We start from the raw sequence: 42,415 nt of genomic DNA, 5'->3' as shown, positions 1-42,415 counted from the left end.
CTCGGCTGGTTTAGTCTCGCGCTCGGTGCGGCCGAATTGCTCGCGCCGAATACTGTTGCACGGGCCGCCGGAGCGACGGCCGGGACGACGCTCGTACGTCTCTATGGCCTGCGCGAGATTGCATGCGGCATCGGCATCCTGATGTCGCGCAACCCCTCCCCTTATTTGTGGGCACGCGTCGGCGGGGACGCTTTGGATCTCGCGACATTCGCAGCCGCGTCTGACAAAAGCCGGCGGACCGCGCGCACTCGTGCCGTAGGCGCCTTTCTTCAGGTCGTCGGCATCGCCGCGCTCGACATATACGCGGCAGTTTCATCCCCGAAGGTCGACGGCCGTCGCGACGGGAACCGAACTGTTGGCCGCCTCGAAGCGCTGTCTGGCGACAGAAGCGGCTTTCTTCGTGCGGTCGAAGCCATGCGCGGAGCGGCCCTTCGCGATTTCAAATTGCCGCGTGACATGCGCGCACCGGATGCGTTGCTGCCCTACACTCATGCTGCGCGAACCGCAGCGGGCAAGGCCACGGATCGTCATTGTTAAGCGGGGCGGCGGCCTGCCTCGCGTCCGCGTCGAAACGATCAAGCGTTTCCCGCACGCCTCTTTGCATCGGGCCCGCGCGGTGTCTTTGTGAGCAGGATGAGATTCGCCCCTGGGGCGGCTGTTGCCAGTCTGATTGGGTTGAGCCGCAGCGAAATAGAGCCACATGGGCAAGACCGCAAGCGAGCCGGCCGCAGCTTGCCATGCCTGCATGCGTCAAACGGAGCGCGAAGAGCTTCTTGCCAATCGAGAAGAGAACCGCGGCAACAGCGCCGACAAACGCTTTGCCCTAGCCGACCTTGCCACCCGGAAACTATTTCAACAGCGCGCCAAAAGCGCACGACAGGATCACCAACCCGGACACGACTGAACAGCATCGCCGAAAATGACGCGCGGCGAATTTACCGAAGACCTACTTCCCCGGCTGCCTGGACGGCGGAGTCGAGCACAAGCGATACGATCAACAAAAAGGCCACCCCGAGAACAAGACGAAAGAGACTACCCGCACCATGACCAGCGACGTGACGCTCGACTTGGACCTTGGCGGGCCGTGACTGACGAGCGTCGGCTCGGCAAACGCCGCGTACAACGCAGCGGTCTTCATTGAAACGCCAAATGTATGAACGGGTCGCACCAGAATCCTGCGAGGCCTTTGGTATCGTAGGTGGATCCTTTGTCCATGCGAATCCCGTTTTGCGCGGCCGTCCGCTTCCAGCTTCGGTGTGCGAGAGGCGAAGTGATTAAAAAAGCGGCTCCGCTCATGCCCTTCGTTTTTCCCCACCGCGCGCGTATCCCTTTTTTCATTGCGTGGTCGCTCGACGCCATTAGGAATGCGGCACGTTCGTTGCGGCAGAGCCTGTGCCGCGTCGGCGCCTATCGACAACCTGGAGGAATCATGCCCACGAAAACATTGAATGACCTTTTCATCCACGCGCTTTCGGACGTATATAGCGCGGAAAAGCAGCTGACTAAGGCGCTGCCCAAACTGGCGAGAGCGGCGACGAGTTCGGAGTTAGCCGCGGCATTCACTACTCACCTCGAAGAAACCCAAGGCCAGATCGAAAGAATCGACCGAGTTGTCGAAGCTTCGCAAATCAAACTGAAACGCGTGAAGTGCGTGGCAATGGAGGGCCTCGTCGAGGAGGGGCAGGAGCAAATTGAGGAGATCGAAAAAGGTCCCATTTTGGACGCGGCGCTGATCGCCGCCGCTCAAAAGGTCGAACATTATGAAATTGCGACCTACGGGACGTTAGCCACGTTAGCGAAGAAGCTCGGATACACGGAAGGCATGAAGTTGCTGCTCGAGACGCTGCAGGAGGAAAAAGCGACCGACGAGAAGCTCACTATGCTCGCCAAGCAAGAGCTTTCTCAGGAAGAGGTAGGGAAGTAAGGACATCGGCGCTGCGCGGCCCCCAAGCCGGAGAAGCGACGCATCGCGCACGTAAAGACTTGACGACGGGAGTATGACCATGACTGATCCGAAGGGGCACCTCCTTGACTGGCTGCGGGATGCCCATGCGATGGAGCAGCAAGCAGAACAGATGTTGCGCGCCCAGTCCGGGCGGCTCGAACACTATCCGGAACTCAAGGCAAGAATTGATCAGCATCTGGAAGAGACGCTTGGTCAGCAAAAACTTGTGGCCCAGTGCATCGAGCGGTTGGGCGGCAGCACATCGACTATCAAGGATTTGGCTGCAAAAGCTATGGCTTTTGGACAGGCTGCCGGTGGAATGACAATGTCGGACGAAGTTGTCAAGGGCGCAATTTCCAGCTATGTGTTCGAAAATCTCGAGATTGCTTCCTACACGTCGCTGATCGCGGCGGCAGAGGCAAACGGGGACTTGGAGACAAAGGCGGCCTGCGAGCAAATCTTGCCTCAAGAAATTGCGATGGCGCAGTGGCTCCTGGAGCATCTTCCCCAGGTTACGCAAAGGTATCTTGCGCTCGCCGCGACGCCCGGCGCGGTAGCAAAAAAATAGCGGGCTGGGATCTCGCGTCCACGATGTCGTCGCAACGAGTCGCAGTCCCACAGGGCAAGTGTCTTGCGCCGTCCCGCATTTGGGGCGGCGCTCTTCTGGATTCGATAGCCATTTAACCACGGAGAAGGGTTGAGCAGGAACTCCATACCAGTGGGGTCTCGAAGCGAATTCGACCGTCTCGAAGCGACCGTATGATGCGCACGGGCTCCGAATTGTTGTATGGGAGAGGAGACGGAGCTAGTTGGCCGGCACGCATTCGATCCTTACCGACTGGACCCCTTGGACGCTTAGCATAATCTCGGCGAATGTGCGGACGGCCGAGGCTTCCGCCCTTCCAACAAAGGTTCGCCTGTCGGTCGTTTCTTTGAGACATGTCAGAGACCGCAAACCACAGTAAGCCGCAATCTGTTTGACGGTGTCTTGAGGCAACGCCTCGGATGAACGGCATACGATCGTAAACTCGAAGGTAAGCATCGCAGCTCCGCTGAAATTGCCGCGATCATGGCGGGAGTAAGTTCAGTGCAATCCGCGGGCCGTGGCAGCATTTATCAACTGCGCGGCTGCAAGGACAAAACGAGCACACTCTCGCTTGCTGCTTTGCCATTCGCCCTCATCTGAGAGCGATTGAGGTTCATGGGCGTCTCCCGGTCAATGCACGTCGCTCGTAGGATCGACGATGCCCGCCAAGCCCGTTCCAGTCACGACCCACCCTTGCCTTTCAGCGCTTCTATCGGTATGCCCGGAGACCGCCCCGCGAGACGCTCGAATTCGCTCGGATCGTGACTGGAAAAGACTGTGACATCGCGCGCGGAAGCGTCGTTGCACAGTGCGCGCAACCGCACCTGATTGCGTCGGCGCGCATCACCGTCCTTGTCCATCAGCCATTGATAAAACGCGAGCCCCGGTGTGCAACGCGGACGCTCGCCGTCCATCTCCGTGTGATAGAAGTAAGCGTCCGCTGCGAGCAGCAGCCAACGATTCTCTAAGCGCACCGCGATTCCCGCATGCCCGAACGTGTGTCCTCGTAGTGGAATGAATGCGATGTCGTCGCCGAACTGCGCGAGCGGAAGCACCCGTTCGAAGCCACGCCATGTGTCGCCGCCACGCTCGCCGTGCGTTTGCCAGTTCGCTCGCGTGGACCATTGCTGCGGCCGGAACCGCTGTCGGTCGAGCCACGTCTGCTGTCGCGCAGCGTACTCACGCTCGACTTGCAACATATGTACCGTTGCATTCGGAAAGTCGTCGAGCCCCCCGGCGTGATCGAAGTCGAGGTGACTCAGCAATACATGACGCACGTCGGACGCGTGAAATCCCATCCTCTCTATCTGGCGCCGCGCCGTCATCTCCGCGCGAAAATCCGGCTTGAGCATCACGAGAAAGAACGTGCTCAGACGGCCGCGCGGATCGGCGACATCGCGCAGGCCAAAGCCTGTGTCAATTAGAACGAGGCCATGCTCGGATTCGACTAGCAAACAATGACAGGTCAATTCTCCGCGTTGGAGAAGACCGGCGGTGCGGCCGTCAAAAAGCTTGCCACCAAGCGGGCAACTCGAGATGCAGTTGAGATGATGCACGCGCATAGCGTCGCCCCCGTCATGAGAATGGCAGCGATGCGCAATCGACGCGCCTGACGTTCGCAGTAAAGAGCCAGCGCGCGACGGCGGCACATTGCCGAGCAAATCCCGCTTTACAAGCGCCGCCGCGACAAATGCAGCGCGTGACGGTCATCGGCGTAATCGCCGCGATGCTGTTGATCCTTAACGCTGTTTTCCGGAACCATCGTCACGATTATCCGAAGCGACTAGCCGCCGTTCAAGTATGTCGACGCAATTTCTGCGGTTGCAGGACTTGCGGCGCCCCCGCGACGCTTGGTTGCAAACCCGGTAACCGGGCCACCGTCCGCTTGAAACTCTTACATTAAGAGCATGGGCGAACGTCGGGCAAGTCTCGTATGCGGTCTATTGCTTCGTAACAACGATACTAAGCCGGGCGGCGTCCTGTGAGGTTTCGCCGTCGTTCGGGCCAGGACGGCAGGGTTTCGCGTCCCCTGCGGTTATCAGGTCAATCGCAGCTGCGATCCTATCCGCTACAGCGTAATGGACCATATGGCCCGCGTCGGGGACAATTACCAAGGCGCTGCGGGGTAGCTCCGCGTGCAACCGAGCCGAATGCGATTCGGGATCAACGATCTTGTCGCCCGCGCCCGCAACGATAGTGACCGGCATCTCGAGCTCAGAGTAATGCGCTCGAAACTGTGCCGCGGCGGGGATCATCAAGGCGGCGTCCTCCGCCTCCGCCCGGATTTGTAGCGGACGCACGATCATTTCCCGGGGCACGACATCGAAGAAGTCGTAGGGCACAGGCGCCGGAGCGAACATCGCTTGCACGGTCCGCTTCAACAAGAGACGGCCGGCCAGCGGAGACACGGTGTAACGCAGAGCGTCACCCAACAGCGGGATCGCCGCCGGCGCGGTCAGTGCCACATCCAGACGAGCGGTCGGATAGTAGTATCCGGAAATCAGCAGGAGGCCCCGCACCCGGTCCGGGTAGTTGAGCGCCATGCCCATTGCGACGAGAGTTCCCCAAGAGTGTCCAAGTACCACCGGCTGTTCTACGTCGATGCACGCGAGCGCCCGCTGGATCAACACGGCCTGGGCCTTTGCCGTCCAGAGCCGGTCTGGCGGACGCTCGCTGTATCCGAAGCCCGGGCGGTCGAAAGCGATCACCCGATACCGCTCGGCTAACCGGTCGAGCAATCCGCTGCCGATGAAGTCCTGTAACAGGACGGTGTTTCCGTGCAGCAGCACGACGGCCGGCCCTTCTCCTCTGTCGACGTAATGCAACCGCACACCGTCGACCTCGATGAAGCGGCCCACTCGCGGGTTATTGCGCTCTGCCTCTCGTGCACGATATTGAACCCATAAACCAGTGGCGATGGCGGCAGTTGCCGCAAGGACGCCTGCACCTTCACGAGATGCAACAACTTTTCTGAATGATCGGGCCATAATTTCTCGCAAAGATACTACAGGTTAAAACCTACTCAGAGCGCCGAGGAGTGGCCGTCCTGAGCGACGAGAACGTCCGGTACCTTGCGGTGACTGCGCGTCCGATGGAATGACCTCTTCGCAGAGGCCAGTGGCTCGGTTCGCGCAAGGTTCATGCCTCGCGGCAGGCCCAGTCAAAAGCGGGTGGTGCGCCTGGATGAGTTCCTGAATTCCCGGTCGAAATCTCTTTAGCTTGGGTACATGGCTTGCTGTCCGGGTGTCTCCTCAGCTGCGTCGTTCCATTGGAAAGAGCTTGGATGGTTTATCTGTTGTAGGTGGCGCTATGGTTGCGTTGACCTTTGGGCCAGGAACGCGAAGCACAAGCGCCTTGGACATGATCTGGGGCTTGGGAGGTTTTCTGGGACTGCGCGCCTGCTGTTTTGTCCGGCTCACGCTGCGCGCGGCGGCGCTTCCAACGACGCCAAAATGCGCTATCTGCGCCCGGTTGTTTTCAATCGCGCCCGCCGTCCGCGCACTGTTTGCATCAACGTGCGCAATGGATTACTTTCTAGGTCATACGGTGCTCACGCGCTCTCGCGTGATTCGCCGCCCCCACCGGGCTGACGTATGGTCCAAGCGGAGACACCATGGATTTCGCCCGCACCGCAACATGGGCAACGGCAATCAGGAATCTGAATCCGGACGACGACCTCAGCGTACCGCTAGGCGATTTCCTGCGCCGCGGGCAACACTTTGCCGAGTTTTGTGCGTTCTCGCTGCGAGATTCGAGCTTGTACGATTTTCTCAGTGAGGGGTGTAAATGCGCCGCGGCAGCCTGCAACGCACCGATGGCGAAGGTCCTCCAGTTGGAGAAAGACGGGAATCGGCTGACCGTAATCGCCCAATGGGGCTTAGGTGAAGATGTCGTGGGCAGCGATGCAGGTTTTGCCGAGGAGGGGAACCCGCCTGGCAAGGCACTCGTCGACGGGGAGCCTGTGGTCGTTCCAGATCTTTCCGAGTGGCCAGACGCACGAGTGCCCGAGTTGCTTCGGCAATTCGACGTCACTTCGTCGATTAACATTCCGTTGATCGGGAGCAGCGGTCCGTTCGGTATCCTTGAGGTGGACTATCCTCAGCCATATCCGGTGGGGCCGGTCGAAATTTCCTTCCTCGCAGCAGTCGCGTCCGTCGCAGCTGAAGGCATCGAGCTGATGTCCCAGCGAGAGGCGCTGACGGTTCAACGCGACCTGAAGGAGGTATTGCTTCGCGAGCAGCAGCATCGAATTCGCAACAACTTCCAGTCCATCGCTAACCTGCTGAGTATCAACGCCGTCAAGACCACGGACGACGCAGCTCGACGCGGCTTCCAGTCCGTCGAGCGACGCGTGTTCGCGCTCGCCTCGATGTACGATCACCTGCTGGGGTTGCACGAACAGCGCGACGAGGTGGACCTAAGTCGTTATTTGGGCTCTCTCTGCGACGACCTGCAACAGTTCTACGCTTTGAAGGAACGAAGGATATCGCTGAACTGCAACCGACGCCTAGGCATGACGGTCGATCTTAATACCTGCACGACGGTAGGAACGGTGGTCAACGAGCTCGTTGCAAATGCGATCGAGCATGCGTTCCCGAATGACGTGGGTCAGATCGAAGTGGCGCTCGCCTCGAACAGCGACGGGTCGATTGAGATACGGGTGAGCGATGACGGCCGCGGAACCTACATCGAGCAGTGCAATGGAACCGGTCTTCAGACAGCACGTCGACTCGTGACTCATGTAGGCGGCAATCTCACGCTGACGAGTGAACCTGGCCAAGGCGCACTCTGGACTATTAGCCTGCCGTCAAAGAAAAGATAGCCGCTTCCCAGCACCGTTTTCTCTGATCACCGCTTCCGCCGTCAAAGAACGTGGCAAAAATATACAAAGAGGACCGTTGACTGCTGGGCCTTGAAGGCAACGCCGTGTCTCGTTTTGCCCGACAGGAAGCGTAGCCTGAAGAACGGATGAACAACAAACTGTGGTCCCTGATCGAGCTATTACTGCGGGCCCTGGCTCGCGATACCATCGATGCGCCGGCGATGCCGCTTGCGGAGAAGCTCGTGCAGCCACGCGACGGGGGATGCCAGCTTTCGAAGGGTCGGCGACGCGCATGAATCACGAAATCGCACATCAATTCCTTCTTTACTGCGTGCTTCCTGTGTGGCTGGCCGCCGGGACCGCCGATGCGCTGTGCCACCGATGGGCCGACTTGCCCAATAACGCGGGCGTTCCCGAGTCGCTCATGCATATTGCGCAAATGACCGAAGGCGCCGCACTCGTCCTGTGTGCGCTGTTCCTGCAGATTAATCCGTTCGCCATCTGTGCGATGGTCGCGCTGATCGTGCTGCATGAGATCACGGTCTACATCGACCTGAGGTATGCGTCCACAACCCGTGTTATCACGCCAATAGAACAGATGGTGCATAGCGTGCTCGAGATGGCGCCTGTCGTGGGCTTTGCCATCATCTGCCTCGCTCATCCGGGCACGCTTGCTTCACTCGTTGACGGCAAAGGCAGCTTTTTGCCCCTATACCGCGAGCCACCGCTGCCGTCGCTGACCGTTGCGACGGTGCTCCTTCTATGCGCGCTCTTCGGCGCCGCGCCTTATGCGATCGAACTGGCGGCGTCCATCCGCGTTTCGCGAGACCGCGCAAGAGCGCGAGCGGCGCAATAGCGCTTCGTCGAGCAGATACAGATAAGCGCAATCAACTCGCGCATCCGAATGGTTGCGAGTTCCTTCACCGCTAGAAGAAGGCGCGCCGTCTTTCAGCAATTCACTCTCGAGGCGAGCATCGCGCTGGACAAGCACTTCATAAAATCGGCGCCGGTGACGCGATCGCGCGAGCGCGGCCTATTAAAATGTCTTCTCCAGTCCGAGTCTGCATTGCGCCTGCCGCCTACCGGCGGTTCACCATCCGAGCCGTCCTTCGCCCAGGCCCGCCGTTTGTCGGGCTGTCGATCGAGCAGGCCGTCTGGGACTACTCGTTGTTCTCGATGAACCGCGACCGGCTGTTGGGGCATGAAGCCGTGGAAGCGTTGGCTACTGAGCTACTGAGGTCATGGGTCGGACTGAGAAACGAGGTTTGCTCTCGCAAAAACCGTGGCACCATGAAGACTGAGGTGGCCCGCGATCCGTCCCGTGTTTCGCGCTCCGCCAAGCGCCGCCCTTCCCAGCTCCGAGCGTCTAATTGCCGCGATCTCTGCAAGCCGGAGCGACCAACTGTAGGAGCGCAAGCAACGCATCTATCGAATTCCCTTTCCGGCAGTAAGCGTCGATTCCAGCAGGTATCCCTTGAAGCAGGACTTCACCCTCCGCAAGCGACGTGTGCGCAATAATCGGAACACAAGCACAGTGAGCTAGCTTGCGCATCTCGCGAGCCACTTGAAATCCGTTGATTATTGGCATCTCGATGTCGAGCAGCACGACGCTTGGTGGACATTGCTGGGCAAACGGGATGGCGTGGACGCAGTCGGCTGTTCGAGCGTCAAACCCTTCGAGTTCAAGCGCCGCTTATAACGCGTTAGCTAGTTCCGCATTGTCGTCCACGATCAGCGCGGTGACAGGCGCATCAACGGACGCGAACGTGCGCGCGGTCCAGATGCGCGACGGTAGAGAAAGGCCAGTGCCTGACATGATCTCAATACGAAGTGGTTTCAGCAGAATGAAGCAATAGGCGTACCGGAACCGCATGATGCTGATCGGCCTGATTGGCACGAATCTGCAGTTTTCAAAAGCGCCGCAAATTCACATGCGGGAAGGCGAACAATGCGGATTGCGCTACATCTATCGTCTGGTCGATCTGGTCGCGCCTCGGGTCGTTCAGGGCGACGGAGGCTACGACCACGACAAATATCGACGTCCACTGCATGCTGCCGGCATTGCCACCGAAATCGCCCGGCGCGGTCAGCCCCACGGTAGCGGGCTAGGCAAAACACGCTGGGTTGTGGAGCGGACCATCTCGTGGCTTCACAACTTTCGCCGACTGCGCATCCGCTTCGAGCGCCTCGCTTTCATCCACGAGGCTTTCCTCAAAATCGCTTGCTGCATCATATGCTGGCGACAACTGCGAAAGGCATTTTGTTAACGCCTCTTAGGCCGCATCCTTCCGCAAGCGGCTGCGGGATGACGAAGATTAAGCACGTTAATGCCAAGGGTGCGCGGCGGCTCGAAGGGATATGCGGAGTGCTGGAAGTTAGTCCCAGCCGATATCATCGACAACGCACCGCGCAGGACAAACCGTACCGAAGTCGCGTGAGCGACGACGCGCTGCTCGCGCAAATCAAGGCGATTCACACGCAGGTCAAGGGCGAATATGGCTGGCCTCGAATGTGGAAGGAACTACTCACGCATGGTGTTGCGCGTGGGCAAGTCTATGTCAAATCAGTCCGTCGGACTGTGCATGACCGTCCAAGTTATCGTGGCTGGAGGAAGCTCGAGGTGGTTAGACCACCTGGCAAGGCCGTTATCCGAATACCGTTAGCCGGTCCAATATCATATAAATAGGACCAACTTACCGAAGGCCTGCGCAAGAGAGTGCTTTGCAGATATGTTCCTCGGGTCGCATCGAAATAAGCGAGACCGCGGCAGCGGTTCCACACTTGCGCCTGAGCGTTGATCTCGCGCTTCCAGATCTGTTTGCCGCTGTCCGCATCGACCGCGATCACGTTGTTATGCGGCGTGCACAGGTAGATGCGATCGCCAATCTGCAGCGGCGTTTCCTGGTCTTCCGCGCCATTGCCAGTCGGGCTGAGGGGCGTATCACCTGTATGGAAAGTCCACGCGACGCGAAGGTCCTTCACGTTCTCACGTGTGATCTGATCGAGCGCGACGAAGCGGCTGCCGCCCGGCGTGTTGCCGTAATTACTCCAGTTTTTCTGGGCCTGGTCTGGCGTAACCGGGACCAGCGACGCGGAGGCTCCGTCGAACGCGACGGTCGGATGCGGCTGGAACATCTGCAAGCAGGCCACAATCATGGCGATGGCGATCAGCGCCGCAAGACCGTAAGCGTGTTTGCTCGCGGCTTGTCCCGTGGCGCGCTTGCGCAGCGATGGCCACGTGAGCAACGTCAGCACCATGAAGCCGGCGGGCAGCATCAGGCGCGAAACCAGTGGCCAGTAGTCGAGGCCCACTTCGACCAACGCCCAGACCAATGTGCCGATGAACGCGACGCCGTACACGAGAACGGCTACCGATTTCATCCGTATCAACTGCACGGCCGAGACGACGATGAGCACGCCCGCGATCAGGAAATACAGGCTGCCGTGCAACGACGCAAGCCTCGCGCCACCGACGACAAATACCCCGGTGGCTAATAACAAAAGGCCCAAAACAACACAACCCACTCTGAGCGTCAATGACGGGCGGCCATCACTTTCTGACATTTCGTTTTCTCCAGAGACCCTAGAATGCATGGCGGTCTACCTGCCGCAAATCTTGCGCATCAGGTCCGCGCTAAATGGCCGCTGCAATCGACGTACCGCAAGACGGTAGGCGCACGGATACGTGGGATCGCGCACAGAAGGGGCGTGACTACATCGGGCGACTGGCCAGGTTATACACAGGCTTTTCAACGGAATCTGTGGATAAGTTCGACCTGGAATTTTGCCCTGGACACTCAACGCGGCGTTAGATAAGGCCGCCGCCGCGGCCTTGCGCTGTACGGAACGCCTCGACGCCACACGTCGTAGAAGCAATCTGAAATTTCGATCCCATCGGCAGAACCGAGGCTGCGGACGCCCTGCTGCACAGAGGGCTTATGCGATTTGCGCTTTCTTCACGCCATGAACGGGCGATTTTCCCTCGAGGCATGGCGACCCGACGAAGCCGAACTTAGAGTCGCTGGACGACTCGCGCCCGAACGTCCCCCATGCGCAGGTGCAAAATGAGATGGCCGACAAGAAGGCGGCGCTGCGTAAGCGGCTTGCAACCGGCGGGGCTAAATCTTGATCGTGGAGTGGCGCGTACGCGCGCACGAAGACCGTAGCAGAATCTTTGACTACATTGCCGAGGATAACCCCCGCGGCAGCGCTCGAGCTGGACGACGAGATCGAAGCGAAGACCGACGCCCTACCCGAGCATCCGGAACTCTATAGCATCGGCCGCATACGCGGCACTCGCGAAATGGTGCGGGCTCCCAATTACATACTGGTGTGTCAAATTCTCAAGCGAAAGGCCGTGATCGAAATCGTACGCCCGCGTAGTAGGCGGTGAGCGCGGGAGCCGCTCGCCAATAGCCAGCGTGGCGACGCCGATATCCAGCGCATACGCTGCGGCGGTCGCAAAAGATCGTCACAGACGCTCGACCGCTCAACACGGTTCCTCGCGGCGTGCCCCAGCCAACATTTCTCCGACTCACACGATGAGGAGTTCGCCGCTCACGCAAATCGCGTACTTTAAGCGGCAGCGCTGATTGACCGCCCTGCGATAACGCAACCGTCATCTGACTAGATATGCGCTGTCCTGCGCGCGCAGGCAGCGTCGTTCAGCGCGGGCGCCCGCACGCCGCGCGGGAAAGCATGCGCGGAAGGTTGGAACCCTGCGCCACGGCAAATCTCCCGATGTCCGCAAATGAAGGGGTGGATAGCTCTATCATCTATCTACCCCTTCATCTTTATGTCCGAACGGGTACATGTCGGCCGCTCCCCGTCCAGGAGCGGCGTTGGGCGCTCGCGTTGGGCAAAAACTTCGCGCCCCATGCGCGACCAGTCGTATTAGCACGCATGCGCCAAATGCTGCTTGGCCCGGAACCGCAGAAAGCGTCGTGGCCGCGTTGACCGGCAGCAAAGGATAAAGCCCCGCGCGCTGCGCCCGCGACTTGGCCGTTGTTGACAGAGCGCGGAACTCCGGAATTCGTATCAGGTATTCGTTTAATGGGGAAGGCTCGCGGCGCCAAGCCCCTTCAGGCGGACAGCGCGATCCGCAGGTCCCAATTCTCACTTTTACAATGCACCGCCGCTTCTATTGGCGCCGAGAAACCGGCCCGGCGGGGGAGATCGACGTCTCGAACGCTGGCAATTGCGATGTGCCCCGACCGGTCCGGATAACAAGGACGGAATTCTTTACGCAAAGAGCGCGCGAGATGCTGCGCTTCAAATAGCGAGGAACTGGCACGTCCGATCAGGTACAGGCGATGCTGCTTGTCCAGCACATTCCACTGCCGGAACTCACCGATATGCGACTCAAACTGAAACCCCTGCATCAGCAAGTGATCGTTATCACCGGCGCGACGAGCGGGATCGGTCTCGTGACCGCTCGTTTCGCCGCTCGGAAGGGCGCGAGGCTGATGTTGATCGCCCGGGACGAACGCGCGCTCAAGAAGGTCGCGAATGAACTGTCAGCGCGCGGCGCGTTCGTCGCGTACGCCGCCGCCGACGTCGGTGATGAGGTAGCGCTTGAACGCGCCGCCGACGCCGCGGTCGCGCACTTCGGCGGGTTCGATACGTGGGTCAACAACGCGGGCGGCTCGGTCTACGGGTTCAGCGAGGAGGTGCCGCTCGAAGACCAGCGCAAGCTCTTCGAGACGAACTTCTGGGGCGTCGTGCACGGCTCGCTGATCGCCGTACGACACTTGAAGAAACGTGGCGGCGGCGCACTGATCAACCTCGGAAGCGAACTGTCCGATATCGCGGTGCCGCTGCAAGGCTCGTATGTCGCGTCGAAACATGCGGTGAAAGGCTATACGGACACTCTTCGCCTCGAACTGATCAATGAACGCGCGCCGATCTCGGTAACGCTCATTAAACCCGCAGGCATCGATACGCTCTTCGTCCAGCATGCGCGCAACCATCTCGACGTCGAGCCGAAGCTGCCGCCGCCGGTCTACGCGCCGGACATCGTCGCAAAGGCGATCCTGCATGCGGCGACGCGTCCCGAACGCGAAATCTACGTCGGTGGGGCCTCGCGCGGCACGGTGGCGTTTGGACGCGCGGCGCCGGGCCTTTTTGACCGCTTCATGGGCAAGCTCGGCGTGGCGGCGCAGATGACGAAGGAGCCGAAACGCAACGGCGACGCGCTTTACAAAGGCGCAGGAACCTTGCTCGAACGATCGGGCAAAAATGGTCCGGTACTGGAATCAAGTCTGTACACGAGAGCAAGGCTGAACCAGAGTGCGACGGCCGGAATGATGCTCGCGGGCGCGGCTGCGCTGCTAATCGCATCGATGGCTAAGCGGTATGTCAATCAGAGGCGCGTGTAGGTCGCGTCGACCAGATCTTGTTTGTGTATCAATCTCCGTTCTTCTCTGTTGAAAACGAACCCGATCTTGCCGAACCGCGAACAATAACTCAGGGCGGCTCGGTCCACGGTGCCGGATCACTCGAACCGTGGTCAAACAGGTCCGAGGTCGTGCGGCGTTCATCCAGGAGATCTGGCAAAGCACCGCTTCGAACCTTCTCCAAGGTATCGGGCGAGAGCCAGACTTGTTCGATCGCGTCGAGACCGCCCTCGATCATCTGCTGCAGGAAGAAGGACTGCTTCCGCCCTGTCGCGTCGGCCAACACGCGTAACCTCTGTTCGATGACTGGGTCGATGCGCACCGCGACCACCTTCAGTTTGTTCTCTGCCGTTCTTCTCAATTGTTCACTCCTCTACTGGACGCTCGCAAGCCAGGTCGATCTCGCGACGACGCCAAGGTTACGTTCGGCTCTTCGTTCCCGCCGTTTTCCCAGCGGTTGCCTTGCGCGTTGCGCGCCTTGCTGGAGGACGGGATTCTGCCGGGGGGGCGCGTCGCGCTGAGGGACGCGTCGTTGCGCGCAGCGACTTCAACTGCTCCTGGAGCGACTTGTATGCCTCTTCGAGCGCGGCCAGCTTACCCTGCAACACCCCAGTCTGCTGGCGAGCATCGCCCTGCTGCTCTTGCAGCGCTTCGACTGTCCGACGATGTTCGGCATCCCGCTTTTCTGCGCGCTTGGCTGCTTCCGCCAATTCTTTCTGTACTTTTACCACTGCACCGCGTTCGCGATCAATTTCCAAGAGCGCACGCTTTTCCGAAGCGCGTAAGCGCTCCTCCGCACGACCAGCCGTCTCGCGGAGTTTTTCCAGATCACGCGAGAAAGTGTCGCGTACCTTGTCGAGATCACGCTCACGCGCGACGATCTCGTCGCCAAGACGCTTGACCTGCGCCTCGAGTGCTTTGCGTGCGGCCGCCTCTTGCGCCTGCTGCCGCTCCAGCTCCCGAATTTCGACCTGCGCCGCAAGCAATGCCGCGGTGCGTTGCTCAAGCGCCGTCTCAGTCCGACCGAGCTCCTCGCGCGCGGCGGCGACCTTTTGCTCCGCCTCGGCGCGACGCGCTTCGACGTCATCGCGAAGCGACGTCAGTTCGGCGTGTGCGGAGGCCGCCGCGCGCGTCCAAAGCGTTCCGATCAACTCGCCTGCGGCCTCACTCAACTCTTTTGGCAAGTCCGGGTGCTCGATTCGCACCCGACTCTTCTCTCGTAACTCCGCCCAGAACTCGCTTAGCACCGACGCCGGGGTGCTCATGGTGCCGCGCCGAACCAGGTTGTAGAGGCGATTGGCGGTGGGAGGGACGCCGAAGCGGAAAAACAGCAGCGCGCAGACCTCGCGATAGAGCTCGCGGGTCTTCGGGAATTCGACCTTGAGGCGCTCGATATCGGCGGCGAGGCGGGTTTCGTCGGAAAGAACGTCGGACATTGGACGGGAGGGCAAAGAACGGAGTTAATAATATAACGTATTTCGCTATATATCGAACTTCAATACCATTGAAATTTGACATTAGTACTATAATGTTGAGTCGCTTGCGTCGTACCGACCTTGAAACCGCGTGAGACTCAATGCCCGCTCTTCCGCCACCGACATCCATTGCACTCCAACCCGCGCCACTCGAATCGCTTGTGATTCCGTCGACGCTCGACGGTAGTCTCGGGGCGAATCGCGCGACGGACGGTCGGGCGCAGATCGCGGCCAGCAATGATCTCGATGCGATTCGCGCCTGGCTCTCGCGCTTTCACGACACGAAGACCACCTTTGAGAGTTATCGCAAGGAGGCCGAGCGCTTGCTGCTCTGGTCGCTTGTGACGCTCGGCAAGCCGCTCTCGTCGCTCACCCACGAAGATTGTCTGCGCTACCAGCAGTTCCTGGCCGATCCGCAACCCGCCGCGACCTGGATCGCCGGCAGTGGTCGCAAGCACCCTCGCCACGATGCACGGTGGCGGCCTTTCTATGGAATCCTGTCGCCCACGAGTCAGCGTCAGGCGATCGTCATTCTCAATGCGTTGTTCGCGTGGCTGGTGCAGGCGGGCTATCTTGCCGGCAATCCCCTGTCGCTTTCCCGACAGCGCACGAAACACGCCGCTCCGCGCATCACCCGCTATCTCGAGCCGGCGCTCTGGCAGGAGGTCAAGGACACGATCGCTACGCTGCCGCGCGACACCGATCGCGCGCGTGCGCATGCTTACCGGGTGCGGTGGCTATTCACGCTGCTGTATCTGGGTGGGTTGCGTATTGCTGAAGTGGGCGCGAACACCATGGGCCAGTTTTTTGTGCGCCGCGACGCCGATGGCGCCCTTCGCTGGTGGCTGACCGTTCACGGTAAAGGCGGCAAGGAGCGACTCGTCCCCGCGACGCGCGAGATGATGATGGAGCTTTCGCGCTACCGCCAGCAACTGGGCCTGAGCGCGTTGCCCTCGCCCAACGAAGAGAAGCCGCTGGTTATGCCGATTGGCGCAACCGCAGCCAATGACCGGGCGCAGACATGCGCGCCGCTGACGCGCGCCGGACTGCACGCGATCGTCAAGGACGTCTTTGCGAAGGCGGCTGCGCGACTGCGCGCGAGAGATGGCGCTTCGGCGCGTGCAGACCTACTGGAGAAAGCTTCCGCCCACTGGCTGCGTCACAGCGCTGGCTCGCACATGGCCGATCAAAAAGTCGATCTTCGGCTCGTTCGTGACAATCTGGGTCATGCTTCGCTGACCACGACCAGCCTGTACCTGCATATCGACGATGACCGGCGGCATCGGGAAACGGAAGACAAGCACCGCATCGATTGGTAGCAACGCATCGGTCTCGCGTTCTATTCCGCGGGCCAGCGTTCAAGCACTCGCCTAACATAATTGATACAGTTTAATCATGGAAGCCGCAGCGACAGCACCCCGCATCCTCGCAGATCGCCGCGGTATTGCGTTCGACCTCGTTCGAGCGAACGGCGCAGTCGAGTGCGTGGTCGCCCTCGAGGCGCTCGAAGCGTTTTTCTGGCTTGACCGGGCGCAAGCGACGCTCGTACCTCAGATGCTTCGGCGATGGCTACCAGCGAATCGCCGCGCTCGCCGCACGCAAGGCGCTCGCTCATCCGGCGGTGAGTATCGAAGGTTCGAGCCGATGTAGTGCCAAGGGCGCCCCAGCCCACTTGGGTAGACGCAGGATCAGGCATCGTTGCGGCCGCTGAGCTGACCGCCGAACCGTTCGACGCCACGAGTCCATTGAAACCCGAGCGTTACCCGACTGATTTCACGTACGTCGCGCAAGTTGCGTTTGCATGAGACACAGAAACCGGGCAAAATGTATCGCAATTGCGATGCAGGGGTGAATTCATGAAAACCGCTACCTTCCCCGCGGTACGGGTCGAGCCGGAATTGCGCGAAGCCGCTGAAAGCGTTTTGTCCGACGGCGAGAGCCTGTCGGCGTTTGTCGAGCAGTCGATTCGCGCGAACATTGAGCGTCGGCGTTTGCGGAGCGATTTTATTGCGCGCGGCCTCGCCTCGCGAGACAGCGCCAGACAGAGCGGTCAGTATGTGTCCGCCGATGACATCTTGGCTACGCTTGAGGCCCGGCTGGCAAAAGCCAAGACGCGACGCACGACGGCGCGATGACTTACGCGGTTCGGTTTACCCTCGAGGCCGCGACGGACCTCGACCGCCTTTACGACTTCATTCTCCAGCGCGACGCCACCGATTTCACCCTCGCGGAGGCGGCTGTTCAGGCAATTCGCGACGGCTTCGCGACGCTTCGGAGTTCGCCGTTTACGTGCCGCAAAGCGCGATCCGACGCACCTTTCCTTCGAGAACTGGTCATTCCATTCGGGCGCAGCGGCTACGTCGCACTATTCGAAATAGAGGACAACGAGACGGTCACGGTGCTGGCAATCCGCCATCAGTTGGAAGATGACTATCACTAAAGTGCCGGTTCTTCCCCGTGCAAGCGTTCGCAGCGCCTCGAGCGGTTTCTTCTATCGGCCGTCGGTGCTTTTGCGGAATTGATTCATAGGATGATGAGCAATAGACGGTTAGTTGCATTCAGCCACTGCAGGAATGGCTGGCACGCGGCAGGTCTTAGCGGGGTCCTACTGGCAGATCACAGATCTTCGCGCGTCGCTCATCGCCCAGCGAAGTTTCGATCGCGAAAGGCCAAAACGATGGAACTCAATGTCCCTTGACGACCGACCCACAACGGTCCGTCGATCCAACGTAACCCCAACGGCGGCTTCCAATGGTGCAACGGCCGTTCGTCCCGCTGTCCGACCTGGGCAGAGATGTGGAGAAGACGTCCTTGCGCGCAGGCAATAGGACCCTGGTTCAATTTCGTTGGGCACTCGCCGTTCGCCGCGCACGCTGACGCTACTGAGTCGCTGCATGATTCCACTCTCGTCGCATAGCGTGTTCGCCGGAAGTAGTCGAGTGGTAAGACCGCCGTACCCTGACGACTGCGTTTCCATACTATCTCCCCAAAAGCCTTCGTCAGGCTTAACAAGTTTCCGCTTCGACCAACTCCGGATGGAGCCGTATATGGAGCAACACCCACCAGCGTTTCGGGCAATCGTTGGCGATCGAGATCACGTGCGCCGGCTCCCCCTCCAAACCCAGAAAGCCCTTTTTAATCGCGGCCTCATACGCGCGCGCCGCGTCCTTTCGTATCCAGATGATGACAAAAGGCACGGTCAACGCGCCGAAGGCCGCAAACCAGAAGGGCGAGATGCTGCCATAGACAGAATTCACGGCCGTGGACAGCATCCAGGCCATCGCCTGAGTCACCAGCACCGCGAACCCGAGCACCGTCAATTGCCCTGCCAGCCGCATCCTGGTCTGTGGTTTCATGGTCGACTCGGCCCGCGTGGCCGTTGCTCACGTCGCCTGCATCGGTAGTTCGCACGGCAGGAAAATCGCCCGGACGTTGTCCAGCCCCTTGCCATGCGTACGCCAGAAGTCGCGCACTTTGGCGTCCAGGTCAATGAGTTCGATGCAGTGCGGAAAACGGTGATGCGCAATCTCGATGTGTTCGTGATGCAGCCGGTCACCTTTAAGGTAACCCGCATGGACGCGATGCAAGAGCGCCTGTTCGATACCCGCTTCCTTCGCATGGCGAAGCAAGTGCGCGGCAAGGCTCGGTCGCGACACCCGATGCCAGAAGCGTGTCGGACGAGCCCTTTCGGAATGGTGGAAATACAGGCGAAGTGAAATCAGCTGAGTCATGGTGATGGGCAGGGAAGTGTTGGAAGCGTTCAGGATTGCGCGGAGACGGTCGCGGCCTTGCGGCGCGCGCGGCGCCAGGCCGGGATATCGGCCAAGCGCATGCCGGCTGGAATGAGCGGATGTTTTGCGTGGCCGACCCGTTGCGCGCGGTAAATTCCCGTGTGACCGGAAAAGAGGTAACTGACCACGCACGCCAAGGCGGCATACACGCCGATCTGAGGACCAAAGAGTTCGATTGCCATCACCGTCGACGCAATCGGGGTGTTCGCCGCACCGGCGAACACGGCGACAAAGCCGAGCCCCGCGAGCACCGGTATCGGCAACGCCAGGATGTGACCCAGTGCGTTGCCAAGCGTGGCGCCAATATAGAAGAGCGGAGTCACCTCGCCGCCCTTGAATCCTGACGCAAGCGTGACCACGGTGAAGCCGAATTTGCCGGCAAAGTCATAGACGGGCAATGGACCGTTGAATGCCTGCACGATGGTCGGTATCCCGAGACCCAGGTACTGCGGAACGTTCAGGACGGTGGCAAGGATCGCCACCACGGCACCACCAACCAAGGGCCGAAAAGGCGCATAGGCGATCTTGCGTTTGATGAGGGCGGACAACGCATGCGTCGAGTCGGCAAAGAGCATCCCCACTACACCGAATGCGATACCGGCAATGATCGCGGATCCAAACCCGAGGGCCGTGACGGGCGGCACGAACGGGATCAAATACACGGTGTGGTGAATGCCCCATAGACGGCATACCGCGTCGGCCACGACAGACGCGGCGAGACACGCCAGCAACGCGTCATAGCGCAGGCGGCCGATCGCGAGCACCTCGAGGCCAAAGATCGCGCCGGCGAGAGGCGTGCCGAAGACCGACGAAAAGCCCGCTGCGATGCCGGCCATCAGCAGGATGCGACGGTCCTCTCGACCTAGATCGAAGAGGTGCGTGACCCGGTCAGCCAGCGCCCCGCCCATCTGGACCGCTGTGCCCTCGCGGCCCGCAGAGCCACCGAACAAGTGAGTGATCACGGTGGCCACCAACACGAGCGGCGCCATGCGCTTGGGCACGATCTTCTGCGGATCGTGAATCTCGTCGATCAGCAGGTTGTTACCGCCCTCGACGCTCTTGCCGACGCGGTGATAGATCCAGCCGGTCAGGAACCCCGCGAACGGCAGCAACCAGACGAGCCACGGATGATCCACCCGCGTATCGGTGGCACGATCCAATGCAAAGAGGAAAAGCGCGGAGGCAGACCCGGCCAGGGCACCGAGCACGGAGGACAGCAGCAGCCAGCGCGCCAGATACGGCACCATGGCGATCTGTTCGACAGACTTGAGACGTTTCATAATTTCTAGGTTTGACAGAACATCAAACCTGGGCGACAGGGCGTCGCACGGACGACCTACGACCTCCTGCACCCAGGAACTCGTAGGCATCATCAGCCGAAGGATCGGCGGTTGTTTGGAGGAATGCCATCTCCAAAATCGCGGATTTTACGGAATAAATTTGCGCAACGCAACAACGGCGTGCGCCAAGAGAGCCATGACATACGACCACAACAACGCGTTCGCCAGGATCCTCTGGGGAGAATTACCTTGCATCAAGGTAGGTGAGACCGAGGCTGTACTCGCCTTCATGGATCTGAGGCCCCAGTCCGACGGGCACGTGCTTGTCATCCCGAAGGAGACGGCAATGGACATCTTCGAACTCTCCGATACCGCGGCCGAGGCCTGCATGCGCATGGTCCGGCGTGTGGCACTCGCGGTGCGCGCAGCACTGCGGCCGGATGGCATCGCGATCGCGCAGTTGAACGGCCGTGCGGCCGGCCAGACTGTCGGCCACGTGCATTTTCATGTGATTCCCCGGTGGGCCGGCCAACGGCTTCGACCGCATGCACGCGTCGTGGCCGAGCAAGCCACGCTCGAATCATTCGCCGAGCGTATTCGTGCTTATCTGGACAACCCGTTAAATGAATGATTACCCTTGCGCCCTGCCCTTCGTTCGTTGATGCGATCTATACCAGCGTCAAGGCCAGTATCGCGACAAGCAATCCGCCGATCAGCGCGAGATAGAAATTCAGGTTACCGGACTGCAATGCACGCAACTTCTCGGCGGACCACGTCACTATCCGCGTTGCGGGCGCGAACAGATGCCGCTCGAACAGATCGGTCACGCCCTCGGAAAAAACCAGCCGCTTGATAAAGTACTCGCGCTGTTCGTGTTCCCGCTCGGTGCTCATTGTCGGTTGATACACGAAGCTGTAGAACGTGCGCATCGCGTTCGAGAATGTCAGCGGCGTGGTCATCGCCTCGCGGCCATTCGGGGTTATTCCGCCGAACCAGACCGCCGTGCGCCGCACCGGACGCGCTTTCGTGAGTCTCAGGAGGGCAAGCGGCAGCAGCGCCAGCAACGGCATCACGATGATGAGCTTGGATGGCGAGATAAAAGCGAACTTGTCGGTCAACGGTACCAGCAGCCATCCAGCGACCATCGCCTGGGGACTGTTGGCTTGGAACAGCGTCTGGGCGCCGCTCGCCAGCGCGTTGAGCCAGAGCGGTGCACCGACGGCCACGGCAAGCACGCATAGCCCCAGCACTCCGACGACTGCCGCGTTCCGTCGTGGCACGGGTCGTGCGTACTCGACATCCGGCATGCCCAGTAGCCCCAACCCGAACAGTTTCACGAACGTAGCGAGCGCCACCGCTGCCGCGAGCGCGAGGCCCGCTCCGGCTAGCACGAGCACGAGGCGTCCTGTGAAGGCCGAAAGATGAAAGCCTTGAAACACCGTCTGGAAGGCATACCATTCACTGACGAACCCCGCTTGCGGCGGAACGGACGCGAGGCTCATCACGGCAAAGACCGCGCCGAGCCCTAGCATGAAGCCGCTGTTCTTGAGCCATGCGCGCGGCACGATATCGTAGTTTCCGGTCGACGCCTGGATGCCGTCAGCGACCAGAAAGAGCGCACCTTTGGCGAGCGAATGGCCGGCGAGGTGAAGCAGTGCGACGGTCCATGCGAGTCCGGCGAGGCCGCCCAGATGGTCACTGCGAAAGAGTTGCGTCACGCCGAGCATCGCGACTGCGACCGACGCGTTCTCCGCGGACGAGTAGCTGAGCAACGCTCTCCAGTCGTCCTGCTGGAACGCGAACAAAATCGCCAGCACCGCGCTGACCACGCCGATTGCAATCGCGACAACACCCAGGCCGAATGCGCTGCCGCTATCGCTCGCGACACCCAGCCAGCTATTCCAGCCACGGCTCAACGCAAAATAGGCAGCGTTCAAGACGACACCGGAAAACAGCACGCCGGTCGCACCACTGCCGCTCGAGTACGCACGTGGAAACCACTCATAGAAGGGGATGAGGCCCAGTTTCGCGCCGAAGCCGACGAGCAGCGCGACACCGGCCACCCACGACAAAAGCTCTGATGCGTGGGAAGCATGAGCACTGAACGCGTCGAAGCTGACGCCGCCCGCGGCATGGTCCAGCAGCAGGATCGCAAGGACAAGCGCGATGGCCCCCACCTCAAGCAGCGCGAGCATGAGCAACACGGAGTTGCCATTGGTATCGCGTGCGCGCTCGCCTGTGAGCATCACCGCTCCGCCCAGGCTCATCACCTCCCAGGCGACGAGCATCGAGATGCCGTCTTGCAGGCCGAACACGCCCAACGCGCCCAACAAGCTCAGCGATGCGCCCATCCACCACGTCCCTGTGCGACCCGAGAGCGGCGAGCCCAGCCAGCAGGCGAAGGTGGCCGGTACCAGACCAAAGCCCAATAGCCATATCGCCGAGGGCTCAAGCTTGAATGCGATTCGCTGCGATGCGAGCGCGAACGGAAAGTCGACGCGCGGCGTCGCCGTGGGCAAAGCAAGCAGACAAGCAACGACACCCAGCACGCAACCGGTGGTCAGCGCATATCTGACCAACACGCGCACCGTGCGCAGCGGCGAAAGGATGGCGGCGGCGAACCACAGTGCGCTCGCGGCCAGAATCAGATCAGCGCTCAAGCTGCCCTCCTCGCATCCGTTGCTCTTCGCGACCGAGGAGCAACAGCAGAGCGTGAATGATGGCTGCTGGGTTCGGCGGACAACCCGGCAGGTAGATGTCAACTGGCAGCACGCCATCGAGCCCGTTGCCGCACGCGTAATTGCCGCCCGTGACGCCACCCGACACCGCGCACGTGCCCGTCGCGATGACCCACTTCGGATCCGGCATCGCTTCATAGGTCTGCAGCAGCGGCGCGCGCATCGCGTGCGTCACTGGGCCGGTGACGAGCAGGACATCGGCCGAGCGCGGGGACGCCGTGAAGAAGATGCCGAGCCGATGCAGGTTGTAAAACGGATTGTTCAACGCCTGCAACTCCGATTCGCAGCCATTGCACGAGCCTGCATCGACGTGCCGGATATGGAGACTGCGCCGAAACGGTCGTCGCGTACGGTCCGAGAGGTCGCTGGCTGCATCGGACGCGAGCGCCTCGGCCCACACCAGATCGTCGCGCTGCTTCACACCCAGCGCCCAATCTTCAGACGCTGAAAAAGCGCCCGTCGGACACGCTTCAGTACAAAGCTGGCAGACGATGCAGCGGCCCCAGTCCACCTCGGGCCGCGCATTCTCGCCAAACTTCGGCGAAAACGTGATGGCGTGCGTCACGCAAGACTGTGCGCACGCATCGCAGCCGTCCTGGCATTTGGCCGGGTCATAACGCGGCATGCCGAGCACGCCTTGCTGACCATGCGCGTCACCCTTGAGTGGCCAGCCGGTACTGGCGCTGCCACTCGTCAAGCCGAACCACGTCCATAGAGACATGATCGCTCCGTCCTATCGTGCACAACCCGAAATGATCAAACCAAAACTCGCCTCATTGATCGCATAGTCCATCATGTTGCTGTCGTGCACGGTGAAGGGAAAAACCCGCCAGTTCGAAAACGATGGCGACTTGATCTTCGCGCGCGCAATGCGTGACCGGTCGTCGAAATGCAGCGCGTAGAGCACGCTGCCACGCGACGATTCCGCCCAGCCGAGCCCCTCAGCGTTCGGCACGCGCCGACAAGGCTCAAGCAGCGGCCCTGTCGGAACGCCGCGCGTGATGGCGTCATCGAGCAGCTCCAGGCTCGCCTGGAGTTCCGCGATACGCACCTTCATCCGGGCATACGCATCGCCCTCGCTGCGGACCGCGACAGCGGGCGGCAGTTCACCGTACGCGGCATACCGATGATCCCGCCTGAGATCACGATCGATGCCTGACGCCCGCTCGATCGGCCCGGTAGCGCCTTGATCAAAGGCGAGCTGCTGACTGAGCGGCGCGGTAGAAATGAGCCGGTCGAGATGGCTGGTGGTCCGCTCGATGAGATCGGCGTACCTATCTAGTTCGCGCCGGAGTGTCGTGATGCCCTTAAGAACCGCAACCACGTCCAGATCCCGGCGCACACCACCCGGCCAGACAATGCTGCGCAATAGCCGGCTACCCGATGCAAGCGCATTCATTTGCTTCGCACGCTCCTCCAGCAGCTTGCCCTGGGCCTCACCAACCTTCAGTGTCGTCGTGTGACACAAGTGGCCGAGGTAGTGCAAGTGGTTGTAGGTACGCTCGAGTTCCGCCGCGATGACACGAAGCCACTGTGCGCGAGGCGGCACGATGCACCCCGAGGCGTCCTCGACGGCCTGCGCATACGCAAGCGCGTGCGCGACGGTGTCCACGCCCGACACACGCTCGGCCAACAGACCGCCTCGTTCGATATCGATCCCCTCGAACTGTTTCTCCATCCCGCGATGCTTGAGGAACAGGTTGGGGTGATAGTGGAGAATGCCTTCGCCGACGTAATAGAAAATGAACTGGGCCGACTCGACCACATCAGCTCGCACTGGACCGAAGGGCAATAACTGAACGTGCTTGCCGGACACTTGCGGCAGTATTGGTGCTGCAAGTGAGCCCGCTGCGCTCGCATGCACCGCCCCGCCAGGCTCGAGCGGGCCACGCGCCGTCTGCGGCAGAAATGCGCTCACCAGGCGCTCCGGCTCCGGATGGCCGGCGAACGCGATGCCGCTCATTTCCATGATCTCGCGCTCGTGCCAGCCAAGCAGTGGAGACTTCGCCGCAAGACTCGCAACTGGTTCTTTGCCTGCATCGACACGCCAGCTCGTAAACTCCCGCTGGCCGGGCGTGGTCGAGATGTACCGCAATTCCGGCGCGTCCGGTCGCGGAAACCACGCGTATGCAACCTGCATCCGCCCCCCATGATCAAGAAGATCGGCAGCGGCCGCGTTGAGTTCGGCGGGCGTTATAGACGTAAGCGTGCAGTTGTTCATCGCGCAACTCCTCCCAGATCAGCGGCGACCAGTTCAAAGAAGCGCCAAAGGTTTTGCGGCCACCACACACCAAGGACCAATACCGGCACCAGGGTGAGCCACATCGGAACCGTCATCCAGGCGCTCACGCTCACCTTACGATTAATCTCCTGTGCCTCGCCCGCCGGCCTTGCTTCAAAGTACATGGCCCTGAAGTGATTGAGAAAGCCGATGAAGATAACAATCAGCAACAGCAACATCACGATCACGGCCCACGCGTTCGAGCCCGCCATGCCGGCGCGCATCAATGTCAGTTCGCTCAGAAACAGGCCGAACGGTGGTGCACCCGTAATCGCCACGGCGCCAGCCAGCCACAGCGCCCCGGTGACGGGAAAACGGGTCCACACGTTGCGTATTTCGCCCATCTCCTTGGTGCCGAATACGCGCATGACGTTGCCAGCGCCAAAGAACATGAGCGACTTGTTCAGCGAATGGTTGAGCATGTGATACAGCACGGCGGCGACCGCGAGCGGGCCACCGAATCCGAATCCGAGCGCCAGCACACCCATATGCTCGACGCTGGAATAGGCCATCAACCGCTTGATACCTTGCTGCTTCACGATGAAGAGTGCGGCGACAAACAGCGAAAACGCGCCGAACGCAACCAGCACCGTGCGCGGCAGAAGCGAGGAGCTCGCGGCATCGGTGATGGTCAGGAACCGCGCGATGCCAAGCATCGCCGTGTTCAAAAGCGCACCGGAGAGCATGGCGGACACCGGCGCCGGACCCTCGCTGTGTGCGTCGGGGAGCCACGTATGCATCGGCGCGAGGCCCGCTTTCGTGCCATAGCCCACCAGCACGAGCAGGAACGCCATCTGGGTGAGCGCCGGGCTCATCTGCGGGGCTGCATGGCGCAGCGCGTCCCACGTCATATCGTAGGTCGGGCCAATGACAAGACTTCCCGCCCAGTAGAAAAGCACGGTTCCGAGCAGCGCAAGGCTGATGCCCGCGGACACCACGATGATGTATTTCCACGCCGCTTCGATCGCTTCCCGGCCGCGCTCGAAGCCGATGAGGAACGTGCTGACGAGCGTGGTCAGTTCGATCGCAATCCAGTAGACACCGATATTGTTCATGATCGGTCCGCAGATCATCGTTGCCGCGAACAGTGCGAAGAGCGCATAGAAGTTCGGCAGCCGTTCGCGCTCCTCAGCCAGCAAGCGCATGTAGCCAACGGCATAGATTGAAGCGAGACAATACACGAGCGCGGTGCAAACCAGCGTCCAGGAGGCCAGCGCGTCGACCACGACGTAGTCGTGCAGAAAGCGATACCCGTCCTCGACGTTGCACGCCAGTGAAAGCGCCGCGACCACGCAGACGAACGACGCGATCAGGTTCGCATACTCAGCAATGCGCGCATGCCGGCACGCGGCGCAAATCGCTGCGGCGACGAGGGGCGAAACAACGATCACGATGCTCCACGTTTCGATCATGGTCACCCCACCAGCCGTGTAAGTTCCCGGCTGCTCGTGCTACCGACATGCTCGACCAGATAACGCACCAGCACACCGAAGCTCACGACGATGACAAGCAGATCGAAGAGCAACACCAGTTCGATCAACATCGGCATGCCGGGCACGAGGATCTGGGAGCCCAAGAAAATGCCGTTCTCAAGGATCAGGAGTCCGAGCACCTGACTGATCGCCTCATGGCGCACCGCCAACATCAGGAAGCCAATGAGCTTCATCGATAGCATCACTGTGAGCGCCAGCACGACGACCGTACCGCGGAAACCCAGCGCGTTGCCCAGATGGTTCGATACAACAAAAGCAAAGAGCACCAGCAGCGCACCAAGCACAATGCTTGAGCTCGGCTGCAGTATGACGTGCAACTCACGCTCGACTTTCAGCCGAACAATGATTCGCCAGATCAGATAAGGCAGCACAAGCCCCCGAAAGAGCGCAGTCAGGATCGCAATCAGGTACAGCTCGTGATAGTTGCCGTAGTAGCCCACGGCTCCAGAGAGCGTTGCGATCAGCCACGACTCGACCATGAACGCGAGCAAGTAGTCTTTCAACCAGCGCGAACCCAGCATCACGAACGCAAGCAGGAGGCTGCCGATCGCCAGCAGGCTGAAGAGGGATGCGGCAAGCGGACTCAGGTTTGCGAGCAGCATGATGTGTCACCTAAGGGGGTCATCTAAGGGGTCACCTGAGCTGGTTGGCGGCGATCGCAAGCACCGCCAGCATGAACGATGCAGCAAGCGGCTCCTGATAGCGGAAGAAGCGCAAGCGGGATTGCGCCGTCTCGACCAGCACGACGACGAGTGCAACCAGCAGCATGCGCAGGAAGAGGCCGATCCCCGCACCGAGTACACCCAAGGCCGTACCTCGTTGAGAAAGTCCCCAAGGCAGCGTCAGCACATTGCAAAAGATGGTGTAGAGAATGAACTGCTTCATCATCGACGCCCACTTGAGCAGCGCGAGAAGCGCCCCCGAATACTCGAGGATGCGGGCCTCTTCGATCATGTACACCTCGATGTGCGTGCTCGAATGGATCGGCAGACGGTCCGTCTCCACGAGCAGCAAGACAAAAAAAGCGAACACGAGAAAAAGGTGTGCCGGACTCCAGTACACGGAAGGTTGTGCAACCAGCAGATGGTTCACGACGAACGGCAGCATGGCTTTGGCGAGGAGCGTAATGCCGACCAGCACAAGGATCAGCGTCGGCTCAGCGAGAATGCCAAGCATCACCGAGCGGCTCGAGCCAATGCCGCCATAAGCGCTACCTGAATCCAGCCCAGCGAGCACAACAGCGAACGACCCGAGCGTCAGGATGAGGCCGCCGCCCAGGATGTCACCCATGTCGGATAGCGGCAGCGGAAAGTCAGTAAGCACCGGGATGAGGATCGGTACCGTCAGCATGCAGGTGAAAGCCACGACGGGCGCGGCCCAGTAGATCCACGAGGCGGTGTCCGGCACCACGAGTTGCTTGTGGAAGAGTTTCCACAGATCCCGATACGGTTGGAAGATGCCAGGGCCGCGTGCGCGTTGCACACGCTCTTCCCATTGCAGGATGACGCCCTGCAGTAGCGGCGACACTGCGATGACGGTTACCACTTGGGCCACCTGGAGTGCCACGTCGCGCGTGCTCATGCGCCCTCCGCTGAAACAAGGGGCTGGCCCACATCGCGATGTGAACGCGTCTCAACGCCCGTGCGGATCGCTGGACGATGACGCGACCAAATACGATCACGAAGGCAGTGACGAAAGAGGGAACAAGTGCAACACGGCGACTCGTTGATGCATCCCATATTCTGATTTTCTTGTAGGCAACAATCTGCCCGGGATGCTCAAACAAGAAGAGCCGGCGTAAGAATGCCTACCGGCCCCGAAGCGCCCGGGGACCATGTAGGCATCATTAGCCGCTAAGCTGCTAGCGGCGGTTAGGGAGGAATGCCATCTCCGCCAGATTCAAACCTGAGTATAGATGACGCGCCGACGTGCGCAAGGTCGGCATTCAACTATCTTGGCGAGCGGCCATAGAGCGAAAAATGCTTCGGCGGCTTAGGCGGGACATCATCGCCGATGATTCCGAACTCGATGGGAAAGCGCGTATAGAACACGTGCACGTTTTGGGCACGCACGACGTCCAGAATGTGATCGGCCTCGTCCTCGGTCACAGCAAGAATGATCTGCAGCGGCTGATCGGTGAGTTTCAGCATGTGCGCCGCATGATGCGCACCCGCATGACCGATGCCTTCGGCGCAGCTGATGACGGTCGCACCGCGGATCCCAAGTTCGCGAACCTCGTGCAACAGCCACTCGCATACGGTCTGGTGGCCGTGCTTGCGGTTTTGCTCGGTATAGAACGTCAGTTGATAGCCGTTCATCACCCACCTCCCGTAGCGCAAATAGCCGCGTCCCGCCGTGAGAGGTCCGCCGTGCGGTGCTGCGACGCGCTAGCACACTGTCAAGGGCCCCTGCTATATTCATTCTAGTCCATGGGGCCAACGACGCACAATTGTGCAGTGCGATATCGAGCAATACCGCCCGAGCGATACCGCGCGAGCAATAACGAGAGGTATCGCACGTGTGTCGCAGGTCTTACCGAAACAAACGGAGTGCGTCCTTGCCGGCAAACACGGCGTCCTGTCCCAGCCCACGCTCGATGGCGAGCAAGCGGTTGTACTTAGCCACCCGTTCACCACGCGCTGGCGCTCCGGACTTGATTTGTCCGCAGTTAAGCGCGACCGCAAGGTCTGCGATGCTCGTATCCTCCGTTTCGCCAGAACGGTGCGAGACCAGGCACGTGTACCCCGAGGTCAGCGCAAGTCGCGCGGTGTCGAGCGTTTCAGTCACCGTGCCGATTTGATTGAGCTTGATCAGGATGCTGTTACAGCAGCCCTCCCGAATGCCACGACTCAAGAACCTGCGGTTGGTGACGAACAGGTCGTCGCCGACGATCTGCACGCGCTCGCCAAGCTGCGCGGTCAACTTCGCAAACCCCGTCCAATCACTGTCGGCGAGCGGATCTTCGAGCGAAACAATGGGATAGCGCGTAAGCCAGTCCTTCCAGTAGTCAATCATCTCGTCCGTCGACAACGTCAAACCGTCCCGTGTGAGGTGATACCGGTCATCGTGGTAAAACGACGACGCGGCTGGATCCAGACCGATCGCAATATCGTCTCCAGGACGATAGCCCGCGCGCTCGATTGCGCGCATGATCGCGTCCATCGCAGCGGTGTTCGAAGGCAATTTCGGCACGAATCCGCCTTCGTCCCCTACATTGGTCGCCGTACCCAGTTCCGCAAGCACGTCGCGCAAAGCATGATAGGTTTCCGCGCCGTATCGCAGCGCTTCGCGAAATGTCGGGGCGCCAAGCGGAACCAGCTTGAACTCCTGTATATCGGGTCCATTGTCCGCATGCTTGCCGCCATTCAGCACATTGAACATGGGTACCGGCAGCACATGCGCATTGGCGCCGCCGAGATAACGAAAGAGAGGCATACCGTACGCCTGTGCCGCGGCCTTCGCGCACGCTAGCGAAACGCCGAGAATTGCATTGGCACCCAGGCGGCTCTTGTCTTGCGTGCCATCCAGTTCGATCAGTGTGGCATCAATAAGCCGCTGGTCGTCCACTCGCATGCCATGTATTGCCGAGGCTATCGACTCGTTGACATGGCGCACCGCGTCGCGCACGCCCTTGCCGCCGTAGCGAGTGCTGTCACCGTCGCGCAGTTCCCGCGCTTCGAACTCGCCCGTCGACGCGCCGGACGGAACAGCGGCGCTTGCCTGTATGCCGCTCAACAGTTCGACGGTGACTTCGATCGTCGGGTTGCCCCGGGAATCGAGCACCTCGTCCGCGGAAATGCGCTCGATTGCTGCAGAGGTGCCCATTGTCCTACTCCTCGCCGGCTTGCTAGCCGACATTAAAAGATGAGAGAAAAGCGTTACAGGATGCGTGACTTCGCCGGGCACGGACGATTCAGACACCACCGTCCGGCCGGCGGCCCGTCCGCCTAAACCAAACGCGTGTCACGCGTCCTTAGAAAACGCGGCCACTGCCTGGAGAATCGCGTCACAGGCCTCGTCGACACCGGCCCATCCCTCGAACTTGACCCATTTCCCCGGTTCGAGCGCCTTGTAGTTTTCGAAGAAGAACTTGAGCTGGTTCAACGTGTATTCCCCTACGTCATCCAAGCCACGAATGCTCATGGTCGCCGGACACACGGAATCGATTGGCACCGCGATGACCTTTTCGTCGGGTCCGGCCTGATCGGTCATGTTCAGCAGCCCCACGGGACGACAGGCAATGAGCGACAGGCGCTCGAGCGCGAACGGTGCGAGCACGATGATGTCGAGCGGATCGCCGTCGCGTGCAAGCGTACGCGGGATAAAGCCGTAGTTGTGCGGATAACGCATCCCCGCGCTCATGATGCGATCGATGCGTAAGAGCCCGAGCTTCTTGTCCGCTTCGTACTTCACGGGCTCGCTTTGCGCGGGGATCTCGATGATGGCGTTGACCTCGTGGGGTACGTTCTCGCCGGTCGGAATAGCATTGAAGTCCATTACGCGCCTCCCTTTGCACCAAGCACTTCGTACTCGACGGGGCAGCGCGTATAGAAGAGTGGAACACCGCCGTGCTTGAGGCTGTCGAGCAACGCATCGACGTTCGCATCCTCGGCCGCCACAGTGACCGCGACCGGCTGGTCGACCAGTTCGAAGAAACGCGCTGCATGATATTTGCCATGTGCGCCAATAGCTTCCGTCACTTCGATCACCGATGCGCCATGAATACCGGCCTTCTTCGATTCGTCCAGGATCCAGTCGACCACCGTCATGTGATTCTTGCGATGGCTCTGGTTAGCTGCGAACACCGTTAGCTGACTGCCTTTCATGGGTAACTCCGATTGGCTCAAGGGAGAAACAGGAACCACCGTTGCGCGCAGGCACGCCGCAGCGAGATGCGCAGGGACAGTGGTATTGGCAGGAGGGTCTCGCGAGCTGCACACAGAGCGCGCCATGTGCTGGGCCGCAACGAAGACGAGGCGTACCCGCGCGCCGCTTGTGGGCAGCTGCAAAGTCGCGCCGGTTGCATCCCGGAGGAGCCCGCCGTGCGCAGCTGGCGTCGGACAATGCGTTGCAGTCCGATGCGGCGCACCGTGGATGCGCGGACTTGTGAGGCGATAGTGATATGCATATGAACCCGATTCGAGCGATGTCAAATCTGGGCAGCAGGACCGAGCGATCACACGCCTACAGCTTCCTGACCCAGGAACTTGTAGGCATCATCAGCCGGCTTGACTGGCGGTTCGGGGAGGAATGCCATCTCCGTCAATCAAGTGTAACACTCGTGATTGACCACTGCGCGTGGGATACGCGTCCTTACGAGTTCAACTATTCAACTTTCGACAGGCTGACGGATATGGGCTCAGCATGTTCTTCACATTCGTATTTCGAGAGGAATATTCGCCTGTACAGATCTTCCCCATAGCTGGTATGCAAGGGTTCAGCCTCCGTCAATTTGAATGTGCGCTCGCCGTCCGCGCGCCGCTCCGCTCTCAGGAACATCATGCTCGGCGCCTTCTGCTCATGCAGTCCGTGAGCCAGCGCGTACAGATGCGTCACCAATACGATTTTTACACGCTTTCGCAACAACGCCGCGATGATCTGGCGCGCGATCTCGGAACCCTCGCGCTCGTTGGTTGCCGCGAATGACTCGTTGCACAGCAGCAGCGAGTGTTCGCGAATGTGATCGACGATTTCGCTCATCCGCTTGAGTTCCTCATCGAGCTTGCCGCTCTTCATCGACGCATCTTCTTCGCGCTTGTAGTGCGTAAAGATTCCGTCGCACACATTCGCGGAAAACGACGCCGCCGCAACAAACATTCCGCATTGCATCATGACCTGCGCCAAGCCGACGCCGCGTAGGAACGTCGACTTGCCGCCTTGATTTGCACCGGTGATGACAACGAGGTCACGGCCATCCCCGGCCACGTCGTTGCCGACGGGGGCATGCTTGGCGCGCAGCGCGAGACTAGCGTCGTACAAGCCGTCAAAGGCGTACCGCCTTTCATTGCATTCCGATGGAACAGGAACGCAGACGGCCACGCGCAACCGCGTCAGTTCGTGATGCAGATTAACGCATCCGATGTAGAACGCCAGTTCCGTTCGCAACATCGTAAAAAAGCTGAGGATGTGTTCGGCGGACTGGGCAAGTGCATTCGCGACGAGATTGATGCCGCGTGCCTCGAGGTCTGACAAGGTTCTGGCGCCAGCCTCATCCCGGTCCGCGATGTGAAACGTCAACGAGCGCGGCCATTTTGCGAATAACCGCCTCAGAAGATTGGGATCCTTTTCGTGAGGTTTCCGGAGCACGTAGTGGATTCCTTTGTTACCCTGGCCCAGCCCCGCACTGATCAGCACGCCGTGGTTGAACCTGATCTCCTTGAGGCAACGCTGAATTATCACGAAATACTCGTCCGTCAACTCTCGCTGGATCATCGAGAAAAATTGAGCAAACCCTTCCGATTTGAACTGCGCCGCCTGCGTGTCGGCGACATCTCGTAGCTTCTTCAAGACACCCACGAATTGCTGAATCAAGTCTCGTGCGCCGTGCAGCACCGAACTGGGTGACCCAGAAAACACCCCGTAGTAACACTTTCGCTTTGTTTCGATCCCTTCGATCGCGATAGCGTATAGCTGCCTCACTACCGCTTCGATCGTAATGCAGTCGCTAAGGATTGCCTGACGATAAGTAATTTCGCCTAGATTGATAGAGCTCGCCGGGACCACCCGTTTGGTCACGTCGTAGACAAACGCATCGCCCTGCGCCATGGCCTGATAGAGCGTGTTCAATTCCAGGTCCTGGACGAGTGCTGGCTCATTCCACACGACCTCCTGCCACATATCCAGGTCTCGGTCCCGGTATAAAAGATAGGCCTTCATAGTCCGAGCCGCTCCGTCAGATGATCATAGGTCAGGCCATAAAGCTCTGCGACCGACACCGCATAGGCCCGGCCATCGGCGGGCCTTCTTCTCACTCGAAAGGTGCGAGAAGCCGGGTCGTCGGGCTTGACTTCGCTCACCATGCTCACAGCCCGATCGTCGAGATGAGCGAGTTCTTCGATGAAGGTCACGCAAACGCACAAGGCATCGCGTTCCAGCATCTCGCCGATGATTTTCTTGCTCAGAAACAGCGCGTCGGTCAGCGTTGTAGAACTGAATATCTCGTTCATGATGATGACGCTTCGTGACGTGGCATGCGCCAGGATCTGATGGACACGCATTAGGTCGTCCTGTAGCTTGCCGCGCAGGTCTTTCGTATTTTCTTCGCGCTCGAAGTGCGTGAACAGCCGGTCGCACAGATAAAGCACGGCGTTCCGGCCTGGTACCGGACAACCTATCTTCGCCAGGTAGTGCAGTTGGCCGAAGGTGCGGGCAAAGGTCGTTTTCCCACCGTTGTTGGGTCCCGATACGACAATCAGGCGTTCTTTGCCATCGAGATGGCAATCGTTACAGATCACAGGTGCCTTTTCGATAGCGAGCTTGTGTGCGAGAGCGAGATCAAACATCTCGTCGCAGTGCACCGCTTTGCTGGTCGACGACATGCGTGGGTAGCAAAAGCTCAAACCCGCAGATTTGCAGATACCGATGTAGTCGCGGTACGCCAGATAAAATTGAACTTCGCGATCAAACGTCTGGATCGTGGCGTCGAGATAGTCCGCGTTGTTCACGCAATACGCAGCGAGTTCGATGAACACCTGAGGGTGCAGTTGCGCGACGAAATCCAGTACACGGGCTTCGACATGGTTCATGTCCAGCCAGTCGCGCAGCTCCGCGCTGTGATCTTTGACCGCCCCTTGCTTGAATTTGTCGAAGATCCTCAGCACGTCGGCACTTTGGTCGATTTCTGAATCATAGTGAAGCACCGTGACCGCGCTCCCCTTAATGCGAATGCAATACCGAATCGCCGCCAGACTCTCCTTGATATGGATCGCATCGTGCATGAGCGATTGAAAGCAAGCTGATGCAACATACCCGCTCAAGGTTCGCTGAAACTCACGCAGACCTTTTGATACGGGCGCCGCCAGCGGCAGATCATGCGCAAAAGTCTCGAGTGTCTTGCAATACACCGCGATCGCTTCGAGGAGCCACCACTCGCTCTGGAGCCGGTAGTGGAGCTTCTCCGCCTGCGCCAGATGCTGGCGCATCTTGCGCATGCCGACGGCGAAAGCGTTGATGCTGTCGAGCACGGCGACATTGTCGAGGTCCTGCATGACCTCATGCCGGTAGGTGATCGCTTCCTCGCGCGCCAGCTCGGTATGGAAGAAGGGCTTAAGCGTGTAATCGTCCCGCCCGATCGTGACCGCCGAGACGATCTGGTCGAGATTGAGATCGCCGAAGAATACCGGTTCCGGCGCATCGTCGCGCCTTGGGCCGTCTTCCGGCTTTTCGAACAGGATGCTGTGAAAGACCACGCGTATCCCCTTCTTGTTTGAAAACTACATTCGCTCCCGGCAGGTCAACGAGGCCGATAGCCCGTCTGCAGGTCGCCTCCACGTTGATTCGGCAGGCCATGCCGCTAGCGGGCTGGCGCTGAACCGGATAACGCGACACCACGCGGCGCAATAGGACACTCCCGGCAGCGCGCACCCGTGCGCCCCGATCGAATGGAATGTCGTAAAGAGAGGCTTGTAGGCCGATATTCGAGAGATCGTCGATCCATCATGCTTCCTTGTTCGCGGGGCAGCCTAGGCGATCAACGCGGATCGCTAAAAGACTAGCCGGACGGTGATGGAAACTGGGATCTTGCGCCGAGCTAACGAGACGGCGCATTTTTTAAGGCAAGTGAAGCCGTTGGACGCACTCCCACAGTGCCATACCCAGGCCTGTAGGCATCATCAGCCCGTTGCGGGCGGTTACGGAGGAATGCCATCTCCGACGTCAAATTAAAGTCTACGCCTCGCAAGATGCAGGGACAACCCCCTTGTCAAGCAGCGGTCGGACACCTGTTTATTCCGTGAGGGTGTCCAGGTCATCCAGCTTGATTTCGATGTATGACGAAAGCCTCTATGGCCAATGACGCGAGGAACATGCTCGTCGAGAAAAGGTCCGTTACCTGCATGAGGCGGACGTTCGAACGTCCGCCTCAGATTGCGGCCGAATGGCTCTAGATGGCCGGTTGCCGAATTTCGCAGCGCGAATGCCGATCGCGGAAATGCGGCCGCGCAGTGGACTACCGTAGCCGACACAACGGTCACGCAGAACGGCGAGACATTGATGGCTGCTTAAGGGAGTCAACGCGACATCCCACTCGCATGAAGCTCACGCGACGACACGCTTTTGCCGGGTCAAGCCGAAACGTAGGTCGAATTCGCATAGTGCAACGTCGATGTAGGGATAACGAACGTAACACGGAAGACTACAGAATCACCGAGCCGCTGTGGCGCGCTACCTCCTTTCGTTCTACAGCGACGATGAGACGGCATCTGATGCGACGCTGAAGCAGTGACGTCCGGGCACGCGTTTGTCGGCTATGGCTGGTTGTTCGTCGCCGTCTAATATCGAAGCTGGGGAAACCCGTACTGTTCTGGTGGCTCCCAGGCGCCGTTTGAACTGAAGTCCCATGTGGGCCCGTAGCTCGCCGACTTCCCAAGACCTGCATTCGTCAAGCCACTCGTCGCGGGAAGCATGGTGCCCTGACCGACACCGCTCGTTGCGTTACCCACCTCGTTACCCCAGAAGACGTCCGGTGCGATCTGGCCGACGTTGACGCCAGCGACGCCGCCAAGCGGAGCGCCGCTAAGGGTCGTGCTGGTCCGGGCGTTAGTGACCGATTGCGAAATGGAACCCGAGTTCGAGCCGATCAGGCCGCCGACAGCCCCGCCTGCGCTCACCGTCGGCGCCTCGAGCTGGTAGCCGTAGTAGGACTGCTCGATGTGGCCGCGATTCTCGCCTGCGACGCCGCCGGCCGGACCATGTTCGCTCGTCACCCCGGCTAACCCGCCTCCCGATGCAGCACGAATAACGATTCCCTCGTTGACGCCCACTGCACCGCCGGTCGCCGCACCGCCCGACACGGTGGTGAAATCGTTCCTTGTTTTCGCCATCACACCGCGATTGATACCCACCACGCCTCCAGTAGCGGTGGTGCCTCCGCGCACAGTCCCGTATGTGTCAACGTCGATTATCAGCCCGTCGTTGCGACCCGCTATCATCCCGAGCGCGCCTTCGCTCGCTGTCACCGAACCATTGGCCAGACCGAAACTCCGGATCACCGCCCCCTCGCCGACGACGCCAAACATACCGGTAGTCGAGCTGGAATTTGTATTGCGCGCGTCAACGCTTACAGAAAAGACACTACCGCCTCCGTCGAACTGTCCGGTGAAAGGGTGCTCGGCACTGCCGATGGGGGATGGCAGTGTCGTACCGTTGTTGAGCTTGGAAGCAGAGGGATTGACGCGATAATTGCCGGCGAGGTTGTCGTAGATAGCGCTGAAGTCGGCGGAATCGTTAATCTGCATATAGCCGGTGATCTGGGTCTTCAGCCCGCTCAGATGTGCCGGTCTCCACGCGGGATTGGTGCGCTGCACACCCGGGACATACGCCCCGTTGCGGTCGTAGTACATCTCAACGAGACCGGTGCTGCGGCACCACTCGATCACACCGTAGTTCAATACGCTGCCGCCGTTATTGGCTGCGAGATCGTCAGCCGCAGCGGTGAACGTCCCGCTACCTGCGTTGGCGACGGTTACGCCCGGAGATATCGTCACCGAGTGGCGAGCGCGGAAGTAGAGCGGCGCTGCACCTGTCCAGCGCACATCGCCGCCGACGACGATGTCGCCCGTGCGCGCCGACGGGTACACCGTATCGACGCTCACCGCTGTACCGGAAGACAGACTGTGCGAAAAGGTTCGGGCCAGCGCAGAGTCGATGGTCAGATCGGGGATGGTAATGCTTAACGAATCCGCGTGCACCGTCGCATCGCCCATACTCAGGTGGTCGGCTCTGATGATTATTTCGCTAGGCGGCCCCGCACCCTTCTGCGCGTTGATCGTCGCGCCGTTAGCCTGGACCCTCCCGGTCTCCGCGACGAGCCACACATGACCGTCACGCTTGGCGGTGCCAGTCGCATGCAGTTCCCTGTTGTGCCCTGCGAGCGCAAATACGTTGCCGTCGGCGGCTTCAATCGCGATCTGCGCCGCGCGGATGACGCCCGCGTTCAACGCAGTCCCGCCGCTGCCGACCTGAATGTACGCAGCGTAACCGAGTCGCTCGTAAAGCGGAATGAGCACGTTCTCTCCGACCGCGAGTTGCGCGAGACCTTTGTCCGCGCGCAGCTCGCCCGCATTTACAACCTTGTTACTTGCGATTAAGAAGACGTCGCTACCGGTCGACTCAATCTTCCCCAGATTGACGATCTTTCCATCTGATTTTCCCGTTAGCGACACCTGGGGAAAATACCGCATGAAGTCGTCGTTCGTGATATTGAGCGTCGATGCCACGAAGCGCCCACCCGTCGTCACGACACCGGTGCGTCCAACTACCACCCCGTGCGGATCGAGCAGATACACGTCGCCGACGCCTGCGAGTTTGCCGTCGATGGTGGCTATGCCCGGCCCAGTCACGCGGTTTAGCGTCGCGCCATTCGGGTTATCGATGGACACCGCGTGCGCCTTACCGATCGAGAAGCTGTTCCAGTCGATGACGGCCGTCGGCGTAGTCTGTTTAATCGCGAGAGTCGTGCCATTGGTCACCATCGAGCCCGCGCCCCCGACGAACTTTCCGCCGCTGGGCAACGGGCCCGCGCCGAAGGTAGGCACGGTCAAGCTGGCAAGCACGATGGCGGCCAGCGGCCTGAGCTTCACTCGATAATGCCGTCCATGCCTGTCCCTGACTGACTCCGGCGCACGCTTCTGGAGCGGGTGTATCGTTAGAAAGCGCATGACGGCCTCCCTGGCACGCACAGCGAGTCCAGTTGGAAGATCCGCGGCGCCTCGTGCAATCGCACGCTCGGGCTTAGAACCGATTGCATCGCCGCTCGGGTTCAATGCTAGGTGACGAACGCCAGGCGTCGTACCTTTGTTACACCTCGAGCACGACAGGAAATCCAAAACGGCGCGCTGTATTCTCATCGCTCCACGGTGCTGCAAGCGTACGCCGGTTCGCTGCCGGACGCGGGGTGTCTATTAACGCGCGGCTCGGTGTTGCCCGTCGTGTCAAGGTTTCATGCGAACGCATGGGGCATGCCGCACGCCGCGCCGCTCACGGCCGCGAATCTCGTCCTTCCGGGCAAGGACCTCGACGGAAATCCCTAGCTGATGCAGGCGGAGAGCGTCAAGCAAGCCGCCGGCGTGCCCCGTGTGGCTTGGCCTGCTCAACTACATGAAGGAAGCAGGATGCAGCTGTCGTTATTGCAACGCGGGTGATCGGCGGGTCCGGCGATAAACGCATTGCATCCAGACCTGCTATAACAAAGTGACGCGCGAGCATGGCGTCGCGCGCGAAAATCCACCGTCCCGCACAGCCGACACGATGAAGTTGTGGCGCTCGTGCGCGCAGTTCCGTCTTCTATATCCTCACAGACCGTTACGTCCGGGTACTGTCTCGCTAGAGAGGTGTGGCATGAAGCGAATCGACTGCGCGCATCGCGTTTTCGTACTTCTCGGCATCGCGTCGGTTTTGTCGATGGCGACCACGGCGTTCGCGCAAGGCGCGGGAAACGGGAGTGCGCCTCCGAGGGATCCGCCGTACATCGCCAGTCCTGCATTGAGCAGGAATACGGCGTCGACGATTCCGGGCGCCGCAGCCCTCACCGTCGCAACGGACTGGCCGACCTTCGGAATGGATCGACAGCGCTCCGGCTATAACGCGGTCGAGCGCGTGCTCAACGCGGGCAACGTATCCCAATTGCACGCGCACTGGACCACCGACATAGGCGGTCCCATCACCACTCAGCCGACCCTGATTACGGGAGTCTCGATCAACGGCAAGCCAACCGATGTGGTCTACGCCGCGACGTGGTCGGGCCGGATCGTCGCCTTGAATGCGGCGACCGGCGCGGTCATCTGGAGCGTGCAGGCGCCTACCGTGCAAACGCGGTGCGGCAATTTCAACGCGTCGCAAGGCTTCGTGGGCACGATTGGCACGCCGACACTCGACCGAAGGACCAATCGGATATATGTGGTCACGGGCTATGGCTTCCTGCATGCGCTTGACCTGTCGACGGGCGCCGACGTCATGCCGTGGGTCCAACTGCTCGACGCAGCAAACGCCTCGCCGAAGACGATTGTGTTCGGCAGTCCGACGCTGAGCGGCTCCGATATCTACATCGCCACCGCCAGCCCATGCGACGTGCGGCCTTATCATGGCCAGATTGTGCGTGTATCGACGACGAACGGCGCGATACTGCAAAGGTGGTACACGACGGGCGCGACCGGTCCGGATGGCGGCGGAATCTGGGGTCCGGGCGGTGTATCGATCTCGCCGAACGGTCGATGGGTGTACACCGCCACCGGGAACGCGTTTCCTGATGCGCAGAACGCTCCTTACGCCGAACACGTCGTCAGGCTCACGACAGACCTGAAGCTCGATGCGGCCAATGCGCCGCCGCTCTCGACCACCATCGACGTGGACTTCGGCGCAACGCCCCTGCTCTTTCAGACCGCCGCATGTCATCCGATGCTGGCCGCGATGCAGAAGACCGGCAGGCTATACATCTACGACCGCAACACGCTTGCCGACGGTCCCATCTATTCTTTTCAGATTGGCCGCAGCACACCGGCGGGCAATTTCATCGGCCTGCCGGCATTCGATCCGGTGCTCAATCGAATCTATCTTGGGAATCCGGTCGATTCGAGTTCGGGGATCGTCCGGCACGGCCTAGTTGCGTTGTCGGTTCAATCGGACTGCTCGGTCGCGATTGCTTGGAATCTGCCGGTGGGCGTGAACTCGGCGGGCCAGAATCCGTCAATCTCACCCATCGTCGCGAACGGCGTTGTTTATTACGCCGACGGCATCGGAAGCGAGGTATTCGCAGTCGATGCACGGAGTGGCGCACAACTTTGGGCTACCAACAACCTGCCCGCTGCAGATCGCGTCACGGGCGGCATCTTCACGTCGCCGACGGTCGTCAATGGACAACTTTTCGTCGCGGGCTCCGATCACAAGATTCATGCTTACGGCTTGTAGCGGTGGATGCGCTCAATTGGCATTGGCACTATTCACGACCTTGCTCTAGCCAACGCAGAGGCGTGGGTAGCGATTAAACACGTACTAGGATGCAATGTAGTTCGCGGCGCACCCGGCGAACGCCAACATCTTCGGGCAAGTACCGCATTGGCAGGAGCGACGAATCGGTGATGGCCGTAACGAGCGCGAACGTTCCAACCCACGACTGGGCGGGTCCCTGATGGCAACAAATATGCATGTTCGACGCAATATCATGTGGACGGCTGCTTTCGGGACGGGCGCGACGTTCGGTCCATCGCATATGCAGGCCCCAATAACGCAACGTGTCTACATTAAACAACCCCACTCATAGTCCACGCTGTCTGGTGTCAGCGGGAACAATCCCGCTCCCGTCGTGAACGTAAGTTTGCCGAAATAGACGGTCCCGTCGACATCGTAAAGGTCGACTCACACGAAGTCGAAGTCGCTCGCCAAGGTACGCGCGACAGTCAGCAGATTGTCGAGGTTCGCGGGACGCGGAGCGGGGGTCGCACTGCGTTCGTAGTGGCCCATCCTTATGTCTAGAACACTCCATTGAGCGTCGTAAATATCGCCGCGCGGGTGTTTTTCGAAGCGATCGGAAATGACCAAGATGAATATTGCGGGATTCTCCGCATCACGATTGAAAACATGAATCTTTATGTCGGGCGGTATTCGTCCGTCGGGTCCTTGCAAAAGCGTCTCGAAGAATATCCGCCGATCAATATCGCTGCAATGCCGCTCTCTCGCAGTCGCGTAGAAATTCGTTGATAACCAACGCTGCGCCAGCGCGTCGAGTCCTTCAAAAGACGTTGCGCCTTTGTCCTTGACGATCTTGACGAAGCCGCAGCCGTGATTTGCTTTCATCACGAACGATAACGGGAGATCGTCAAAGACGCTCTCCGTAAATTTCGTTGGAGCAGCGATGAGCGGAATGAGATATTTTTCTCCGACCTTTTCCGTCACGTAAGCGCGTACCTTTAACTTGTCAGATAGTGTGCTATAGCGGTAATCGGGAGAAAGGCAACGTAGCAAGATCTTCTCGTTGAAGGTCAGCGGATTACGCGGGTTCGGGAATCGCCCGATTCTGCGACGATGGTAGAGGCTCAACAGCACCTTATCAGGAAGGCTTGGATTCTGAACGGCGAGCAGACTTCGGACATTAAATCGTGCCGTCGCCCCCCCGGGCTGGATATACATCTCAGACCGGCCGGCGCTCCGTAAATAACGCGCGAACGCCTCGGCAAAGGGCCCTCTTTTTAGCCAAAGCTGTCTTCGCGAAGACTCTGCCGCGAGGGGCCGCTCAGATGAGGTTGAACGGCGGGAGAAGGACTCCAGAGGCGCAAGGCCGCATGTTCACAAGTGCCGCAATGCGCATGGAATTCCGACTCAGACCAGCGCTTCCTTTCGTACGGATGCGCTGCCTTTTGACGCATTGCGCACCACGTTTTGGTTTCGCACACTGCACCG

At 60.1% G+C, this 42,415-nt stretch carries 36 protein-coding genes, 5 pseudogenes and 4 riboswitches; of the genes and pseudogenes, 16 read left to right on the top strand and 25 right to left on the bottom strand.

What is annotated here, in order from left to right:
- Positions 1-537, top strand: a 537-nt coding sequence (locus QCE48_RS30370; protein WP_309794411.1) for a hypothetical protein, incomplete at its 5' end; no start/stop codon positions are given.
- 141 nt (positions 538-678) lie between these two features.
- On the opposite strand, the pseudogene QCE48_RS32005 reads toward QCE48_RS30370, so the two are convergent.
- Positions 679-1,078 (bottom strand): annotated as a pseudogene (locus QCE48_RS32005) (YhjD/YihY/BrkB family envelope integrity protein); the annotation flags it as partial.
- Between the two features lie 351 nt (positions 1,079-1,429).
- On the opposite strand from QCE48_RS32005, the gene QCE48_RS30360 reads away from it, so the two are divergent.
- Positions 1,430-1,924: a ferritin-like domain-containing protein gene (locus tag QCE48_RS30360; RefSeq protein ID WP_309788951.1), complete on the top strand. Its 495-nt coding sequence runs from the start codon at positions 1,430-1,432 to the stop codon at positions 1,922-1,924.
- A 79-nt stretch (positions 1,925-2,003) separates the two neighbouring features.
- Positions 2,004-2,513, top strand: coding sequence for a ferritin-like domain-containing protein (locus tag QCE48_RS30355; RefSeq protein WP_309788503.1), 510 nt, complete (start codon positions 2,004-2,006; stop codon positions 2,511-2,513).
- Positions 2,514-3,211: 698 nt separating this feature from the next.
- Here the strand turns inward: QCE48_RS30355 and QCE48_RS30350 are convergent.
- Together QCE48_RS30350 and QCE48_RS30345 are read right to left on the bottom strand one after the other, a co-directional pair.
- Positions 3,212-4,093 (bottom strand): MBL fold metallo-hydrolase, encoded by an 882-nt coding sequence (locus QCE48_RS30350; RefSeq protein ID WP_309788950.1) that lies wholly within the window; start codon positions 4,091-4,093, stop codon positions 3,212-3,214.
- Between the two features lie 378 nt (positions 4,094-4,471).
- Positions 4,472-5,518, bottom strand: a complete 1,047-nt coding sequence (locus QCE48_RS30345; protein ID WP_309788502.1) for an alpha/beta hydrolase — start codon at positions 5,516-5,518, stop codon at positions 4,472-4,474.
- A gap of 626 nt (positions 5,519-6,144) precedes the next feature.
- On the opposite strand from QCE48_RS30345, the gene QCE48_RS30340 reads away from it, so the two are divergent.
- The 3 genes from QCE48_RS30340 to QCE48_RS30330 all read left to right on the top strand — a co-directional run bounded on the left by QCE48_RS30340 (position 6,145) and on the right by QCE48_RS30330 (position 8,209).
- Positions 6,145-7,353: a histidine kinase dimerization/phosphoacceptor domain -containing protein gene (locus QCE48_RS30340; protein ID WP_309788501.1), complete on the top strand. Its 1,209-nt coding sequence runs from the start codon at positions 6,145-6,147 to the stop codon at positions 7,351-7,353.
- A 146-nt stretch (positions 7,354-7,499) separates the two neighbouring features.
- Positions 7,500-7,649: a hypothetical protein gene (locus tag QCE48_RS30335; RefSeq protein WP_309788500.1), complete on the top strand. Its 150-nt coding sequence runs from the start codon at positions 7,500-7,502 to the stop codon at positions 7,647-7,649.
- Positions 7,646-8,209, top strand: a complete 564-nt coding sequence (locus tag QCE48_RS30330; RefSeq protein WP_309788499.1) for a hypothetical protein — start codon at positions 7,646-7,648, stop codon at positions 8,207-8,209. Before QCE48_RS30335 ends, QCE48_RS30330 begins: the two co-directional genes overlap by 4 nt.
- Before the next feature lie 510 nt (positions 8,210-8,719).
- On the opposite strand, the pseudogene QCE48_RS32000 reads toward QCE48_RS30330, so the two are convergent.
- Positions 8,720-9,028: pseudogene (locus QCE48_RS32000) on the bottom strand (PleD family two-component system response regulator); the annotation flags it as partial.
- A gap of 307 nt (positions 9,029-9,335) precedes the next feature.
- On the opposite strand from QCE48_RS32000, the pseudogene QCE48_RS30320 reads away from it, so the two are divergent.
- A pseudogene (locus tag QCE48_RS30320) lies at positions 9,336-9,620 on the top strand (transposase); the annotation flags it as partial.
- 89 nt (positions 9,621-9,709) lie between these two features.
- A pseudogene (locus QCE48_RS30315) lies at positions 9,710-9,922 on the top strand (IS3 family transposase); the annotation flags it as partial.
- 26 nt (positions 9,923-9,948) lie between these two features.
- Here the strand turns inward: QCE48_RS30315 and QCE48_RS30310 are convergent.
- Complete coding sequence (locus QCE48_RS30310) at positions 9,949-10,917, bottom strand: PQQ-binding-like beta-propeller repeat protein (RefSeq protein ID WP_309788498.1); 969 nt, start codon at positions 10,915-10,917, stop codon at positions 9,949-9,951.
- Between the two features lie 610 nt (positions 10,918-11,527).
- Between QCE48_RS30310 and QCE48_RS30305 the strand changes: the two genes are divergently transcribed.
- Positions 11,528-11,746 (top strand): type II toxin-antitoxin system RelE/ParE family toxin, encoded by a 219-nt coding sequence (locus tag QCE48_RS30305; protein WP_404983393.1) that lies wholly within the window; start codon positions 11,528-11,530, stop codon positions 11,744-11,746.
- Positions 11,747-12,434: 688 nt separating this feature from the next.
- Here the strand turns inward: QCE48_RS30305 and QCE48_RS30300 are convergent.
- Positions 12,435-12,734, bottom strand: a complete 300-nt coding sequence (locus QCE48_RS30300; RefSeq protein WP_309788497.1) for a hypothetical protein — start codon at positions 12,732-12,734, stop codon at positions 12,435-12,437.
- Between QCE48_RS30300 and QCE48_RS30295 the strand changes: the two genes are divergently transcribed.
- Positions 12,708-13,730 carry an SDR family oxidoreductase gene (locus QCE48_RS30295; RefSeq protein WP_309788496.1) on the top strand — a complete coding sequence of 341 codons (1,023 nt, stop codon included), beginning with the start codon at positions 12,708-12,710 and terminating at the stop codon, positions 13,728-13,730. The genes QCE48_RS30300 and QCE48_RS30295 overlap by 27 nt on opposite strands.
- 88 nt (positions 13,731-13,818) lie before the next feature.
- Here QCE48_RS30295 and QCE48_RS30290 read toward each other — a convergent pair whose 3' ends face one another.
- Together QCE48_RS30290 and QCE48_RS30285 are read right to left on the bottom strand one after the other, a co-directional pair.
- Complete coding sequence (locus QCE48_RS30290) at positions 13,819-14,109, bottom strand: hypothetical protein (RefSeq protein WP_309788495.1); 291 nt, start codon at positions 14,107-14,109, stop codon at positions 13,819-13,821.
- Positions 14,110-14,167: 58 nt separating this feature from the next.
- Positions 14,168-15,184, bottom strand: coding sequence for a DNA-binding protein (locus tag QCE48_RS30285; RefSeq protein WP_309788494.1), 1,017 nt, complete (start codon positions 15,182-15,184; stop codon positions 14,168-14,170).
- A 140-nt stretch (positions 15,185-15,324) separates the two neighbouring features.
- On the opposite strand from QCE48_RS30285, the gene QCE48_RS30280 reads away from it, so the two are divergent.
- From QCE48_RS30280 to QCE48_RS30270, 3 genes are all read left to right on the top strand, one after another.
- Positions 15,325-16,542, top strand: coding sequence for a tyrosine-type recombinase/integrase (locus QCE48_RS30280; RefSeq protein WP_309788492.1), 1,218 nt, complete (start codon positions 15,325-15,327; stop codon positions 16,540-16,542).
- 537 nt (positions 16,543-17,079) lie between these two features.
- Positions 17,080-17,358: a YlcI/YnfO family protein gene (locus QCE48_RS30275; RefSeq protein WP_309788491.1), complete on the top strand. Its 279-nt coding sequence runs from the start codon at positions 17,080-17,082 to the stop codon at positions 17,356-17,358.
- Positions 17,355-17,663 carry a type II toxin-antitoxin system RelE/ParE family toxin gene (locus tag QCE48_RS30270; RefSeq protein WP_309788490.1) on the top strand — a complete coding sequence of 103 codons (309 nt, stop codon included), beginning with the start codon at positions 17,355-17,357 and terminating at the stop codon, positions 17,661-17,663. Before QCE48_RS30275 ends, QCE48_RS30270 begins: the two co-directional genes overlap by 4 nt.
- 565 nt (positions 17,664-18,228) lie before the next feature.
- Here the strand turns inward: QCE48_RS30270 and QCE48_RS30265 are convergent.
- The 3 genes from QCE48_RS30265 to QCE48_RS30255 are packed head-to-tail and all read right to left on the bottom strand — an operon-like array spanning position 18,229 to position 20,294.
- Complete coding sequence (locus QCE48_RS30265) at positions 18,229-18,579, bottom strand: hypothetical protein (protein ID WP_309788489.1); 351 nt, start codon at positions 18,577-18,579, stop codon at positions 18,229-18,231.
- 27 nt (positions 18,580-18,606) lie between these two features.
- Entirely contained in the window at positions 18,607-18,954 is a 348-nt protein-coding gene (locus tag QCE48_RS30260) for a DUF190 domain-containing protein (RefSeq protein ID WP_309788488.1), read from the bottom strand.
- A 29-nt stretch (positions 18,955-18,983) separates the two neighbouring features.
- Positions 18,984-20,294 carry a voltage-gated chloride channel family protein gene (locus QCE48_RS30255; RefSeq protein ID WP_309788487.1) on the bottom strand — a complete coding sequence of 437 codons (1,311 nt, stop codon included), beginning with the start codon at positions 20,292-20,294 and terminating at the stop codon, positions 18,984-18,986.
- A gap of 76 nt (positions 20,295-20,370) precedes the next feature.
- A riboswitch (Fluoride riboswitch) is annotated at positions 20,371-20,437 on the bottom strand.
- 53 nt (positions 20,438-20,490) lie between these two features.
- Here QCE48_RS30255 and QCE48_RS30250 point away from each other — a divergent pair.
- Positions 20,491-20,925: an HIT family protein gene (locus QCE48_RS30250; protein WP_309788486.1), complete on the top strand. Its 435-nt coding sequence runs from the start codon at positions 20,491-20,493 to the stop codon at positions 20,923-20,925.
- A 37-nt stretch (positions 20,926-20,962) separates the two neighbouring features.
- Here QCE48_RS30250 and QCE48_RS30245 read toward each other — a convergent pair whose 3' ends face one another.
- From QCE48_RS30245 to QCE48_RS30185, 13 genes are all read right to left on the bottom strand, one after another.
- Positions 20,963-22,954, bottom strand: a complete 1,992-nt coding sequence (locus QCE48_RS30245; protein WP_309788485.1) for a proton-conducting transporter membrane subunit — start codon at positions 22,952-22,954, stop codon at positions 20,963-20,965.
- Entirely contained in the window at positions 22,944-23,753 is an 810-nt protein-coding gene (gene nuoB / locus QCE48_RS30240) for an NADH-quinone oxidoreductase subunit NuoB (RefSeq protein WP_309788484.1), read from the bottom strand. The genes QCE48_RS30245 and nuoB overlap by 11 nt, the downstream gene beginning before the upstream one ends.
- 12 nt (positions 23,754-23,765) lie before the next feature.
- Positions 23,766-25,253 (bottom strand): NADH-quinone oxidoreductase subunit C, encoded by a 1,488-nt coding sequence (locus QCE48_RS30235; protein WP_309788483.1) that lies wholly within the window; start codon positions 25,251-25,253, stop codon positions 23,766-23,768.
- Positions 25,250-26,725 carry a hydrogenase 4 subunit F gene (locus QCE48_RS30230; RefSeq protein WP_309788482.1) on the bottom strand — a complete coding sequence of 492 codons (1,476 nt, stop codon included), beginning with the start codon at positions 26,723-26,725 and terminating at the stop codon, positions 25,250-25,252. The genes QCE48_RS30235 and QCE48_RS30230 overlap by 4 nt, the downstream gene beginning before the upstream one ends.
- Before the next feature lie 2 nt (positions 26,726-26,727).
- Positions 26,728-27,408 (bottom strand): hydrogenase, encoded by a 681-nt coding sequence (locus QCE48_RS30225; RefSeq protein ID WP_309788481.1) that lies wholly within the window; start codon positions 27,406-27,408, stop codon positions 26,728-26,730.
- Positions 27,409-27,439: 31 nt separating this feature from the next.
- On the bottom strand, positions 27,440-28,387 hold the full coding sequence (locus QCE48_RS30220) for an NADH-quinone oxidoreductase subunit H (protein WP_309788480.1): 948 nt from the start codon (positions 28,385-28,387) through the stop codon (positions 27,440-27,442).
- A 249-nt stretch (positions 28,388-28,636) separates the two neighbouring features.
- Positions 28,637-28,707: riboswitch (Fluoride riboswitch) on the bottom strand.
- 48 nt (positions 28,708-28,755) lie between these two features.
- Positions 28,756-29,124: a DUF190 domain-containing protein gene (locus QCE48_RS30215; protein WP_309788479.1), complete on the bottom strand. Its 369-nt coding sequence runs from the start codon at positions 29,122-29,124 to the stop codon at positions 28,756-28,758.
- A gap of 214 nt (positions 29,125-29,338) precedes the next feature.
- Entirely contained in the window at positions 29,339-30,631 is a 1,293-nt protein-coding gene (gene eno, locus QCE48_RS30210; RefSeq protein ID WP_309788478.1) for a phosphopyruvate hydratase, read from the bottom strand.
- Between the two features lie 138 nt (positions 30,632-30,769).
- Positions 30,770-31,303 carry an inorganic diphosphatase gene (gene ppa / locus QCE48_RS30205; protein ID WP_309788477.1) on the bottom strand — a complete coding sequence of 178 codons (534 nt, stop codon included), beginning with the start codon at positions 31,301-31,303 and terminating at the stop codon, positions 30,770-30,772.
- Entirely contained in the window at positions 31,303-31,632 is a 330-nt protein-coding gene (locus tag QCE48_RS30200; RefSeq protein ID WP_309788476.1) for a DUF190 domain-containing protein, read from the bottom strand. Before QCE48_RS30200 ends, ppa begins: the two co-directional genes overlap by 1 nt.
- A 377-nt stretch (positions 31,633-32,009) precedes the next feature.
- A riboswitch (Fluoride riboswitch) is annotated at positions 32,010-32,076 on the bottom strand.
- A gap of 55 nt (positions 32,077-32,131) precedes the next feature.
- Positions 32,132-33,682: a MutS-related protein gene (locus QCE48_RS30195; protein WP_309788475.1), complete on the bottom strand. Its 1,551-nt coding sequence runs from the start codon at positions 33,680-33,682 to the stop codon at positions 32,132-32,134.
- Entirely contained in the window at positions 33,679-35,214 is a 1,536-nt protein-coding gene (locus QCE48_RS30190; RefSeq protein ID WP_309788474.1) for a MutS-related protein, read from the bottom strand. The genes QCE48_RS30195 and QCE48_RS30190 overlap by 4 nt, the downstream gene beginning before the upstream one ends.
- A 407-nt stretch (positions 35,215-35,621) precedes the next feature.
- Positions 35,622-35,685, bottom strand: a riboswitch (Fluoride riboswitch).
- Positions 35,686-36,294: 609 nt separating this feature from the next.
- Complete coding sequence (locus tag QCE48_RS30185; RefSeq protein ID WP_309788473.1) at positions 36,295-38,604, bottom strand: filamentous hemagglutinin N-terminal domain-containing protein; 2,310 nt, start codon at positions 38,602-38,604, stop codon at positions 36,295-36,297.
- 191 nt (positions 38,605-38,795) lie between these two features.
- Here QCE48_RS30185 and QCE48_RS30180 point away from each other — a divergent pair.
- Positions 38,796-39,136, top strand: a pseudogene (locus tag QCE48_RS30180) (AMP-binding protein); the annotation flags it as partial.
- Positions 39,137-39,214: 78 nt separating this feature from the next.
- The gene (locus tag QCE48_RS30175; protein WP_309794408.1) at positions 39,215-40,927 is read left to right on the top strand and encodes a PQQ-binding-like beta-propeller repeat protein; all 1,713 of its coding nucleotides are present in this window, start codon (positions 39,215-39,217) and stop codon (positions 40,925-40,927) included.
- Positions 40,928-41,374: 447 nt separating this feature from the next.
- Here QCE48_RS30175 and QCE48_RS30170 read toward each other — a convergent pair whose 3' ends face one another.
- On the bottom strand, positions 41,375-42,145 hold the full coding sequence (locus tag QCE48_RS30170) for an ATP-grasp fold amidoligase family protein (RefSeq protein WP_309788471.1): 771 nt from the start codon (positions 42,143-42,145) through the stop codon (positions 41,375-41,377).
- Positions 42,146-42,415 lie beyond the last annotated feature (270 nt).

It is taken from the genome of Caballeronia sp. LZ024, from assembly GCF_031451455.1.
GTDB classification, from domain to species: domain Bacteria; phylum Pseudomonadota; class Gammaproteobacteria; order Burkholderiales; family Burkholderiaceae; genus Caballeronia; species Caballeronia telluris.
Note: the sequence above shows the minus strand (reverse complement) of the source record. Positions and strands in the feature narration are given on the sequence as shown.

Bases quoted from the DNA above. Each gene is read 5' to 3' on its own strand.
- QCE48_RS30360 (WP_309788951.1), top strand. From the start codon at position 1,430: ATGCCCACGAAAACATTGAATGACCTTTTCATCCACGCGCTTTCGGAC.
- QCE48_RS30355 (WP_309788503.1), top strand. From the start codon at position 2,004: ATGACTGATCCGAAGGGGCACCTCCTTGACTGGCTGCGGGATGCCCAT.
- QCE48_RS30350 (WP_309788950.1), bottom strand. From the start codon at position 4,093: ATGCGCGTGCATCATCTCAACTGCATCTCGAGTTGCCCGCTTGGTGGC.
- QCE48_RS30345 (WP_309788502.1), bottom strand. From the start codon at position 5,518: ATGGCCCGATCATTCAGAAAAGTTGTTGCATCTCGTGAAGGTGCAGGC.
- QCE48_RS30340 (WP_309788501.1), top strand. From the start codon at position 6,145: ATGGATTTCGCCCGCACCGCAACATGGGCAACGGCAATCAGGAATCTG.
- QCE48_RS30335 (WP_309788500.1), top strand. From the start codon at position 7,500: ATGAACAACAAACTGTGGTCCCTGATCGAGCTATTACTGCGGGCCCTG.
- QCE48_RS30330 (WP_309788499.1), top strand. From the start codon at position 7,646: ATGAATCACGAAATCGCACATCAATTCCTTCTTTACTGCGTGCTTCCT.
- QCE48_RS30310 (WP_309788498.1), bottom strand. From the start codon at position 10,917: ATGTCAGAAAGTGATGGCCGCCCGTCATTGACGCTCAGAGTGGGTTGT.
- QCE48_RS30295 (WP_309788496.1), top strand. From the start codon at position 12,708: ATGCGACTCAAACTGAAACCCCTGCATCAGCAAGTGATCGTTATCACC.
- QCE48_RS30300 (WP_309788497.1), bottom strand. From the start codon at position 12,734: ATGCAGGGGTTTCAGTTTGAGTCGCATATCGGTGAGTTCCGGCAGTGG.
- QCE48_RS30285 (WP_309788494.1), bottom strand. From the start codon at position 15,184: ATGTCCGACGTTCTTTCCGACGAAACCCGCCTCGCCGCCGATATCGAG.
- QCE48_RS30280 (WP_309788492.1), top strand. From the start codon at position 15,325: ATGCCCGCTCTTCCGCCACCGACATCCATTGCACTCCAACCCGCGCCA.
- QCE48_RS30275 (WP_309788491.1), top strand. From the start codon at position 17,080: ATGAAAACCGCTACCTTCCCCGCGGTACGGGTCGAGCCGGAATTGCGC.
- QCE48_RS30270 (WP_309788490.1), top strand. From the start codon at position 17,355: ATGACTTACGCGGTTCGGTTTACCCTCGAGGCCGCGACGGACCTCGAC.
- QCE48_RS30265 (WP_309788489.1), bottom strand. From the start codon at position 18,579: ATGAAACCACAGACCAGGATGCGGCTGGCAGGGCAATTGACGGTGCTC.
- QCE48_RS30260 (WP_309788488.1), bottom strand. From the start codon at position 18,954: ATGACTCAGCTGATTTCACTTCGCCTGTATTTCCACCATTCCGAAAGG.
- QCE48_RS30255 (WP_309788487.1), bottom strand. From the start codon at position 20,294: ATGAAACGTCTCAAGTCTGTCGAACAGATCGCCATGGTGCCGTATCTG.
- QCE48_RS30250 (WP_309788486.1), top strand. From the start codon at position 20,491: ATGACATACGACCACAACAACGCGTTCGCCAGGATCCTCTGGGGAGAA.
- nuoB (WP_309788484.1), bottom strand. From the start codon at position 23,753: ATGTCTCTATGGACGTGGTTCGGCTTGACGAGTGGCAGCGCCAGTACC.
- QCE48_RS30235 (WP_309788483.1), bottom strand. From the start codon at position 25,253: ATGAACAACTGCACGCTTACGTCTATAACGCCCGCCGAACTCAACGCG.
- QCE48_RS30230 (WP_309788482.1), bottom strand. From the start codon at position 26,725: ATGATCGAAACGTGGAGCATCGTGATCGTTGTTTCGCCCCTCGTCGCC.
- QCE48_RS30225 (WP_309788481.1), bottom strand. From the start codon at position 27,408: ATGCTGCTCGCAAACCTGAGTCCGCTTGCCGCATCCCTCTTCAGCCTG.
- QCE48_RS30220 (WP_309788480.1), bottom strand. From the start codon at position 28,387: ATGAGCACGCGCGACGTGGCACTCCAGGTGGCCCAAGTGGTAACCGTC.
- QCE48_RS30215 (WP_309788479.1), bottom strand. From the start codon at position 29,124: ATGAACGGCTATCAACTGACGTTCTATACCGAGCAAAACCGCAAGCAC.
- eno (WP_309788478.1), bottom strand. From the start codon at position 30,631: ATGGGCACCTCTGCAGCAATCGAGCGCATTTCCGCGGACGAGGTGCTC.
- ppa (WP_309788477.1), bottom strand. From the start codon at position 31,303: ATGGACTTCAATGCTATTCCGACCGGCGAGAACGTACCCCACGAGGTC.
- QCE48_RS30200 (WP_309788476.1), bottom strand. From the start codon at position 31,632: ATGAAAGGCAGTCAGCTAACGGTGTTCGCAGCTAACCAGAGCCATCGC.
- QCE48_RS30195 (WP_309788475.1), bottom strand. From the start codon at position 33,682: ATGAAGGCCTATCTTTTATACCGGGACCGAGACCTGGATATGTGGCAG.
- QCE48_RS30170 (WP_309788471.1), bottom strand. From the start codon at position 42,145: ATGTATATCCAGCCCGGGGGGGCGACGGCACGATTTAATGTCCGAAGT.